Raw genomic sequence first — 57,079 nt, 5'->3', positions numbered from 1 at the left:
TGAAGTTTTGCGCCAGACCGCACATCGCGGTCATCGCGCTCCAGATCGTCAGGCTCACCGCGATGATGTTGCGGCGGCTCGTCCGGTCCGCAAGTCGCGCGACCGGGATGCCGAGCGTGGCGTAAAAGATCGCGAACACCAGTCCCGAGAGCAGCCCGAGCTGCGTATCGGTCAGCACCAGGTCCGCCTTAATGCGTTCGAGCAGGATCGCGAGGATCTGCCGATCCATATAGCTGAAGAAATAGGTGAGCGTGAGCAGGGTGAGCGTCAGGCCGCGGCGCTTCATGGCCAGGGAATCGGCGATGTCGGAATGCGTCTTCAACGCTGTCGCCATGGTCATCCTCTCGTATCGTTGCTGGCCTTGCGACCCTGTTGGGACCGTACCCAATCGTTGAAAGCAAGGCCAGCGCCGAGAGCAATCAGAATTTTTGCGACAAACCGAGTTTTGCGGTGAACCCGAGCGGCGAGGCGGTGAACGGATCGTAATTCTGGTCCAGCCGTGCGAAGGGCGGTGCGCGGTCGAAGATGTTGAGCGCGGACAGCGACACCGTCGATCCGGTCGGCAGCGCGATCCTCAGCGTGGCATCCATCGTCTTGAACGCGCCGATCTCCTTGCCGCCCGTCACCGATCCGCCGGCCAGCGCACCGAAGTTGGGCCCGAAGATCGCCGCGCCGCGCTGATCGGTATAGCCATCGATATAGTTGAACTGCACGCGCAGGCTGGCGACGTCGTAATCACCCTGCACATACCAGTTGCCCTTGATTTCGGGCACCGGATAGGCCGTCGTCTGGTAGTTGAGCAGGCCGACACCGTCGAATGCGGGCTGCACGACGATCCCCTCGACCGTCACGTCCTTGGTCTTGTAGTCGATGACATAGGTGCCGGTCGCACCCACCGTGACGGTCGCCAGCCCGAGCTCGCCGCGGAAGCTTGCCTGGACGTCGAGACCCGAGGTCGTGACATTGGCGCTGTTGACATAAACGGTGCGCAACCGCTGGACATTGCCGACACCGCAGCCCGCACCCGTGAAGGTGAAGCGCTGCTGGAGCGCGGCAAAGGCGGCATTGCCGCAATTCGCCGCGCCGCTCGCACCGAACAATGCGTTGACGATGCCCTGTGTCGGCTCCTGCTCGATCGGCCCCTTCAGGTCGTACCGGAAATAGTCGACGCTCGCATTGAACCCGCCCGCGTCGAGGATCACGCCGCCGCTATAGGTCGTCGCCTTTTCAGGCTCAAGGTCCGGATTTCCGTTGATGTCGACCGCGCGGAACGAGGTGCCGATGATCTGCAGCGCGGTCAGATTGCCTTCGAGCTGCTGCGCGGGCGGTCCGCGGAACGTCGTCCCGGCCCCGCCGCGAAGCGCCAGCCACGGCGCCACCTGGATGCGCAACCGCCCCTGCGGATTGAAGGTCGACCCGACATTGCCGCCATAATCCTCGTACCGCGCGGACAGCTGCGCATTGATCGCCTCGAGGATCGGCAGCTGCAGCTCGGCGAACAGCGCCTTCACGTCGCCCACCGAGGACGCGTTCCGGTTGGTGCCGAGAAAGCCCAGTGCGCCCGTCTGCGGCGTGCAGGTCGCGCGCGGATTGAGCGGCGTCCCCGGGCAGGGATTCACCGCCAGATTGCTGTCGGCATTATAGTTCACGGCATAATAATTGCGCCGATACTGGCCGCCGATCGCGAAACCGACATCGCCACCGGGCAGTCGCAGCCCGGTCCGCCCACCGAGCACGAGGTCGCCGACGAACAATTGCGTGTTGTAGACGGTGCGCGTCGTCCGGAAGAAATTGTCGACCGTCGCAATGTCGTTGACCAGCCCCGCACCGGGCGCGGTGCTGAGCCCGTTGGTGCCGCGCGACCCGGCGTAATTGGGGTTCACCTGGCCCGTGACCGGGTTGGCCGCCACTGCGGTCGAGAACGGGTTGAAGAAGGTGCAGCCGTTCGTTCCGGCAAGCGAAGCGATCTGCGCAGCGGTCAGCCCGGCGCGCGACGCGGTGGTCGCATAGGCGCAATTGGGGCCGCCAAAGCCCGCAATCGCGTTCTGCAGCAGGTCACCGAACGTGTCGGTCCCCTCATTCTCGCGGACATATTGCGAATAGGTCCCGCTCGCGGTCAGGTTGATCCGGTCGGTGACCTCCCACGACAGGTCCGCGGTAAAGCGCATTTCCTCGGACTGGCGCTTGGAGAATGCCGATCCGCGGTCATTGTCCCCGCCCCGCATGACCGGATTGCCACCGAGCAGTGCCGGACGGAAGAGTACGGGGAAGGCGAGCGCGGGTGCGAGCGGCGTGCCGTTCGCGGTCAGGCAGCCCGCCGCCGCACCATAGACCTGGCAATAATCGCGTAGTGCCGGCGCATAGGTCGGCACCTGGAAGAAGCCCGCACCGCCGCCCGCCGCATTCGCCGATGGCGGCAGCGTCGGCAGATAGGTTGGCGACGTCGTGATCCGCGTCGAGGTCGCTCCATAAAGCGCGGTCGCGGTGAAGTGGAGCGAACTCGTGAGGTCGATCGCGACCTCGGCATAGGCCTGATACCGGTCCTCCGGCTCGACGAGATTGCCGAACTGGCCGTAATTGTTGAAGCATCGATCGGTCGGCACCGCGATCGTCCCGACTGCGGTCGGCGTCGGTGTGGTCGAGCCCGCGACACTGCGGAATCCGCCGAGCGATTCACACCCCAGATCGCGAACGAAATTCACCCCGTTCGACACGCCGTTCGCGCCATAGCCGGTGAACAGACGCCCGCTGACCGGGTCGAGAAAGGGGACGGTCGCGTTGAAATCAAGGTTGCCGGGATTGCCGCCGCCGGTCCAGCCGCCTTGCGGGTTATTGGCATAGGGCTGGATCGTGAAATCTCGATCGGTGGTACGGAGCTCGGACCGGTGCTGATAGCCGAACGACGCCAGCATCCGCACGCCGTTGCCGCTGTGACCATAGCTCATGGCCGTGCCGTAATCGCCCTTCGACCCGTCGATATAGCGGTAGTCGCCCGACACCAGGAAACCCTGCTGGTCGGTACGCGTGATGAAATTGACCACGCCCGCGATCGCGTCCGAGCCATAGGTGGCGGCGGCGCCGTCCTTTAGCACCTCGACACGGCCGATCGCGGCCGAGGGGATCAGGTTGATGTCGACGATGGGAATACCGCCGCCGACCGGCACCAGCCGCTTGCCGTTGAGCAGCACCAGCGTACGTTGTGGCCCCAGTCCGCGCAGATTGACCGACGCGACACCCTCATTGCCCTGACTGCGGCTGTCGAACTGGTTCGCGTCGCCGGTTACGCCGTTCGAGGTCGGCAGGTTTTTGAGCAGTTCGACCGCGGTCGGCGCGCCCTGTTTCGCGAGTTCATCGCCCGAAATCACGTCGACGGGTGCGGCGGCATCCTCGGACGACCCGCGGATCAGCGAGCCCGTGACGATGATGTCGGCATTCTCTGGCTGGGCGGCGGCAGACTGCGCGGGGTTCGCTGTGACCTGTCCCGCTCCCGTCGTTCCCAATGGTTGTGGATCACCCCCGATCTGCGCTGCCGCCGGAACGGCAAGGGCCCATGCAAGTACGAAAAACGCGGACGCGACGAAATAGCGCTGCTTGGCCACATCACTCTCCCCTGTTCGGCCGAAGCACTTTGGCCCGTACCGCATCATCGAATAGATTCTTCTACGCCTTACGCGTCAAGCGGGAAAATCGTAGCATATTGCTACTAATTCCTGCCAATACTGTCATGTAGACGGCTTTCGCCAGTTCCGGATCGGCCAGAACCATTTTTCGATCTTGCGATAATGTGGCCCCGGGGAGAGGGCCTTTGCCGCAGCGGTCCGACCCTAAGGATACCAGCCGCCGCCGGCCTTCAAGCGCCGAAGTCAGGTGACGCCAGAAATGACGCAAAACGGAACAGCGCATGCGGCGTCAGGCCGGGTCGCACAATGCTCGCTGATGCTGGGGTTTCAGGAAGGACGGCGGAAGGTACGGCCTTGCCGTCCTTCCGCCTTATCCCCTCTCCAAACTCGTCAAGGCGGCGACCTGTTGGACTGCCTGCCTGTCGATACCGAGCACTGCGAGAGTGCTGCGAGGCTCAACCACCCTAAGTCCGTCTCTTTCCGAAACTGAACATCAGGTATGGGCAGCTATTGGCATGATTCGCCGGGGGATGCAAAGGGAAGTTCGGGCGCCGTCGCGGATGCCGGACTAAAGTCGGGGATGCCGGCCTGAGAGCCCTCCCACCACGTCCGGCCGGTCCGGAGCACGAGGCCGGGGTCAAGACCCGGGACGCCAGCGGCGCTAGGCCTGTGCGCTCGGGCGGCCTGACGCACGGTCGTGCCAAGCCCTGAGATGTGTCAGCTCGTCCGGGATGGGAATGCCGACGAACCCGGCGAAGTCGATCGTCGTCAGCAGGACGATGTCGGCAATGGTATAGCGCACCCCGTCGAGCCAATCGATGCCCGCCAGCGCAGCGTCGAACTCGGCCATGGCCGACCGGACACGCGGCCTCTGGGTTTCGCCGAATTCGGTATATTGCGGCTTCACGATCCGCGCCGTCCAGGGATGCGTATGCTGCCACACCAGCGACAGCGGCGTCATCAGCCGCAGCTCGACCCGTCGCGTCCACATGTCCACCTCGGCGATATTGTGCGCGCCGTGCCCGAACAGCGGCGGCTCCGGATGCAGCGCCTCGAAATATCGACAGATCGCGACGCTCTCGGTCAGCACGCGACCATCGTCGAACGCCAGCGCAGGCGTCTGGCCATAGGGGTTCACCGCAAGGAAAGGCGCCGCCTTGTGCTCCGCCTTGGGTATCGACACCTGCACCATCGGGATGCGCACCTGCTTTTCGGCGAGGAAGATCCGGACGCGGCGCGGGTTGGGCGCCGGCGAGGCACTGTCGTAGAACAACATCGGCTGATCCTTTCGCGAGTCGTCTTTTCGAATATCGCGTATGGCATTCGCCGCACACTTCGCCTAGCCACGCGGATATGACGATCGCCTCCGATTTGCTCGCTACCGGCTTCGCGACTCTGCCGGATCTCATCCGCGCCCATGCCCAAGAACGCGGATCATCGACCGCCATCGCAGATTCGCAGGGCAGTATCGACTATGCGACGCTCGACCGGACGATGGACCGCGTGGCGGCGGTGCTGCAACGCGACGGCATCGCCGCGGGACAGGCGATCGCGATCGTCGCCGCGCCGTCGACCAGCTATCTTTCTGTTTTCCTTGGCGCGGTACGGGCCGGCTGTGTCGCGACGCCAATCGCGCCGTCGGCAACCCCCGCGGCGATCGCGGCGATGATCGCGGACAGCGGCGCACCGATCGTCGTCCTGGACGAGGCCATGGCGCAGGCTCTGGCGAACGAACGCGTCACCGCGCGGATCCTGCTCCTGTCGGACGCTAACCTGCCGCCCGAGGGGCCGTCCGGCGACGCCGAGCTGTTGGAGCGCTGGCTCGCGCCCGATGGTGCACGCCCCACGCCCGTGGCGATCGCACCTGGCGATGCGTTCAACATCATCTACTCGTCGGGCACGACCGGTACGCCCAAGGGGATCGTCCAGAGCCATGCGATGCGCTGGGCGCATATCGCGCGCAACAGCGCCGCGGGGTTCGACACTGCGGTCACGATGATCGCGACGCCGCTCTATTCGAACACCACGCTGGTCAGCGTCCTGCCGACGCTCGGCTGGGGCGGCAGCGTCGTGCTGATGGGCAAGTTCGACGCGCGCGGCTATCTGACGCTCGCCGAGCGCTACCGCGCGACGCACACGATGCTCGTCCCCGTCCAGTATCAGCGGATCATGGCGCTCCCCGATTTCGACGCGTTCGACCTGTCGGCCTTCCGCTTCAAGACGAGCACAAGCGCGCCCTTCTCCGCCGCGCTCAAGGCCGACGTCGTCGCGCGCTGGCCAGGGTTGCTCGTCGAGTTCTACGGCATGACCGAAGGCGGGGCGAGCTGCGCGCTCAACGCGACCGCGCATCCGACCAAGCTGCACAGCGTGGGTCAGCCGATGCCGGGGCACGAGATCCGCCTGATCGACGATGACGGTGTCGAGGTGCCGCCGGGCGAATTGGGCGAGGTCGTCGGCCGCTCGCCCGCGATGATGAACGGCTATCACGGCCGGAGCGATGCGACACGCCACGCCGAATGGCATGATGCCGAGGGCAACCGTTATATCCGCCACGGCGATGTCGGGCGGTTCGACGAAGACGGCTTCCTCATCCTGATGGACCGCAAGAAGGACCTGATCATCTCGGGCGGGTTCAACATCTACCCCTCCGACCTCGAGGCGGTGCTTGGGCAGCATCCCGACGTCGCCGACTGCGCGGTAATCGGCATGCCGTCCGACGCATGGGGCGAGACGCCGGTCGCGGTCATCGTCCCTCGCTCGCCCGAGGCTAACCCGGCGGAAATCCTGGCGTGGACCAACGCGCAGCTAGGCAAGACCCAGCGCCTGTCGGGCATCCATCCGACCAGCGAACTCCCCCGCAGCGCGATCGGCAAGGTGCTTAAGCGCGAACTGCGCGACCGGCTGACGGGCACGCCGGCATGACCAGTCTCCGACAGGCGATCGATGCGCTGCACCCGACCAAGGGCGGCTGGCGCGGGACCGTGCCGGACAATTGGTTGCAGGGGCGCACCGCCTATGGCGGGTTCTCGGCCGCGCTCGCGCTGCATGCGGCGCAAATGTCGGACACCGACCTGCCACCGCTCCGGTCGGCGCAAGTCGCGTTCATCGGGCCGCTGTCGGGCGACATCGTCATCCGCGCGACGCGGCTAAGACGGGGCCGCAATGCCGCATTCGTCCAGGCGGACGTCGAAAGCGCGGCGGGGCTCGGGCTGCGCGCGACCTTTGTCTTCATGGGGCCGATCGCCTCGCGCGTCGACCACCACACCGGCACCGCGCCCGCCTTCGCGGTACCCGACGCCGACACCGCGACCTATCGCGGCCACAGCGCGGTCGCCTTCTCGCGCAATTTCGATCTGCTCGACCGGCGCGACGACAGCGTCGGCCCCGCCGAATGGCTGCGCTGGGTCCGGCTGGCGGATCGCGAGGGGCTCGATCCGATGGTCGAACTGATTGCGGTCGCGGACTGCCTGCCACCCTCCGCGCTCAAGCTGCTCGGCGGGCCGGCACCGCTCAGCTCGATGACCTGGCTGCTCAACATTCTCGGCCCGCAACCGGTGACGCAGGATGGCTGGTGGCTGCTGCGCGCGACGACCGACTATGTCCGCGACGGCAGTTCGAGCCAGTCGATGGCGATCTGGAACGCGCAGGGCCTGCCGATCGCCGAACAGATGCAGAGCGTCGCGATCTTCGCCTGACGGCCACGTCAGGTCGGCCGCCCGCGAATGTGACGTGCACGATACAGATTGCGACAGTTTATCCGTCACCTGACAAAGCGTCGCGACAGCCGATCGCCATAACCGGGATATTCGATGGGGATCAGCCCCGTCCGACCGGAGATACGCGATGCGCAAGACCCTGCTCACGCTGGCGCTGACCGCCAGCAGCTTTGCCGCCACGGCATGCGGCGCACAGTCCGCCCCCGCCGACCGCGCCGACGCCGACGCCACCAGCGCCGCCAATCGCGCCGCGCTGCAGACGACCATCGCCGGCCAGGCGCAGGCGGCGCCCGCACCGGCCCCCCGCGGTCCCGGTCCGCGGCACGCAGGCCGGATGCGCGGCGGGCCGATGATGCAGGCTGACACCGATCGCGACGGCATCCTCACCCGCGCCGAAGTCGTTGCGCAGGCCGAGGCCCAGTTCGCCCGATTGGACGCCGACGGCGATGGCATCGTGACCGCGGCCGAACGCCAGGCGGCACGCGAAGCGATGCGCGACCGTCGCGAGGCCCGGATGGCGGCACGCGGCAAGACGCTCCCGCCCGAGCGTGCCGGTATGGCGGACGGCAGGAAGGGCCAGATGATGCGCGGCAGGCGCGGCGGCGATGACGGCGTGCTCACACGCGCCGAATTCATCGACCGTGCCGGGCAGCGTTTCGACCGGATGGACGCCAATCATGACGGACGGCTCGACGCGGGCGAGCGACCCGATCGCCGCGCAATGCGCCATGGTCGCGGGCATCGGATGGACCGGCCGGGTGGCGACATCGATCAGTAATCCGCCCCCCTGCCCCTGCGCGCCGGACGGTCTGCGATCGTCCGGCGCTTCCTTTGGACACGCACCATGCTAGACGTCGCCCCCATGGGAGACATGCCGCATCTGTTGCTCGTCGATGACGAGCGTTCGATCCGCGAGCCATTGGCCGCCTATCTGACCAAGCAGGGATTTCGCGTCACGCAGGCGGGCGACGCGGAGGCCGCGCGGACGCGGCTGACCGCCTATGCGATCGACCTCGTCATTCTCGACATCATGATGCCGGGCGAGGACGGGCTGAGCCTGTGCCGCCACATCGCCGCGACCAGCGACGTGCCGGTCATCCTGCTGACCGCCCGCGCCGAGGAAACCGACCGGATCGTCGGGCTGGAGATGGGCGCCGACGACTATGTCGTGAAGCCTTTCTCGCCGCGCGAACTCGCGACGCGGGTGAAGGTCGTCCTGCGCCGCGCCACCGCGGGCGGCGCACGTCAGCATGCGCCCGAAGCCAATTCCTACGCCTTTGCCGGCTGGGTGCTCAAATCGGGCGAACGCGCGCTGGTCGACCGTGAGGGCGTGTCGGTGCCGTTGTCGACCGGCGAGTACAACCTGTTGCTCGCACTCGTCACGCGACCCCGCCAGGTCCTGACCCGCGACCAGCTGCTCGATCTGACCCAGGGGCGCGAGGCCGCTGCGTTCGATCGCGCGATCGACAATCAGGTCAGCCGGCTGCGCCGCAAGATCGAGGCGGATGCCAAGACGCCCGAACTGATCAAGACGGTCTGGGGCGGCGGCTATACGCTGGCGGCCGAGGTCATCCGCCTGTGATCGCGCACCCGTGACGGCGTCCCGGCCCTGGCCGCGCAGTCTGGCAGGGCAGATGGCGCTGCTGATCGCGCTCGCCCTGTTCGTCGCGCAGGCGATCAATTTCGGGCTCATCCTTCGCGACCGGACCGAATTTCGTCTCGCTCAGGCCACACGACCGGTGGCGACACGGATTGCCGATGCGCTCGAACGCGAGGCGCATGCCGGGCGGCCGCTGACCGCCGACCGCGGCCGGGTCCGTCGCCTCACCGCCAATCCGATCGCCCCCTTCGCCTATCAGCGGCATCCGGAGGTCGCGGCGGAACTCCGTCGCCAGCTTGCCGACCAAGGGCTGACGGTGGGCCGGATCGATACCGGCCTGCGTCCGGTTTCCGACGACGATGAAGGCCCCCGGCGGCGGGAGGGTCTTCGCAAGACTGACCGGCAGAGCGAGCGACAGGGCGACCGGCAGGGCGGAACGCTGGTGATCGCGGTCGAACAGCCGGGCCGCGGGTGGCTGGCGATCACCGCGCCGTGGCCGCAGCCGGGCTGGCGGCTGCTGTTCGCGCTGTTGAGCCAGACCGCGATCCTGTACGTCATCGTGCTGCTGCCGGTGCTGTGGATCGTCCGGCGGATGTCGCGCCCGTTGCGCGATCTGCGCGCCGCGGCGGAGGCGTTCCGGCCGGGCGAGCCGGGCATCGCGCTGTCGGTTCGCGGCCCCGACGACGTCGCCGCGCTGGTCGCCGCGTTCAACGCGCTGCGGCTGCGCGTCACCGCGATGCTCGACGAGAAGGATCGGATGCTCGGTGCGATCGGCCATGACCTGCGCACGCCGCTGGCAGCACTGCGTGTCCGTATCGAATCGGTCGAGGACGACACCGATCGCACCCGGATGGCGGACACGATTGCCGAGATGAACCGCACGCTCGACGACATCCTTTCGCTCGCCCGGCTCGGCCGCCCGAGCGAGCCACCGACCGATGTCGATCTGGCGGCGCTGGTCGACGCGGTGGTCGAGGATTTCCGCGATATCGGTGACAATGTGACGTTCGTCGAGGCGGGCCGGCTGCGGATGCACCTGCGCCCGTCGCTGATCCGGCGAGCGGTGCGCAACCTGATCGAGAACGCGGTCAAATATGGTGTTTCGGCAGAGGTCCGCGTCGAGGCGGATGCGCGTCGCGTCGCGATCATCGTCGCCGATCAGGGACCCGGGATCCCCGAGGATCGCATGGGCGACGTGTTCGATGCGTTCACCCGGCTGGAAACGTCGCGCAACCGTGAAACCGGGGGCATCGGGCTGGGCCTTGCGCTCGCCCGCGCCATCATCCGCGAGGCCGGCGGCGAGATCCGCCTCGTCAACCGCACGGGCGGCGGCCTCGACGCGATCATCGAACTCCCGCGCTGAGGCGTAGCCGGGCGCACACGTCCCCCAAAATCCGTCATCCTGGGCTCGACCCAGGATCCAGAGCCACGCATGCTGCGACATTGGGCTCTGGATCCTGACTTTCGTCAGGATGACGGAGGTTGTGGGGCGAGCGGGCCGAAGCCCCTAGTCCTCGACGATCTGGCTGTTCGTCCGCGTATCCTTCATCCGCAGATACACGATCAGCGACACCGCAATCATCCCGGTCACATACCAGTAGAAGCCGCGCTCGAACCCAGAATCCTTGAACTTGAGCGCGACATATTCGGCGGTCCCGCCGAACAGCGTGTTGGCGAGTGCGTAGGGCAACGCGACGCCCAGCGCACGAATATGCGCGGGAAACAGCTCCGCCTTCACGACTGCGTTGATCGAGGTGTAGCCCGTCACGATCAGCAGCGCCGCCATTACGAGCAACCCGGCATAGACCGGGTTGGTCGCCGTCTCGAGCGCGGTGAAGATCGGATAGGTGAACAGCACGCCTGCAATGCCGAACGCGATCATCAGCGGCTTGCGGCCGACCCGATCCGACAACCCGCCCGCGATCGGCTGGAGCAGCATGAACACGAACAGCGTCGCGGCATTGATCTGGCTCGCCACTTCGCGGCTGAAACCGCTCGTGTTCACCAGGAACTTCTGCATGTAGATCGAGTAGGCGTAGAAGGCGAGCGTACCGCCTGCGGTCAGCAGCATCACCGTCATCGTCTCGCGCGGATGCTTGGTGATCAGCTGGAGGAAGCCCGACTTGGGCTTGCCGTCGCCCGCCTCGGACTTGGCATTCTCGAAGCTCTGCGTTTCGGCCAGCCCGCGACGAATATAGAACACGACCACGGCCAGAACCGCACCGATCGCGAACGGAATGCGCCAGCCCCAGGAATCGAGTGCCGCCTCGCTCATCGTCGACTGCAGCACCAGCAGCACGCAGATCGCGAGCAGCTGTCCCGAGATCAGCGTGACATACTGGAATGACGAGAAGAACCCGCGGCGATCCTTGCCTGCCATCTCGGTCAGATACGTCGCCGACGCGCCATATTCACCGCCGACCGACAACCCCTGCATCAGGCGTGCGATTACCAGCATGATCGGCGCGAACACGCCGATCGTCTCGTATCCCGGCGTGCAGGCGATGATCAGCGACCCCGCGCACATCAGCGTCACCGCGACGGTCAGCCCCGCCTTGCGGCCGTGGCGATCGGAATAGACCCCCATGATCCACGCGCCGATCGGCCGCATCAGGAAGCCGACGGCGAAAATCGCCGCCGCGCTCAGCAGCTGCGCGGTGCGATCCGTCGACGGGAAGAAATGCGGCGCGAAGTAGAGCGTGAAGGCCGAATAGACGTACCAGTCGAACCACTCGACGAGATTGCCGGTCGATCCGCCGATGATCGCTTTCAGGCGAGTTTTCTGATCGGGGGCCATTATTTCGCGTCCTGTGCGGCTTGAGTTGGGGCAAAGCCGCGCTTCTTGAGCAACGCGTTCACATCCGGGTCGCGATCGCGAAAGGCGCGATACGCCTCGGCACGATCGGTCTCGTTACCCGTCGACAGCAGGAGCCTTGCGAACTTGTCCGCGGTCGGCTTGTCCCAGGGGCTGCCCGCCTCCTCGAACGCGGCGAACGTGTCCGCGTCCATCGTCTCGGACCAGAGATAGCTGTAATAGCCCGCCGAATAGCTGTCGGACGAGAACAGATGCTGGAACTGCGGCACGCGGTGCCGCATCACCAGCTGCTTCGGCATGCCGATCTCGGCGAGCGTCGCAGCCTCGAATGTGTCCGGGTCGATCACGCCATTGGCCACGGTGTGGATCTTCATGTCGACGATTGCCGACGACAGATATTCCGCGGTGGCAAAGCCCTGGTTGAACGTCCGGGACTTCTCGATCTTGTCGAGCAGATCCTGCGGCATCGCCGCCTTGGTCTGGTAATGCCGCGCATATTTGTCGAGCACGTCGCGGGTGAGCAGCCAATGCTCGTTCACCTGGCTCGGATATTCGACGAAGTCGCGCGGCGTCCCTGCAAGGCCCGGATACTGGACGTTCTGCAGCATCGCGTGGATCGCATGGCCGAATTCGTGGAACAGCGTCTGCGCATCGTCGAGGCTGATCAGGATCGGCTCGCCGGGTGCGCCCTTGGCGAAGTTATTGTTGTTCGACGACAGCACCAGCTGCGCCGGGGCCAGCCCGCGCTGCCCGCGATAGGTGTTCGCCCAGGCGCCCGACCGCTTGCCCGTCCGCGCGAAATCGTCGCGGTAGAACAGCCCGACATCCTTGCCGGCCTTGTCCGTCACGCTCCACACACGCATGTTCGGCTCGAACACCGGCACCGTGCCGGTGATCTCCTTGAAGGTCAGCCCGTACAGCCGGTTGGCGGCGTAGAGCGACCCCTGGATGATGTTCCCGAGCTCGAAATACGGCTTGAGCTGCGCCTGATCGAGATCGTACCGGCTTTTGCGGACCTTCTCCTGGTAGAAGCGGTAATCCCAGGGCTCGATCGTCACCGACGCGCCGGCGATCTTCTGCATGTCCGCGACTTCCTCGGCAACGCGCCCCTTGGCGGCGTGCCAGACACGCATCATCAGGTCCATCGCCGCGGCGGGCGTCTTGGCCATCGTGTCCTGCATCCGCCAGTCGGCATGCGTCTTGAACCCGAGCAGATGCGCGCGGTCGGCACGCAGCTTGACGATCTGTGCGATCGTCGCGTTCGTGTCGTTGGCATCGCCGTTATCGCCGCGATTGACGAACGCGCGCCACACCTTCTCACGCAGGGCGCGGTCGGTGGCGTAGGTCAACACCGGATCGACCGCGCTGCGCGTGTTGACGATCGCGAAGCCCGGCAGCTTGCGCTCGGCCGCCGCGGCCTTGGCGACCGCCTTCACGCTGTCGGGAAGCCCGGCCAGCTGCGCCTCGTCGGTGACCGAGATCGCCTTGCTCTCGTCGGCGAGCAACTTCTCGCCAAAGGTCGAGAACTGCGTCGCGAGCTGCTGGTTATACTGAGAAAGCTGCGCCTTCTGGGCATCGTTCAGTGTCGCGCCCTGGCGCACATAGCTGTCATAGATCCGCGTCACGAGCCGGATCTGCTGCGCGTCCAGCCCGCTCGAATTGCGCGCGTCGTAGACCGCCTGGATCCGCGCAAACAACGGCTTGTCGAACGTGATCGCATCCGACGCGGCGGAGAATTTTGGCGACCATTCGCGGTCGAGCTTCTGATAGGCGGGCGTGTTCATGTTGCCCGTCATCACGCCGAACAGCGTCATCACCTGCCCGTAGCGCTTGCCCGCAAGCTGCATCGGCACGATCGTGTTCGCGAAGGTCGGCTTGGCCGGGTTGTCGGCGATCTTGCGATATTCGGCGGTGCGCTCCGCCAGCGTCGTCTCGAACGTTTGCGGGAACAGTTCGGGGCGGACCTTGTCCCAGGGCGGTACCCCGCCGGCGGGGCCGGTCCAGTCGGCAAGCAGCGGGTTGGCGGTGGGCGCGACCGCGGTCTGCGCCATGGTAGATGCTGACGCCATCAATGCAGCTGCACTGACTGCGAAGGGTAGAAATTGCACATGGTTCTCCCGGACGATGTTGACGCCATCATAGAGACAATGTGCAGATGCGGAACCCCGCGTGCCGCGGCGGCACCCCCCGGCCCGCGCTGGCAGGCCGTGTCCAGGGCGCCAAAGGACCGCTCAGGCTGCCCGGGACTAGACGTCGTCGGACGCCTCTGAATGCCCATCCATAGCACTTGAAGGCGGGGTCTGCTGTTCAGCCAGACGTGCCGCCTCGATCAGTCGGCGGCCCGTTTCGGCCGCCGCCGCGGGCGTCATCGCGATCGCCAAGCCATTGGGACCATCGAGCGTCACCTGCCCCTGCTCGGCCGCCGCTACGCCCGGCTCGTCCTCCGGCTTCAACCTGTCGTTCATGCAAAGGCTCCGGCGGGGGTGGCGCTCGTCCCGTAAAGATAGTCGGGATGAAATTCCCCAACACTCGCCAGCCCGGCTGGATCCATGATCTCGACGGTATTTGCCCGGAATGTCACCAGCTTGCGCTCTCGCAGCAAGCGCAGCACGCGATTGACGTGGACGCCGGTGATGCCGCAGGCCTCCGCCAGATCGGGCTGGGTCATCGGCAGCGCGTAGCAGCCGTCCTTCGCCAAGCCGACCATCGCCAGTCGTGCGTAGATCTCGCAGAACAGATGCGCCACGCGGCCCTCGGCGCCGAGCCGCCCCATCCGGAAAATCCATTCGCGGTGCATCGCCGCATCGAGCAGCGTGCTGAACCAGAGCCGCTGCGTCAGATGCGGATGCCGTTCGGTGATCGTCTTCAGCGTCTCATGTTCGAACGTCGCGACCTTTACCGGCCCCAATGTGGCGACGTCATGATCCAGCCGCTTCATCGGGAAGGCGTGAAGATCGACAAAATCCCCCGGGATATGGACGGCGACGAGCTGCCGCAGACCATCCCGATCATCCATATAACGGCAGATGAACCCTTCGAGCAGCAGCGTGCTCGTCTGGACGGGCTGGCCGGCACGCACGAGGCGATGGCGCGGCGGCAGCGACCTTACCTCGGCGACGCTGTCCTCTAGGATCTGCTTTTCCTGTGCGCTCAGGTCCTCGCGGCCTCGGCCCAGCAAGAATTTTTCCGTCAGCATGCCTGTTTCCCCACCGCAATACCGCGCGCGTGACGCGCTCATCAGCGGATTCATATTGATTGAGATGAGTCAATCGCATCGAAGGCGAAACAAAGCCGCCGTCCATCTGTTCCTCGTCGACCATGTATCAGCCGCAATCCCAAAACGACCATCCGCTCGCACGCGCGTTCATCGCGACGATCAAGGACACTGCCTTCCCGTGTGTCGGCGCCAAGTCGGCGCTCGCGAAGGGGCAGATGGACATCATCGTCGCGCGCGACCTTCGATCGGCGTGGGACGACCTGCGCATCCTGCCGATGCTGGGTGACACGGTCCGCAAATATCATGAAGACCGCGCGATCTTCCGGACGCTCGTGGTGCTGTTCGAAGGCCCTGCCGACAGCGCGACGCACCTGAGCGAAGAGGAATTCGAATCGCACCTCTGGGCGCGGGCCCAGTCGCTGAGCGACAAGGACGCGTGGCTAGGCCATCGTCCCGATCCCTCGGTCAGCGCCGATCCCGACGATCCGCATTTTTCGCTGAGCTTTTCTGGCGAGGCGTTTTTCGTTGTCGGCCTGCACCCGCAGGCTAGCCGTCCCGCGCGGCGTTTCGAGGCACCAGCGATGGTGTTCAACCTCCACGACCAGTTCGAGGTGCTGCGGACGCAACAGCGCTACGACAAGCTGCGGACGTCGATCCTGGCGCGCGATCTCGAGCTGGCGGGGTCGATGAACCCGATGCTTGCGCGCCACGGCGAATCGAGCGAGGCACGCCAATATAGCGGGCGGGTCGTCGACGATTCCTGGAAATGCCCGTTCAAGCGGAGCAGTGCACATGGTTGAGACGATCAGCCCCCGGTCGGGGACCGCCTTCACGCTCGATCACGGCCAGACGCTGACCGTGATCGATCCCGAGGGCCGGCAGGTCGCCGATCTTCTGGCTTATAGCCGCGCCGACACGCGCGAGGTGATTTCGTCGGGGCGGACGCTGGACTATGCCAGCCGGCTCTATCTCACCACGGGCGACCGGCTCTATTCGAACCGCAGCACCGTGATGCTCGACATCATCGCCGACGATGTCGGCCGGCATGATTTCCTGCTGACGCCGTGTTCGAAGGAAACCTTCGCGATCATCTACGGCGACACCGATCCACACCGGGGATGCTTCGGCAATCTCGCGGCGGCGCTCGCGCCTTTTGGTATCGAGCCGGACGCGATCCCGGTCGCGTTCAACTGCTTCATGAACGTGCCGATCGATGGCACGACGGGGGCGTTCACGGTCGAACCACCGCTCAGCCGCGCTGGCGACACCGTCACGTTCCGCGCAGAGATGGACCTGATCATCGGCCTGACCGCTTGTTCCGCGCTCCAGTCCAATGGCGGCGCGTTCAAACCGATCCAGTACCGGATCGACTGACGCCGTCTGTCCTTTGGCGCCGAAACGCCGGAGGTGCGCTCACAACAAGGCGTCGAGCAGTCCGATCAACGGCCGGTCGGCAGGTGGCATCGGCAGGTCGTGCATGTCCGCCGGGCGGACCCAGCGTAACGCGGTCGCCTCGAGCGCGCGCGGCACGCCGGTCCATTTGCGGGTGATATACAGCAGCAGGAGCAGATGCCGGTCGTCGAGCGGCGCACTGGCAAAGGCGGCGGGGGCAAGGCAGGCCTGCGGCACGGTGATGGCCAGTTCCTCCTCGAGCTCGCGGATCAAGGCGGCTTCGGGCGTCTCGCCTGACTCGACCTTGCCGCCCGGAAACTCCCACAGCCCGGCGAGCGAGCGGCCCTCGGGGCGCTGCTGCAGCAGGACGCGGCCATCCGCATCGACCAGCGCGGCGGCGACGACCGGCAATAAGTAAGCGGCTTTGGTCATTCGTTAATCTCCGCGCTGTATAGGGCACGCCATGAGGCCGAAGCTGATCGTCGTAAAGACCATGCGTCGCAAGATCCGCGCCGCTGCGGCCGCGCTCATCACCGACCGCCGCGGCGCTACCGCAGTTGAATACGGGCTTATTCTTGCGCTCGTCGTTCTCGGCATGATTGCCGGACTCGTCTATCTTGCTGATGGCACTACGGCGCTTTGGGGCATGCTGCACAACCGAGTGGCTAACGCGCGCTAACCATAGCAAAAATCCGCCCGTTTAAGCTTTTCTCAATGGGTCACGTCTAGTCACGGAATTGCTGATCCGGTGTAGCCCCGGGCGGCCGGGTGACTGATGCTTTTAACGATGGAGACCGGAATGCAGACGCTTCGGAAGATTTTCAAGAACACCAAGGGCGCAACCGCAATCGAGTACGGCCTGATCGCCGCGCTGATCGCCGTCGCAGCCATCGCCGCGATGCAGGGCCTGGGTGGCAGCCTGAACAAGACGTTCAACAACGTCTCGACCAAGCTGAACACGGCCGGCTGATCCCGTCGATCCTCGGATCGAACGGTCGGCATAGGGCGGCGAACCTTCGGGTTCGCCGCCCTTTTTGCTGTTGGGGTCAGAGACGGCCCATTTTGAGGAACTTGGCCTGGCGCGCCTTGCGCAGCTCGGCCGGCGACAACGGGACGAGCGAGTCGAGTGCATCCGTCAGCGCGCTGCCCAGTGCGTCGATCGCCACCGCGCGGTCGCGGTGCGCGCCACCCAGCGGTTCGGGCACGATCGTGTCGATCACGCCGAACGCCTTAAGATCCTGCGCGGTGATCCGCATCGCCTCGGCGGCCTCGGCCGCCTTGTCCGCGGTACGCCACAAGATCGACGCACAGCCTTCGGGGCTGATCACCGAATAGATGGCATGTTCGAACATCAGCACGCGGTTGCCCGCGGCGAGCGCGACTGCGCCGCCCGATCCGCCCTCGCCGACGATCGCCGAGACGATCGGCACGCCTGCGTTCAGGCAGGCTTCGGTCGACCGGGCAATCGCCTCCGCCTGCCCGCGCTCTTCAGCCTGGATGCCGGGAAACGCCCCCGACGTGTCGACCAGGGTTACGATCGGCAGGCCGAAACGGTCCGCGAGTTCGACGAGGCGGATCGCCTTGCGATAGCCCTCGGGCTTGCCCATGCCGAAATTGTGCCGCAGCCGGCTCGCGGTATCGTCGCCCTTCTCATGGCCGAGCACCATGATCTTGCGGCCGCGAAACGTCGCAAAGCCTCCCAGGATCGCCTGGTCGTCGCCGAACGCTCGGTCACCGGCCAGCGGCACGAATTCCTCGAACAGTGCGGCGGCATAATCCTTGAAGTGCGGCCGCTCGGGATGGCGCGCGACCTGCGTCTTCTGCCACGGCGTCAACCGGGCGAAGGTGTCCTTCAGCAGCTTGTCGGATTTCGCCTGCAACCGCATGATATCGGCGGACAGATCGAGATTGCCATCGCTGGCGGTCTCACGAAGTTCGTCGATCCGCCCCTGCAGTTCGGCGATGGGTTTCTCAAAGTCGAGGAAGCTTGGCATCCGAGTCGGTTACGGGGCGCGCGCCGGAACGTCAACGTGAGGTCGCGTGCTCCGGATCGGTCAGGGGGTGGCGGGTGTTGACGAGCTCGATCAGTTTGCTCGCCTCGACATGCGTATAGATCTCCGTCGTCGCGATATCGGCATGCCCGAGCATCGCCTGCAACGCCCTCAGATCGGCGCCCCCCGCGAGGAGATGCGTCGCGAAGGCGTGGCGCAGGACATGCGGGCTGACGCGGTCGGGGGGCACCCCCGCCTCTGCGGCCAGCGCCTTGACGATCTGGTACAGGCGAATTCGTGACAGATGCCCCTTGCCGGAGGGGAACAGCCAGGGCTGATCCGCCGCGACATGCGTGCGCCACAGCGCGACGGCGGCACGCGCCCGGTCGGAAATCGGCACGAGCCGCTCGCGCCCGCCCTTGCCGCGCAGGATCAGGAACGGCCGGTCGGGGTGCACCGCGGCGCGCGGCAGGCTGACGAGCTCGGTCGCACGCAGCCCCGATCCGTAAAGAAGTTCGATCAGCGCGGAGAGACGCAGGTCGACCGGATCCATCGGATCGCGCGCCACGCGCTCGACGATCGCGGCGAACAACCGGTCGACATCGGCGTGGCTGAGGATTTTCGGCAGGGGTCGCGCCGTGCCCGGCCGCGGCAGTGCCTTGCCCGGATCGTCACTGCGATGCCCTTCGTCGGCGAGAAATCCGAAGAACCGGCGCAAGGCCGCGGACTTGCGGCCGACCGTCGCGCGCGACAGGCTGCTCCAGCTGTCCGCCAGCCGCCCCAGCGCATCGCCGTCCGCGCCGGCCAGCCCGCCCTCCGCAACGCGTGATGCGAGCATGAGATCGCTGCGATACGCCGCAATCGTGTTCGGCGCAGCGCCCGATTCCGCCGCCATCATCTCGAGGAACCGCTCGATCAGCGCCCGGTCGCTCGCCGCCGGCGGCGCGCGCTCGACCGCATCCGCCCCGGCGACCGTATCGGTCATGATCGCGACCGCGTCACGCGCGCGCGATCGCCTCGGCCGCGATCATCCGCGCTTCGCCCTCAAGTCCCACGGCGCGCAGGGCCGCGACGATCCGGTACAAGGCCTCGGGCGGCATGCCGTGCCAGCTGGCGGTCTGCATGCCCGTCGCCGCGAGCAGCGCGACCGTCCCCGGCTGGCCCGCTCGCGCTGCCTTGTCGAGCGCACGCGTCCAGCCATTTTCGGTGCCGATCGGAACCGCCAGCGCCTGCGCGGCGCGTTCGATATCGCCCGCGCTCAGGCGGCCGAGACCGGCCAGTCCGGCGAACAGCAGGCGCTGCTTCAGGGCCGAATCGCCACGGCCACCGCTATAGGCCGCCAGATCGCCATAGCTCAGGCGGCCGGTCGCATCTGGATCCGCCAGCGCAATCATCGCCCAGCCATCGCCCCCCTTGGCGACCGTGCCCCGCCAGCGCGCCGCCGTCCGGTCGAGCCCCGCAGACAGCATCGCGGCGACCATCCGGTCGGCATCGCGCTCGCCATTTGCAGGCGGGATCCGTGCCGCCGCCCGCGCGGTCAGCACCATCCGGGCATAGGACGGCCAAGCATCGTCCGCCTTGCCCCAGATCGATCGCAGCGCGGTCATCCGGCCTTCGGCATTGCGGTCGGCATAGGCGGTACGCAGATCCTGCACGGTCGCGGACGCCGCGCTCTGCACGCTGTCGTCCGCCTCCGCCGCCGCATAGAGATCGACCAGTGCTGCGCTCGACAGCACGCCTTGCGCCGCGGCGGCGTCCGCGGCGGGCAGGCGGTCGGCGATCGTCATCGCAGGCGACAGCGCCCGCCAATAGGTCGCCTGCACGCCGACGGTCCGGTACAGCGCATCGGGAACGGCGACGCCGGTCGCCATCGCCAGGCCGAACCGCCACGAGGTCAGCTGGTCGACCGAATCCCATTCGATCGTGACCGCCTGACGCCCCTGCCCGCCCGCGCCGACGACCTTCTGCGCGAGCAGCATGTCGACGCCCGACGCGACGTTGCGGCGCCGTGCCGCGGTGATCAGCGTGCCGGCCTGGGTCGGCGATCCCGACAGCCCCGCGCACATCGCCTGCGCCATCGTCCAACCACGCGCCGGTGCGCGTTGCATCGCGCCCTCGACGAGCGGGCACAGCGCGCCTGGATCGCCCGCGGCGAGACCGGCGTTCATCGCTACCTGATAGAGTTTGGGTGTGTAATTGCCGGTATCGACGCCCTGCACCACCGCACGCGCGGCGACGGACTCGCCCATGCGCAGCAACAGCCAGGCGCGCTCGGCGGCGAAATCCGCGCCGTTGACGCCGACCGGGGTCTCGACCCGCGACACAAGCGCCCGTCGCAACAGGATCGACATCCAACGTGACGGGAGCGGCGCGCTCAACCGCCGCATCAGCGTCTCGAGATAGGGGCCCTCGGCATCGCCGAACGCGTCGGCGGCAAGACCGCCCTCGCCGGAACCGATCGGCCCGACACGATCGAGTGAACGCCGCGCCGAGGCCGGCATTTCATATTGCGCGAGCACCGCCGGATCGATCGGTGGCGGCGTGTCAGCGGCAGGCGTCGCCGTTAGTGGCGGAATGCTGCCATCGGGTGCGGGCAGCGGCTGGATCGTCGCCATCCCGGCCGGCGGCGCCGGAACGGGAGCGCCGGGGGACGCGGTCGGGCCCGAAGACGGGGTCGACGGTGCGGACCGGGCTGGTGCCTGTCCGGGCGGCTGGGACTGCGTCGGGTTGGCGGACGGGGGAGTCCGCCGCGGTGCAGGCGCCGGTGTTGGCGTCGTGTCACCGAAACCGGGCGGCAGGAGTGATTCCGGTCGGTCCTGCCCGATTGCCGGCGCAAGCGCGGCCAAGCTGCAGGCGGCGGCGAGCGCCGCCAGCGTGACCTTAGGACAGGTTCGCAAGCGTCACGGCCTTCTCGACTTGCGTCTGCGGGCGCTCGGTTGCGCGACCGGCGAGCAGGAACAACCCACCGACGACGACGACCAGGATAACGACGACCGAGACTATCAGGCGGGACATACGCAAAACCTTGTAATGACTGATAGGACATTGCTGACGGATGCGAATAGGCATGCGGATGCCGTTTCCCCCCGCGCAGTGCCGCTGTATAGCGCGGACCGCGATGTTGCAAAGCCACAACCCGATTGCCCCCTGGAGCGGCCCCCCGATCGTGCTCGTCGGCCTGATGGGCGTGGGCAAGACCACCGTCGGCCGCCGCCTCGCGCACCGCTTGCGGCTGCCCTTTGTCGACGCCGATCACGAGATCGAGGCGGCGTCCGGCATGAGCGTGAGCGAGATCTTCGCCAAATATGGCGAGGCCTATTTCCGCGATGGCGAGCGCCGCGTGATCGCGCGGCTGATTGACGGCACGCCGAAGGTCATCGCGACCGGCGGCGGCGCGTTCATCAACGACGAGACGCGCAGCCTGATCCTCGCCGAAGCCACCGCGATCTGGCTCAGCGCACCGCCCGAGATCCTCGTCGAACGCGTCGGGCGTCGCAACACCCGCCCCCTGCTGCGCAACCGCGACGCGGGCCAGGTACTTGCCGAGCTCGCGCGGGTCCGCAACCCGATCTACGCCAAGGCGCATATCCATATCGCCAGCAACAAGGCGCCGCACGAGGCGACCGTCGCCTCCATCCTGAAAGCCATCGGCCTATGACCGTCATCACCGTGAATCTGGGCGCACGGACCTATCCGATCCACATCCAGGCAGGGCTGCTCGAGAAGGCCGGCGACCATCTGGCGCCGCTCGCGCGCGGTCGGACGATGGCGATCGTCACCGACGAGAATCTGAGCGGCCATCTGGCGACACTACAGGCGTCACTCACGGCGCACGGCGTCGCCAGCGAGGCGATCGTGCTTTCGCCCGGCGAGGGATCGAAGAGCTGGGCGACGCTGGAACGGCTGTGCGACCGGCTGCTCGACATCGGCATCGAGCGCGGCGATCACGTCGTCGCGCTTGGCGGCGGCGTGATCGGCGATCTTGTCGGCTTTGCCTGCGCCATCCTCAAGCGCGGCTGCCGCTTCGTCCAGATCCCGACCACGCTGCTGGCGCAGGTCGACAGTTCGGTCGGCGGCAAGACCGCGATCAACACGCGTGCGGGCAAGAACCTGATCGGCGCCTTCCATCAACCGGCGATGGTCCTGATCGACCCGCAGGTGCTCGACACGCTGCCGATCCGCGAGTTACGCGCCGGCTATGCCGAGGTGGTGAAATACGGGCTGATCGACGACCCCGCCTTCTTCGCCTGGTGCGAGACGAACGGTGCGGCGTTGCTCGCCGGCGACATCGCGCTGCGCGAATACGCCATCATCCACAGCGTCTCGGCCAAGGCCCGAATCGTCGCGGCGGACGAGCATGAGACGACCGGCACGCGCGCGCTGCTCAATCTTGGGCACACCTTCGGCCATGCACTCGAGGCCGAGACCGGGTTCTCGCAGACGCTGATCCACGGCGAGGGCGTCGCCGCGGGCTGTGCGCTGGCGTTCCGCTATTCGGCGGCCCACGGGCTCTGTTCGCGCGACGAGGCCGATCGGGTGGCGGCCCATTGGCGTGCGGTTCAGCTCCCCGACGGACTGGCCGGCGCGCATGTCGCCGCGGATGGCGCGACGCTCGTCGATCACATGCGCCACGACAAGAAGATGGCGGCGGGCACCCTGCCCTTCCTGCTCGCCCGCGGGATCGGCCGGACCTATCTCGACACGACCGTCGACCTCGCCGACGTCGCCGCCTTCCTCGACGCGGAGCCCCGCTAATGCCCAATGGCGTCGCCAAGCAGAACCTGCCGACGAAGATTTGCCCCGCCTGCGAACGGCCCTTCACCTGGCGCAAGAAATGGGCGCGAGACTGGGATTCGGTGATCTACTGCTCGGACGCGTGCCGCAAGAAACGCTAGCGCAGCAGCACCGTCAGCTGCGCGCTGCGCTCCACGCCAGCCACAGCCAGCCGCCAATCAGCAACGCGCCGCCGATCGGCGTGATCGCACCGAACCAGCGCGGCGCCCCGAGCGACATGGCGTAGAGCGTCAGCGCGAAGATCGCCGCGCCGATGACGAACAGCCAGGCAGGCCCCCGCGCCTCCATCCGCACCGCGACCAGCGCCGCGACGACATGGATAAGCTGGTACTGCGCGCCCGTCTTCAGCCACTCCACCGCGGGACCGCTTGCGCCATGCGCACCGAACGCGCCCGCCGCGACCGCGATAGCGCCCGACAGTGCCGCCAGAACTGCGAGCATCATTGTGGATCATTCCCCCATGGAAAGCGCTGCGCGGTTTCGGTGCGCGCCGCGCGAATGTCGCCGGCGGCGATCTGGATGCGCAACCGCTCCTTGTCGCGCGCCCGGTACGCTTCCTCCGCACGATCGATCTCGGCCGGCGCAACGCCGAGCCCGCGCAGTGCCAGCCGCGCCATCTTGACCGCCGATTCGAGAACCTCGCGAACGACATAGGTCGCCGGGCCGTTCTTCAGCTTGACGAGCGTACGGCGGTCGAACGCGCGGACATAGATCTCGGCCTTGGGAAACGCCTCGTGGATCGCTGCGATCGTCTCGGGTTCGATCTGATCGCCGTCGATGCACATGCAGATGAGTTCGGCGTCCGCCGCCCCCGCCTGACGCAACAGGTCGAGCCGGGTGCCGTCGCCGTAATAGACCTTGGCGCCGAACTCGCCCGCAATGTCGATCATCTCGATATCGGTATCGATCAGCGTGACCGGGATGCCCTGTGCCAGCAGCATCTGACCGACCGTCTGCCCGAACCGGCCATAGCCGACGATGATCGCGTTGGCGCCGTCGGCGACGGGCCCCTCGCGGTCTGCGCCCGGTGCCGCCGGCTCGGTCCGGAACCGGCGGGTGATCCCCATCAGGAACGGCGTCGTCGCCATCGACAGTGTGATGATCGCGCCGAACAGGCTCGCTGCTTCCGGATCGATCAGCAGCCCCGCCTGCGCCTGTGCGAACAGCACAAAGCCGAATTCGCCGCCCTGGCTCAGCAACAGGCCGAGCGCGAAGGCCTGCCGCCAGGTCATCTTGAACGCCATGCCGATCGCCATGATCACGCCGGTCTTCGTCGCGATCAGCGCCGCTGCCATCGCCAGCACGAACAGCGGCCGCTCGGCGATCGCGCCGAGATCGAGCAGCATGCCGACCGCGAGGAAGAACAGCCCGAGCAGAATCGACCGGAATGGCTCGACATCGGCCTCCAGCTCATGCCGGTACGGACTGTCCGCGAGCATCACGCCGGCTATGAACGCGCCGAGCGCCGTCGACAGGCCGAGCCATTCCATCACTGCGGCGCTGGCAATGACGGTGAACAGGCCGGCGAACACGAACATCTCGCGCTCACCCATATTGCCGATCAACCGGAAGAATGGCCGCAAGAGAAACCGCCCGGCGATGATCAGCCCGACGACCGCGGCGACCGTGTAGAGCGCGAGCAGCCATCCGGGGGGCGCATTCGCATCGGCGGGATTGCGGCTCATCGCCGCGACGATCGTGATCAGCGGGACGATCGACAGATCCTGGAACAGCAGGATCGAGAAGGCGCGCTCGCCAAAGGGCGTCCGCATCCGCCCCGAGCTTTGCAGCATTGGCAACACCTGCGCGGTCGACGACAGCGCGAGCGGCAGCCCCAAGGCGAGCGCGGCGGGCAGCGAGAAGCGCGCGCCAAGCCACACGATCGCGGTGATCGCGAGACCGCAGGCGACCACCTGCATCAGGCCCAGCCCGAAGATTTCATGCTTCATCCGCCACAGCCGGCTCGGGTTGAGCTCGAGCCCGACGATGAACAGCAGCAGCGTGATACCGAGTTCGGCAAACCCGAGCTTGGCCTCCGCGTCACCAACCAGCCCCAGGACGTGCGGCCCGACGACCGCCCCCGCGACCAGATAGCCCAGCGTCGCGCCGAGCCCGATCCTTCGGAACAGCAGTACGAACACCAGCCCGAAGCCGAGCAGGACCACCCCGTCCCGCAACAGCGACGTCGGCGTGCCGTCATGCATCAGACATCGGTCCCGGCAGATGCGCTCGCGGGGGCCGTGACCGACGCCTCCGCATGACCCGACGCATTGTTCGCCGCGGCCTCGGCCGCCTCCGCCGCCGCTTCGAAGGCGAGGCGGATCGACGGATGCCGCGCGGTATAGTCGAGTGCGGGTGCGAAGACATCCATCCCGGGCCAGTCGGGTGCGTCACCCGTGCGGGCGAGCCAGGCGGTGATCGCATCGCGGGCCGCCGCCAGCTCCGCAGGCGTCCGCCCTACAATGCTCGAGGCGAGCAACGACGAGGATGCCTGACCCAGCGCACAGGCGCGCACCAGCAGCCCAACTGCGGCGACGCGCCCATCCGCGCCCATATCGACGTCCACCGTCACGCGGCTGCCGCAGATCGGCGAGCGGCGTTCCGCAGTCGCCATCGGCGCGGTCAGGCGCTCATGATACGGAATCGACGCAGCAAGACGCAGGATCTCGGCATTGTAGAGGGGGGCGTTCATGGGGTCGGCTCACTTGCGGTATTGGATCGGGACGCATTCGGCTTCGTGCCGAACACCGGTTTGCCGCGACGGCGGCGATCGACGAAATCGGCGATACTCGCGCTCGTCGCATTGAGCAGCGGATAGGTGCGCGAGCGGGTCATCCATTCGGGCCGCCGCGCCGCACCGCCACTCATCGTGTCGATCACCAGCGTCGCGAGCAGGAAGACGAGGCTTGCAAGGATCAGTCCCTTCAAGGCACCGAACCCGAACCCGAGCGCGCGGTCGACCGGTCCCAGGATCGACGTCCGCGTCCGCGCGCCGATCGCGTTGGCGACGAGCCGCCCACCGATATAGGTCAGCCCGGTGATAAGCGCGAAGGCAAGGACCGCCGCACCGCTGACCGTACCGATGACCGGCGTCAGCGCGGCCGCGACGGGGATGTGGAACAGCTTCAGCATCGCCACCATCGCGACCCAGGCGAACATCGAAAGCACCTCGGTCACGAACCCGCGAATCAGGCCGAGTACGGCGGCGCCGGCAACCGCGAGCAGGACGATGACATCGGGAGCGGTGAGGTTCATGATGTCTGGAATAGGGACGAGCGCCGCGAACCGCTAGTGCAGCCGCGCGAACCGCCCATTCATCGCCACCCCGCGGTCGCCGGCCCCGACGCCGGACGCCTCGGCCCGACTCATCCCCGCCCGAGCATGTGGTCGACGAAAGCGGCGAGCGTCTTGAACCCCGACAGCCGCATGCCGCTCTTCTCGTCGCTCATCGACGCGGGGACGAGCGCGCGCTCGAACCCCAGCTTGCTCGCTTCCTTCAGACGCAGCGGACCGTGCGCGACCGGCCGGATCTCGCCCGACAAGGCGACCTCGCCGAACGCGACCGCATCGACCGGTACGGGACGTTCCGCCATTGCCGATATCAGCGCCGCAGCTACCGCGAGATCGGCGGCGGGATCCTGCACCCGGTACCCGCCGGCAATGTTGAGATAGACCTCGGCCGACGAAAAGCTCAGCCCGCACCGCGCCTCGAGCACCGCGAGGATCATCGCCAGCCGCCCCGAATCCCATCCGACGACCGCGCGCCTCGGCGTCGCGCCGCTCGCCAGCCGCACCGTCAGCGCCTGGATCTCGACCAGCACCGGTCGCGTCCCCTCCAGCGCCGGGAAAACCGTCGCGCCGGTCATCGCGTCGTCGCGCGTCGTCAGGAACAGCGACGACGGGTTGCCGACCTCCGCCAGCCCCTCGGTCTGCATCGAGAAGACGCCGATCTCGTCGGTGCCGCCGAAGCGGTTCTTGATCGCGCGCAAGATCCGGTACTGATGACTGCGCTCGCCTTCGAAGCTCAGCACCGTGTCGACCATGTGTTCGAGCACGCGCGGCCCCGCGATGCTGCCGTCCTTCGTCACATGGCCGACCAGCACGACCGCGGTCCCACGCTCCTTGGCGAACCGGATCAGCTCCTGCGCCGATGCCCGTACCTGGCTGACCGTGCCGGGTGCGCCTTCGATCAGGTCGGAATGCATCGTCTGGATCGAATCGATCACCAGCATCGCCGGCGGTCTTGTCTGCAGCGTCGTCAGGATGTCGCGCGTCGAGGTCGCCGCCGCGAGCTGCACCGGCGCGTTGCCGAGCCCGAGACGCCGCGCGCGCAGCCGGACCTGGTCCGCCGCCTCCTCGCCCGAGACATAGGCCACCGACTGGCCGGCAAGCGCCATCTTCGCTGCCGCCTGCAACAGCAAGGTCGACTTGCCGATCCCGGGATCGCCGCCGATCAGCGTCGCCGATCCTTCGACAAAGCCCCCGCCCAGTGCGCGGTCGAGCTCGGCGATACCGGTCGCCATCCGGTCGGGCAGCTTGATCTCCGCATCCAGCCCGACGAGCTGGATCGCGCGGCCGCCGGTCTGCAGATTGTGCTTCGAATGAAACGGCGTCGCGGCGGTATTCGCCTCCTCGACCAGCGTGTTCCATTCGTGGCAGTCGGCGCATTGCCCGGCCCAGCGCGATGCGACCGATCCGCACGCCTGACACACATACCGTTTCTGAATTTTCGCCATCGCCGCGGTGTAGCCAGATAGGAACGATAAGGGAACAGCGATCACCCGCGCGGCGAAACGCCACCGCCTCGGCGACCGAGGATTGTCTGGCGCTAACCGACGGGCAACGCTATCCGCCCGAGCGATGCAGCCGACCGACCTCCGCGTGGCCCTGTTTAGCGGCAACTATAATTACGTCCGCGATGGTGCGAACCAGTCGCTGAACCTGCTCGTCGGCCATTTGCTGTCGCGCGGCGTGAAAGTGCGGGTCTATTCGCCGACGGTTGCGGAGCCCGCCTTCCCCGCGATCGGCGATCTGGTCGACGTGCCCGCGATCCCGCTGGTCGGCGGACGCGGCGAATATCGCGCCGCACTCGGGATCACGCCGCGCGTCCGCCGCGACATCGACGCGTTCGCTCCCAATATCGTCCATGTCTCGGCGCCCGAGTTTCTCGGCCATGCCGCGGTCGCCTATGCTCGCAAACGCGACATCGCGACCGTCGCCTCCTTCCACACCCGGTTCGAGACCTATTTCCGCTATTACCGGCTCGGCTTCCTCGAGCCGATCGCGAAGAAGCGGCTGACGCGCTTCTACAACCGTGTGGAAGAGGTCCTGGTGCCCGGACCCAGCATGGCCGAGCTTCTCCGCGGCTGGGGCGTGAAGTCGTCGATCGGCATCTGGTCGCGCGGTATCGATCACGCGCGGTTCGACCCGGTACGGCGCGACACGGCCTGGCGCCGATCGCTCGGCATCGCGGACGACGAGATGGTGGTCGGGTTTCTCGGGCGGCTGGTGAAGGAAAAGGGGCTCGACGTCTTTGCGGACGTGGTCACCGAATTGCGCCGCCGCGGCGTGCCGCACCGTGTCGTCGTCGTCGGCCAGGGTCCTGCGCGCGACTGGTTCGCGGGCCATGTCCCTGAAGCCGTGTTCGCCGGCTTCCAGTCGGGCGACGCGCTCGGACGCGCAGTCGCGTCGATGGACGTGTTCTTCAACCCGAGCATCACCGAGACCTTCGGCAACGTGACGCTCGAGGCGATGGCGGCGGGCGTGCCCGTGGTCGCCGCGCGCGCGACCGGCGCGGTCGACCTGATCGAGGACGGCACGACCGGCTTCCTCGTACCGCCCACCGATATCGCCGCCTATGCGGATGCGATCGGTCGGATCGTGTCGGATCCCGCGCTGCGGCAATCGATGGGCGAAGCCGGGCACGCCAAGGCCGCGGGCTATCGCTGGGACACGATCAACCAGACGGTGCTCGACACCTATCTGGCGGTGACGGCGCGCCGGCAGCGGTGATTGAATGCGACGCGCGACCGTCCGGTTACGCGTCCACCCAGTCGAACGTCAGCGGCGCCTCGCGAAACGCGAACCGGTCGAGATGACTCGACACCACATCGCGCATCCGTTCGACATCCCCGCCCTCGGGCACCGACAGCGCGACGTCGAGCGTCTGGCTGTCCGCGCGCATCTCGAGCACCGCGCCACCCGGAAACGCGATACGCCCCTCCTGTTCGGTGAAGCGCACCTCCATTTTGTGGCGCCAGTGCTTGGCGAGCTGCTGAAGATACCGGCTCGCCGACTCCGTCGGCACGCGTGCGATCGACATGCTCACTTCACGCGCTCGATCTTTTGCACGACCTCGTCGATCAACGCCGCCACCTGGTGCGCCGCCTCTTCTGAAAAGCCGTCGCCGAGCAGCCGGTCCTGTACTGCATGGCGCAGATTGCCCATCGCGCGCCGGATCGGAGCCCGATCCGCGCGTTCGCGGTGCTCGCCGACCGCCGCCAGCCGCGCCATCAACGCCGCGACCTGCTCCGCATTCTCGTCGAGATGCGTGGTGCCGGCCGGCGTGATCGCAAAACGCTTCTTGGCGCCCTCGGACTGCTGCTCCTCGATCAGCCCCATCTCGTCGAGCAGCGTAATTGTCGGATAGACCACCCCCGGACTCGGCGCATAGGCGCCCCCGGTAAGCTCCTCGATCGCGCGTATCAGGTCATAGCCGTGGCGCGGCAAATCCGCGATCAGCCTGAGCAGGACGAGGCGCAGTTCGCCCCCGTCGAACATCCGCCGCTGCCGTCCGCCCCCCGGCCGCTCACCCTCACCCGGCCCCCAGGCGAAGGCGAAGCGCCCGCCGCCCCGACCGCCGCCATAGCCGCCGCCCATCGCGGCATGGTGTCCGTCACGATGACCGCATCCGCGGCCGTGCATGTGCATGAACATTCGAATCTCCTGTCGAGCGCATCCCGATACGTGCAAGATATATCTTCATCTGCGCTTCGCAAGATCCCTCAAGATATATCTTGCGCATGTCTTAGACAGAGGACGCGTAGTCAGACAGCGGAACGCGAGGCTAGGCCCAGGGTGGCACAGTCGTGCGTATCGACTACATTGCGAGCATGGCCGACCTTTTCGCGGGTTTCGAACCCGCCCCCCCGCCCGACGCGCATCCTGAAAACGCACCGCTTGCCGATCGCCTCCGTCCGCGGACGCTCGACGAGGTCGTCGGGCAGGATCACATCACCGGCGCAGGCGGCGCGATCGGGCGGATGGTGGCGGCGGGACGGCTGTCGTCGATCATCCTCTGGGGACCGCCCGGCACCGGCAAGACGACGATCGCGCGCCTCCTCGCCGACGCAGTCGATCTGCGGTTCGTCGCGATCTCCGCGGTGTTTTCGGGCGTGGCCGATCTGAAGAAAGCGTTTGCCGAAGCCCGCGACCATGCGCGGCTGGGCAAGCGTACGCTGCTGTTCGTCGACGAGATCCATCGCTTCAATCGCGCACAGCAGGACGGGTTCCTTCCCTATGTGGAAGACGGCACGGTGACGCTGGTCGGCGCGACGACGGAAAACCCGTCCTTCGAGCTCAATGCGGCACTGCTCAGCCGTGCGCAGGTCCTGATCCTCGAGCGACTGGGCCGCGGCGCGCTCGAGCTGCTGCTGACCCGCGCGGCGGCGCTGATGGACCGTCCGCTCCCGCTCACGCCCGAGGCGACCGATGCGCTGATCGCCAGTGCCGATGGCGACGGACGGTTCCTGCTCAATCAGGCCGAGACGCTGTTCTCGGTCGACCTGCCCGAACCGCTCGATCCGGCGGGGCTGTCGAACTTTCTTCAGCGCCGCGTCGCGGTGTACGACAAGGATCGCGAAGGGCATTACAACCTCATCAGCGCGCTGCACAAATCGATCCGCGGCAGCGATCCGCAGGCGGCGCTCTATTATCTTGGACGGATGCTTACCGCGGGCGAGGAACCGCTGTTCCTGCTGCGCCGCCTGACGCGCGCCGCGGTCGAGGATATCGGTCTCGCCGACCCCCAGGCGCTCGTCCAGTGTATCGCCGCCAAGGACACCTATGATTTCCTCGGCAGCCCGGAAGGCGAACTCGCGATCGCTCAGGCCTGCGTCTATCTCGCCACCGCGCCCAAATCGAACGCGGTCTACAAGGCGCAGAAGGCGGCCTGGAAATCGGCGCGCGAGACGGGGTCGCTGATGCCGCCCGCCGCGATCCGCAACGCCCCCACCAAGCTCATGCGCGATATCGGCTATGGCAAGGGCTATGCCTATGATCATGACGCCGAGAACGCCTTTTCGGGGTCGGACTATTGGCCCGACGAGATGACGCCGCAGACCTTCTACGCGCCGACCGACCGCGGGTTCGAGAAGCGCATTGCCGAGCGCCTCGCCTGGTGGGACGAACGCCGGCAGGCCAAGGACGCCTAGTCCGCATGAACGTCTGTGAGACGACTGCACGGCCCGCGCCCCGCCGGGTCGTTGTGTGCTGCGTGCGTCTTCGATGACCCCCGATCACTTCGCGCAGTTCGTCGCGATCGACTGGTCCGGCGCGAAAGGGCAGCGGCATAAGGGGATCGCCGTTGCGATCTGTGGCCGTGACCACGCCGCCCCGACGCTTGTCGCCGCGCCGGACGGGATCTGGTCACGCCAGGCGGTGCTCGACTGGCTGGTCGCCCGCCGCGACCTGCCGTTGCTTGCCGGGTTCGACTTCAGCTTTTCCGCCCCCTTCGTGACCCGTGGTGCGCATCTGCCCGGTGAGCCGCCGACCGCCGATGCCCGCGCGCTTTGGGCAATGGTCGACGCGCAGAGCGACGATCCCGATCTCGGCGCCGCATCGTTCATCGAGCGCCGCCGCGGCACGCAGTTCTATCTCGGCGCGGCGGACGGGGCCAAGGCCGATTTCCTGCACTGGCGTCGGTGCGAGATGCCGGACGACGGCAGCCGCAAACCCTCGACCGTGTATGACGCGATCGGCGCGGCGCAGGTTGCCAAGGCGAGCTTTGCCGGGATGCGCCTGCTGCACCGTCTCGACGGGCGGATCCCGGTCTGGCCGTTCGATGCGCCGCCGCGATCCGGCGCCGCGATCGTCGAAATCTATACGAGCATCGCCGCACGCGCCGCGGGGCGGCCCGCCGGCCGCAGCAAGATGCGCGACGGCGCGACGCTCGACGCCGCGCTCGCCGCGCTCGGCTCCGCACCGCACCGCCCCCTCGCGCGCTATGACGACCATGCGACCGACGCGATCCTGACTGCGGCCTGGCTCCGCGCCAATGCGCGGAACGCCGATTTCTGGTGTCCTCGGGCGATGACTTCGCTTATTGCTGCAACCGAAGGCTGGACGTTCGGCGTCACCTGACGCATGAGGCGCCCGCTGCCGGTTTAGCTCAGTTGGTAGAGCGCCAGTTTTGTAAACTGGATGTCGCGGGTTCGATTCCTGCAACCGGCACCACTCCTCCACCCGACCGCACCACCGCGCACGCCCTCAGATCGCTGTGGCGTACAGCGCATGGTGGGTGAGGATGAAGAGCGTGTGGTTGTCGGAGCCGCCGATCACCAGCTGCAGCGGACGGTCGGGCACGTCGATCCGCCGGACCAGCGCACCCCCGGTATCATAGACGAACACCTGCCCATTGGCGACGTAGAGCCGGCCCGCGGCATCGCGCGCGACGCTTTCACCGCCGCGATCGGCGACCGGCTTCAGGTCGGTGACCCTGCCCTGCGCACCGACCAGACCGCTATAGGTGCGGTTCTCCGACGCGTTGGTCAGGACGACGCGCTCGCCAGGCCGCGCGGCGACGAAGCCGTTGGCGTTCAGCGTATCCGACCAGCGCCATCCCTGATGATCATCCGGCCCCTGATTCCACACGCGAAAGGCGGGCAGCGCGAGCGAACCGTCTGGCGACACATACTGCGCTACCTTGGCCTCGCCCATCTTTGCCGCGAACAGGTCCGCCATCGTCGGATACTGATAGGTGACGGGATCGATCCGGTCCGCGAATTCGCCGTTTTCCCAGACGTTGACCGGCAGCACGGTGGCGGCCCCCCTGTTTGCCGGGCCGGACTCGGCAATCGCGGTCGGCGCGATGACCCGGACGTCGGCGGGCTTTGCCGGATCGATGCTGTAGACCGTGGCATCGCGTCCTGCCGACGACAGGACCAACAGCCGCCCCGATCGATCGACCATCAGATTGACCGGATCGAGCGGTGCCTCCGCAACGATCGACAGACCTTCGCGCTTCGACCAGCCATGGATGCGCTGGAAATGGCGGTCGATGAAGTAAAGCTTGCCGTTCGCGTCGACTGCACCGCCGGCGATCGAATAAAAGCCGTCGGCCAGCTTCTCGATGCCCGCCGGAGCCGGAGCGTTGGGCGCGGGAACCGCGGGCACGTCAAGCCGGGCGAATTCGCGCTCGCGGACCTCCTGCCCGCCGGTGATGTCCTTGATCGCGTTCTCGAAGGGATATTTGCTCGCCCGCAGGAAGGTGCCGCAGCCCTTGGCATCGCAGCTCGCAAAGCCGCTCTCCGCGTTCACATGGACGTTGCGGAAGCGGATATCGCCCGACTCGTAGAGCTTGATCGCCGCGTCCATCGGCTTGATCGAGCGCGTGACGCGGTAGCCATGATAATTGGCGAACAGGATGTTGCGCGAATGACGGATCTCGGTCGAGATCGCGTCGACGCCGTCGCGAACCTCCTGCTCGGTCTGTGGCGCAAGGAACTCCCAGTTCGCGACATGATCGAGGACGATTTCGGCGCGATAATGATGCTCGGCCGACAATTGGTAGACATGTCCCGGCGTGCTGGTGTTCGACACGTGAAATCCCGCCGATGCCAGCGTGTTGGGGGACCACAAGGCGGCGAAGGTGCCGCCGCCGCCGTCCGTTACCCAGATGCTGGGATATTGCCCGTCGAAGCGCGCGCGCGGATCGCCGAAGCCGATCGGGCTTCCCTTGGTCAGCGCGGTGCCGCCGCCGCCCTGGATCTTGACGTCGTTGACCATCGACGCCTCGCCCGCCTTCCACAGCAATGCGGTCGCGCGCGGGTTGACGCCGCCGGTCCACAGCCCCAGCCCGGACACGATCGCATCGCCCCCCTTGGCGCTTTCGATCAGCGCCTTGGGGCCCCCGACCCCCATGAAGGCCGGGGTCGAATCGGCGAGATAGAGATGCGTGAGCCCGGGATGCAGCGCGATCAGCACAGTGTCGGGCCGGAGGCGGATCGTGTCGGTGACTCGGTAGCGCCCGGTCGGGAAATACAGCACGCGGTGCGTGTCGACCGCGCGCTGCAGCGCGGCGGTATCGTCGGTCTCGTCGTCGCCTTTGACGCCGAGATCATGGACATTGGCCCAGTCCTGAACCGGCGGCATCGCCCGGATTGCGCGCGCAGGCCGCGCGGGCGTGCGGGTAAGCGGCGTCATCGCGACGTCGGTCGCATAGTCGCCGATCGCACCCAGCGCCGGCAGCTTCAGGCCATAGGAGAAATCGCTGACCCGGTAGCGCGCGCCCGATCCCGCCACCGTCTTGCCGCTGTCGCGAAACCGTACGAAGGTCGGGGTGTCGACCGCCACCGCATTGTCGAACCCGATCTGCGTGAAGACGCTGCCCTCGTTCGAGACGACGATGCCTGCGCGCGTCACTTTCTCGAACCGGACGTCCTTCCCCCACAGAGAATCCGAATAGCCGCGATCGATCTCGATACCGACCGGCGTGTCGCGGATAACGACGTTGACCAGAGTCAGATCGACCTCATGCTCGCGGATCGCGGCATCGCGCTGCCCGGAAAACTCGGAGTCGAGCAGCGTGAACTGCCATGCGGGCGACGTCTTTTCCGACATGATGCCATAGCGCCCACCGAAGAAGCGCAGATTCTCGAAGGCATTGCCCGCCTGATAGACGCCCGCCAGCCCCGATCCGATGTGAAAGTCGGCATGCCGCAGATAGCCATGCTGCGCGACCCGAAAGCGCACCGCGACCGCGCCCGCATTGCCCACGCCGATCCGGAAGTCGATGTTCGACAGCGCCGAATAGAACGTGCTCGACGTTGCGTCGAAGATGCTCGGATCGAACGGCACGCTGGTCCGCGGCGGCACCGGTGCCTTGCCGACCCGGTATTGATCCTCGCCGGTGAAGCTGACCATCGCGGCCACCCCGGATGCGAAGCCTGCACTGTTATCGGCGAGCAGGATCTCGGGCCGGGTCGCTCCCACCCCGAACAGTCGGACAGCGGAGCGGACGAAGATCGTCCGGCTGATCCGGTAGCGCCCAGATGGCAGGAAGACGACGCCGCCCTTGCCGCCCGCCGCCGCCGCGTCGATCGCCTGCTGGATCGCGGCGCTGTCATCGGCACGACCATCGCCGACACCGCGGACCGTGATCGCCCGCGGATCGGCCGGCGCGGTGTGATAGACCGACGTCGTCCCGGCGAACGCCGGGGTCGCGAGCAGCAGCAGCGCTGTGCCCGCCAGCCATTTCACGTCCATCATTCATCTCTCCGTGAGTGCCGCCCGGGTGCCGGCCTAACGAAGGCCGCTGATCGCTTCAGGCGCGACAAAGGTCGTAGTCCGGTCAGGCCGCCTGCAGCATGAGCGTATGCGCGAGCACCGCGACCTGCGTGCGGTTGCGCACGTTGAGCTTGCGCATCAACGCGGTCATGTGCGCCTTCACGGTCGCTTCCGCGATGCCGAGATCGAAGGCGATCTGCTTGTTGAGCAATCCCGAATGCACCCCGCGCAGGACCTTGATCTGCGTCGGCGTCAGCCGCGGCAGCGGCGCGCGCATCGCCAGCGCCTGGCCCGCGTTCGAGATCGCGTTCGAGGTCGTGGGGGCGTGCTGGATTTGCCGTGCGGTCTGGGCAGTCCCGTCCATGGTCATCCTCCTCTGCTGTCGGCTTTTCACGCCCCGGTCGATCGCCGCGGTCAAAGGCTTCTCAGTGCCCGCCCACCCATCTCTCTTGCGGAGTCGGTTGGACAGGTCCTCACTATGCCTCCGCATTTTCGCGGTGATCAAGCCTTTTCGGTATCGTCAGACAGAAACCTGTCCTACAGCTGTCACCAAACCGACAGGCGAACGCGTCGTCGGATCATTGGGAGTGATGTCGATGATGCAGTCACAGCGCGGTCGCATGCGAACGAACGGCACCCATCCGTGATCGGCGGCGACCTGAGGCTCGTGATCGCGGCGCTGGCGGGGATCGCGCTGGCCGTCGTGATGATCGTCCGCGGCCGGCTGCATCCCTTTATCGGCCTGTTGTGCGGCGCCTTCACCGTCGGGCTGCTGGCCGGCTTGCCGTTGCCCGACGTCGCCAGGGCGGTGCAGAAGGGGGTCGGCGACATCATCGGCGGGACCGGGCTGGTCGTCGCGCTCGGCCTGTCGCTTGGCGCGATGCTGCATCTGTCGGGGGCCGCGGCGTCGCTCGCCCGGGGTGCGCTGCAGATGACCGGCGCACGCGCCGCCCCCTGGGCGACGCTGGGCATCGCGATCGTCGTCGGCCTGCCGCTGTTCTTCGAAACCGGGCTCGTCCTGCTGCTGCCGATCGTCGTCGCCGCCGCGGAGGAAATGACGGGCGAGGACGGCCCGGCACGCGATGCCGCCAAGCTGCGGCTGATCATGCCGGCGCTGGCTGGGCTCGGCGTCGTCCATGCGCTCGTCCCGCCGCATCCGGGTCCGTTGCTCGCCGTCGAGGCGTTGGGCGCGGATCTGGGGCGGACGATGCTGTACGGCATCCTGATCGCGATCCCCACCGCGGTGATCGCGGGTCCGCTGCTGGCGAAGATCACGACGCGCGGCGTCCGGCTGGCGTCACCGGTCGCGACCGACGCCGGGCTCGCCATCGCACCGCCGCCGCGGCTCTGGTCGCTGCTGATCGTGCTGCTGCCGGTGCTGATGATCGCGACGGGCGAGCTGGGGCAGATGATGCCCGCGCTGAAGGGGGCGGGCTGGCTCGTCGCGGCGAGCAACCCGGTCGTCGCGCTGCTGCTGACCAACCTCGTCGCGCTGCCGCTGCTGTTCGGGCGACGGCTGCGCGAGGCGGCGATCCAGGACGCGGTGTGGCATGAAACGATGGGCGCGGCGGGGGCGATCCTGCTGGCGATCGGCGCGGGCGGCGCACTGAAACAGGTGTTGGTGACCGCCGGGCTGTCCGACCTGCTCGCCCGGACGGTGCTGATGTATGCGATCTCCCCGCTGCTGCTGGGCTGGCTCGTCGCGGTCGCGATCCGGCTCGCGGCGGGGTCGGCGACGGTCGCGACGATCACTGCGGTCGGGATCATGCCCGGCGTCGTCGCGAACTCGGGCGTTTCCCCCGAACTCGTCGTGCTCGCGATCGGCGCAGGCTCGGTCTTCTTCAGCCATGTCAACGATCCCGGCTTCTGGCTCGTCAAGAGCTATGTCGGCACGAGCACTGCCGACACCTTCCGCACCTGGTCGCTGCTCGAGACCGCGATCTCGGTGGTCGGCCTCGTCCTCGTCCTGGCACTGAGCTATGTCGTCTGAGATGGGACAGGATGCGGTGACGATAGAGGGCGGGTGCTCGTGAGCGAGGGGCGGCTGGCGGATCGCGCCTATACCGCGATCGTGCGGATCATCACCGATGACGAACTCGCGATCGGCGACCGGCTGCCATCGGAGGCGAAGCTCGCGGCGATGTTCGGCATGTCGCGGACGATCGTTCGCGAGGCGCTGGCCCGGCTCGCCTCGGACGGCATCACCCAGGCGCGGCTCGGCGCGGGCTCCTATGTCAAGCGGCGGCCGTCCGCGCGGCTCGGCACGCACATGCCGATGGATGCGCTCGCCGCGACGCTCGGCACCTATGAGGTCCGCTTCGTGCTCGAGGCGGAGGCGGCACGGCTGGCGGCGCAGCGACGCTCGGACGAACAGCTCGCGGCGATCGAGCAGGCGCTCGAGGCATTGCGCGCGGCACTGCTGTCCAACGCGCCCGCGCACGACGAGGACTGGCTGCTCCACCGCGCGATCGTCGAGGCGACCGCCAACGCGGCGTTCCTGCCGGTGTTCGAGCATCTCCAAGATGCGGTGATGCGGATCCTGCGCGCCGGCGTGGACATATCGCGATCGCGCGCGCCGGAGGTGATCGGCGCGATGATGGACGAGCATGACGCGATCGTCGAGGCGATCCGGGCGCAGGACGCGGACGGTGCCGCGCTGGCGATGCGCTGGCATTTGTCACAGGGCCGCAAACGTCTCATGCCCTGAGTTGCACCCCGAACGTTGCGACGATGGTCGTAGATGTTCCCCCCGCCGGTCCACGATAGGATCGCCGCATAACGGATTGCGGACCCGGACCGGACAGACGGCTTGGGCCATGACCGAAAGGGGATGGGATCATGGCGATGGCCAGGCACGACCGAGATTTTGCCGCACGCATCGGCGGCACCGCGACCGGGATGATGGTGTCGGCGATCGCGCTGATCGGGACACCCGTTCTCGCCCAGACCGCCCCCCCGGCCCCGCCCCCGACCGTGACGCCGGCGACGCCGCTCGCCGAGGACAGCCCGCCACCGCCGTCCGCGGTCGATATCGTCGTCACCGGCACGCGCATCACCACCAGCGGGTTCAACGCGCCGACGCCGACGACCGTGATCGGCGAGGAACAGATTCTCAAAAATGCCCAGCCGAACATCTTCAACGCGATCGCGCAGTTGCCGTCGCTGCAAGGCTCGACCGGCGCGGCGACCGGCACGTTCAGCACGTCGAGCGGCACGCAGGGGCTCAGCTCGTTTTCGCTGCGGGGCCTCGGGCCGATCCGGACGCTGACCCTGCTCGACGGGCAACGCGTCGTCGGCGCGAACGTGACGGGCGTTCCGGACATCAGCATGTTTCCGCAACTGCTCGTGAAGCGCGTCGACGTGGTCACGGGCGGTGCGTCCGCTTCCTATGGCTCGGATGCGGTCGGCGGCGTGGTCAACTTCATCACCGACACGCGGTTCACCGGGTTCAAGGGCAATATCCAGGGCGGCATCACCAATTACGGCGACGATCAGCAGGCGCTGGTCCAGGCGGCGTTCGGCAAATCGCTGCTGGGCGACCGGCTGCACCTGATCGTCAGCGCCGAATATGATCATGAGGACGGCGTCGGGCCCGGCGATTTCGGCACCGATCTCGCCAAGGGGCGCGACTGGTACCGCGCGACGACTTTGGTCAATACCGGCCAGGCGAACAACGGCCTGCCGCAGTTCAACTATCGCGACTATGCCCAGCCCTATCAATATGCGCGGTTCGGGCTGATCAACAACGGCCCGCTACAGGGGATCGCGTTCGACCAGAATGGCGCGCCGTTCAACTTCAATTACGGGTCGAACGGGCGCCCGACCGGGACGGGTGGCGTGACCGGCTGCTTCCCAGGTAACAGCTTCTGCGTCGGCGGCGACCTGTCGGGTGCGCCGGGGTCGGGCGCATCGCTCAAATCCTCACTCGAACGCCTCAATGGCTTTACCCGCGTCGGTTTCGACTTTGCCGAGAACAACGAAGCTTATGTCACCGTCAACCTCGCTCAGGTGAAGACGAGCAACCAGCCGAGCCCGGGCTATAACCGCCCCAGTCTGATCGTGCAGTGCGCCAATCCGTATCTGCCGCAGCTGATCCGCGATCGGTGCGCGACCGCCGGGATCACGCAGTTCGGCTTCGGCACGAGCAACGGCAATTTCCCCGATCCTCTGGTGCAGACCGACCGCCGCCAATACCGGTTCGTGGGCGGGCTTAAGGGGCGGTTCGATCTGGCCGGCACCGACTGGAATTACGACGGCTATTACGAACATGGCATCACGATCGCGCATATCGATGTCGAGAACACCGTGTTGCAGAACCGCTATGTCGCGGCCGCCAACGCGATCACGCTGAACGGCGCGATCGTCTGCGCCGACGCCGCCGCGCGCGCTGCAGGATGTCAGCCGATCAACATCTTCGGCGGGTCGCCCCCCTCCGCCGCGGCGCTTGCCTATGTCACGCCGGTCAACGGACCGTTGCAGCGGACCAAGCTGACGCAGGACGTCGCCAGCCTCAACTTCTCGGGCGAACCGCTCGGCCTGTGGGCGGGGCCGCTCGCGGTCGCGTTCGGCGGCGAATATCGGCGGGAATATTACCGCGTGCACGGCGATCCCTATGGCGCCGGCGTCACGGCGCTCAGCCCCAACAGCGCCGACTATCCCGCGGACCCGCTGCTCAACTCGACGCTGGGCAGCAACTGGGCGGCGGGCAATTACAAGAACGGTGGCGGCAAATACGAGGTCTATGAAGGCTTTCTCGAGCTGAACCTGCCGCTTTTCAAGGGCGATGCGATCGGCCGCGCGAACCTGAACGGCGCGGGCCGCGTCACGCATTACAGCACGTCGGGGACGATCTGGGCGTGGAAGATCGGCGGCACCTGGGAGACGCCGCTCGACGGCATCCGCCTGCGCGCGGTGACGTCGCGCGACGTCCGCGCGCCCAATTTGTCCGAATTGTTCGCCGCGCCGACCGTCACGACGCTGCCCAACTTCACCAACCCCTTCCCCCCCGGCGGCGGCGTCCAGGCGTTCCAGAACACCATCGGCAATCCGGACCTGAAGCCCGAGATCGCGCGCAATACCGAAGCCGGCATCGTCCTGTCGCACCCGTCCTGGCTGCCCGGGCTCGGCCTGTCGTTCGACTATTACAGCATCAAGCTCGACGGCGTGATCTCGACGCTGTCGGCAGACCAGATCGTGCGCTTCTGCTTCGAGGGCAATCAGGCCTTCTGCGGCGGCTTCGTCCTGAACAGCCCGACCCAGGGCGGCAATTTCATCAACGTCCAGCCATTCAACCTCGCCTCATGGAAGACCAGCGGGTTCGACATCGAGGCGAGCTACCAGTGGAAGCGGCCGCTCGGCCTGCCGGGCAATTTCACCCTCCGCGCGCTCGGCACCAATGTCCGCGAGTTCCTCGTGAAGGCGGGCATCGCCGGTGTCGCGACGGTCGACCAGGCGGGCGCCAACAATGGTGCGACGCCCGACTGGAAATGGCTCGCCACGCAGAGCTACGACAATGATCTCTTCAGCCTGACTTTACAGGAGCGCTGGTTCTCCGACGGCAATTTCGGCAACCAGTATGTCGTGTGCACGACCGCCTGCCCCGCTTCGACCGCCAATAACCCGACGATCGATCACAACACGATGAAGGGCGCCTTCTACGTCGATCTCGGCGGGTCGGTGAACCTGTCCAAGCAGGTCAGCCTGTTTTTCAAGGTCGACAACATGTTCGATCACGATCCCGAACCCGCGCCGCAGACCAATACCGGCCTCGACGTGAACCCGGCGCTCTACGACACGCTCGGCCGCATCTACCGGCTTGGCATGCGCGCCCGCTTCTAGACCGGGACCCGCCCCCGACCCGGCTGGTCGGTCCTACCAGCTCGGCCGGGTCAGCGCGGTGATCGCGGAGGCGGGCAGCCGCCGGGTATCGCTCGCCAGCGTATAATGGTCGTGTCCACCCGTTGCCACCTGCGCCGCCGAGGCCGGTGCCGCCTGCCGGACCCCGCCGCCATCGACGACGAAGCGTTGCGCGTGCTGTGCGAGCAGCTGGACCTCCTGCGCGAGTTGCCGCGCTGCGGCGGACGTCTGCTCGACCATCGCCGCGTTCTTCTGCGTCGCCTGGTCCATGCTGCCGACCGCGGCGCTCACCTCGGTGATCGCGAGCGCCTGCGCCTGGTTGTCGGTCGCGATCTGCCGCGAGATATCCGCCGCCTCACGCCCCGAGGCAACGATCCCCGACAGCGCCTGATCGACCAGCTGCACCGCGTCGACCGCCGCGCCGATATCGACCTGCGTCACGGTCAGCTGGTTACGCGCACGCTTGGCCTCCTCCTCGGCCCGCATCGCCAGCGCGGACACCAGATCCGCGACCACCGCAAAGCCGCGTCCGGCATCGCCCGCGCGTCCCGCCTCGACCGCGGCGTTCATCGCCAGGACGCGGGTCTGGAACGCGATCTTGTCGAGTCCCTCGATGACGCTGTCGATCCCCTTGGCGCTATCGCTGACGCGCTCCATCGCCTGGACCGCCGTGTCGGTCTTGTGGCGTCCATGATCGAGCGCACTCAGCGCCTGCTCGGACGTCGCCACCGACCGCGTCGCGCCCTGCGCGGTATCCTTCAGGCGATTGTCCATCTGATGGATCGCCGCCGACGTCTCCTCCAGGCTCGCCGCGGTGCTCTCGGTTCGCCGCGCCAGATCCTCGGACGCCTGCGCAATCTCGCCCGAGCCGATCTGGATCCTGGAGGCGCCCTGCGCGACCGAGCGGATCAGGTCGCGCAAGCTGGCAAGCGCGACGTTGAAGTTCGCTTTCAGGTCCTCGTAGATCGCCGGATAGTCCTCGGTGATGTCGACAGTCAGATTGCCCTCGGCCACCTGCTTGAAATTCTGCGCCATGCGGTTGACCACATCGGCGTTACGTGACGCCTCGACGTTCAGCGCAATCTGCACCCGCGCATTCTCCTGGAACGTTCCCATCGCCTTGGTCATGCGGCCGACGCAGTCGCGAAAGTTCGTGAACTCGATCGGGCTTTCGAGATCACCCGCGGCCAGCGCCTCCATACGAACGACGGTGGTGACATAGGGCACTGCGATCATCTCGCGATAGGTATAGCCGAGCCCAACCGCGATCAGCGTTGCCGCGACGCCCGCGCCGATCAGCGCGGTGCCCTTAAGGACCAATCCCGCAATTGCGGTGCAGGCGACCAGAACGACGAAACTGGAAAAGGCGATCAACAGTTTCAGGCGGATAGGCGCGTCGGCTTTGAACCATAGCATTCGGGTTATCCTTTGGGAGAGATCGAGCGGGAAAATGGCGCGCGGAACGGCGGCGTCACGGAGCCCTTGGGATGGATGGCGCGGTCGTCGCACACGGTGTTGCGGCCGGCTTCCTTGGCCCGGTAGAGCGCACGGTCCGCGCGCTCGACGAGATCGTCGGCGAGGACGTCGGCGCTGCGGTGATCCCGGCTGAGCGATGCGTGACCCACGCTGACGGTCAGCATCGGGCGAGTCCCGTCCTGATGGTCGACGCGCAACGTCTCGACCGCCGCACGGATCGTTTCCGCCGCGGTCGCCGCAACATCGGCACCGGCACTGGGCAGCAGCACCGCGAATTCCTCGCCGCCGAAACGCGCGACCAGATCGTTGGCGCGCCGCACCGCTGACCGGATGGCGGTCGCGACGATCCGCAGGCACGCATCGCCCTGCTGATGACCATGATTATCGTTGAAACGCTTGAAATGATCGATGTCGATGAGGATCAGCGACAGGTCGTCACCCGACCGGATCGCGCGGCGGACCTCCTCCGCCAGCGTCCGGTTGAACCGTCGCCGATTGGCGAGCTGGGTCAGCGCGTCGCTGAACGCGTGATGCGCGTTTTCGAGGCGCAGCTCGACCGATTCGGTGATGTCGGTCGCGATCTTGACGATCCGTGTCGGCTTGCTGCACGCGTCGAGGATGGGGTTGTAGCTGGCCTGCAACCAGATCGGCCGCCCGTCCCGCCCGATCCGGCGGAATTCGGAGCGTATGAACTCCCCCTCGCGCAGCCGTTCCCAGAACCGCTCATAGCTGGGATCGCAGGCGTCCTCGGGGGTCACGAACATGCGGTGATGCCGACCGCGAATGTCGGTCTCGGTATAGCCGGTAATTGCGAGATAGAGCGGATTGGCGGACAGGATCGTCCCGTCGAGTGCGAATTCGATCATCGCGGTCGATCGCGAGATCGCCTCGAGCATCTTGATTTTGTCCGCGGCGTGCTGATGCTCATGCGTGATATCGTTGGCGAGCTTGAACACGCGCTGCGGGACGCCGTTGCTGTCCAGCACCGGCATATAGGTCGCCTGCAACCAGACTTCGCGACCATCCTTGGCGACGCTGCCGAACTCGGTCTGGATCAGACGCCCCTTGCGCAGCGTGTTCCAGACGGTCGCATAGTCCGCCGCCCCCGCCGCGGTCAGCCGGACGAAGCTGCTGTGATGGCCGCCGATCAGGTCCTGCGCCTCGCGACCGAAAATGCGCAGATAGCGATCATTGACCGCCAGCACCTCGCCTTCCATCGAGAATTGCACCGTCGGGATCGACCTTGCCAGCGCGTCGACGACGAACGGGGCGTTCGCCATATCCCATCTGCCGCCGCCGTCCGCGACGTTGATCATCGTATCCATGCCGAAACTCTCGGAGTGACGGGCGTGCAACGACACGTCCGGCCTCCATTATAGGCCGGCACCATGGGGCCCCGGGCGTGTCGGCGCTTTTTTGGCGCGGTCCGGGCGACGAACCGTGCGGCCTAGCGCGAGACGGCGCGCCCGGCGATCATGCAGAGGATACAGCCAGACCCGATGAGCATGCCGGGGAGGAACAGCATCGCTGCGGCGATATGGGGCATGTCCCGGTAGAGAAGATAATGCGGCCGGTCGGACACATAGATGCTGAAGCCGCAGACGATCAGCGCGGTCGCCAGGCAAATCATGGCAAGCGAAACCTTGGGAACGGCGTCCCCGACATGCTCCTCGTCATGCTTCGACGGCCGCATCAGGATCACCGAGAGGGCATAGGTTGCGGATATTCCAACGATAATTCCGACGATAAGTATCGTCACCGGCCGATCAAGTATAAGCGAGCATGCCAATATGAATCCAAGCGGGATCATCAGACCAAGCGCAAGCCCGAGCGCCATTGTAAGGAATCTCAATGTTCCGCTGTCATGATCAAAGGCCGCTCTCATGGCTGTCCTAATCTCTCCTCGTGCAGGACTTGCCACATTTGCTGTGTTTTCGCTCATGATTTAGATCATCTTGTACGAATAACTTGAAATTCGCTGATCTGGATCATTGCGGTGAAGGTGAAGACTTTCGGACTGCAATCGGTTGCATACTCGGCGGCAGCCGTTGCTGTGACCGGTCGGGTGATCCCGACGCCAGGACATGGCCGGCGCCTGCGCCGCGATCGCCAATGGTCAGTGCACAGGCTTGCACCAGCGGCACGCCTCGGCTATGCGCGCCAGCTTCCAACATCTGATGATGGAACCTGCGGGAGACGCGCGTCGAGCGTGCGTCGTTCGTACCGCTAGACTCGAAACCGGGCCGTACGCGCTTATGCGGGCGACCCCTATCAAGAGAGTGACATGGCTAAAAAGATTACCGGATACATCAAGCTGCAGGTCCCTGCAGGCGAGGCAAAGCCCGCGCCGCCGATCGGGCCTGCGCTGGGTCAGCGCGGCGTGAACATCATGGAGTTCTGCAAGGCGTTCAACGCCGGCACGAGCGAACTGAAGAAGGGCATGCCGATCCCGACCGTCATCACGGTCTATGCGGATCGCTCGTTCTCGTTCGAGACGAAGACCCCGCCGGCATCGTACCTGATCAAGGAGGCCGCCGGTCTCAAGTCGGGTTCGAAGGAGCCGGGCAAGGTCGTCGCTGGCAAGATCAAGCGCTCGCAGCTGAGCGAGATCGCCACGACGAAGATGAAGGACCTCAACGCCAACGATATCGACGCTGCGACGAAGATCATCGAAGGCAGCGCCCGCGCAATGGGCCTCGAAGTGGTGGAGGGCTGATATCATGGCAAAGCTGACCAAGAAGCAGAAGGCCGTCACGGTCGACACCGTCAAGCTTCACGCAATTGACGAAGCGATCGCGCTCGCACGCTCGGGCGCCACGTCGAAGTTCGACGAGACGATCGAAGTCGCGCTGAACCTGGGCGTCGATCCGCGTCACGCAGACCAGATGGTCCGCGGCGTGGTGACGCTGCCCAAGGGCACCGGCAAGACCGTTCGCGTCGGCGTGTTCGCCCGCGGCGCGAAGGCTGAAGAGGCTCTCGCAGCAGGCGCAGACGTCGTCGGCGCGGAAGACCTGATGGAAACCATCCAGGGTGGCACGATCGATTTCGATCGCTGCATCGCGACCCCGGACATGATGGGCATCGTCGGTCGTCTCGGTAAGGTTCTGGGCCCCAAGGGCCTGATGCCGAACCCGAAGCTCGGCACGGTGACGATGAACGTCGCGCAGGCGGTCAAGGACGCCAAGGGCGGCCAGATCGAATATCGCGTCGAGAAGGCCGGCATCATCCACTCGGGCATCGGCAAGGCGTCGTTCCCGGCAGAAGACCTGCGCGCGAACTTCGACGCGCTGGTTGACGCCGTGGTCAAGGCCAAGCCGTCGGGCGCGAAGGGCAAGTATGTCCGCAAGATCGCGGTTTCGAGCACCATGGGTGCCGGGATCAAGGTCGACACGACGGAAGTCGCCGGCGCCTGATCGGCGTTCGCGCTTTCGAGTGTTAGGAAAGGGGCCGGGAGAGCGATCTCCCGGCCCTTTTTGCGTCAGGGCCGCCTGATGCGCTCAGGTCGCATCGGCTGGAAAGTCCGCACCCAGGCTGATGTCGCGCGCCGCCTCAATCGCGGCCAGCCGTTCGCGCAGCTTTGCGGTCACGGCTTCATAGCCGAATGCGCCGAGCACCAGATGGCGCGGCGTCACGTCCTGGCCGACCGCGGCGATGATCGCCTCGCCTGCCCGGACCGGATCACCGGCCTGCGTCCCGCTGACGTCCTTCGTTCCCGCCATCCGCGCGCCCGCGGTATCGGCATAATCGGCAATCTGGCTTGGCGTCTGGCGCAGTGATCGCCCCGCCCAGTCGGTGCGGAACGGGCCCGGCTCGACACAGGTCACGCCGATGCCGAGTGGCCCGACCTCGGCAAGCAGTGCGTCGGACCAGCCCTCGACCGCGTGCTTCGATGCCGCATAATAGCCCGATCCCGGAAACCCGATGAGCCCGGCGACCGAGGTGAAGTTGACGATGTTGCCGCTGCCCTGCGCGCGCATGATCGGCAGGACCGCGCGGGTGATCGCGAACAGCCCGAACACATTGGTGTCGAACTGGGCACGAATCTCGGCCTCGTTTCCCTCTTCGGCGGTCGCCTGATAGCCATAGCCCGCATTGTTCACGAGCACGTCGATCTGGCCGAACTTCGCCTTGGCCGCCGCGACCGCAGCCTCGACCTGCGCCTGGTCGTTGACGTCGAGCGCGAGGGCGAGCGCGGTGTCGTCATGCCCCTCGACCAGGTCGGCGACCCGGTCGGCGTCCCGCGCGGTGACGACGGCGCGCCACCCGCGATCCAGGACCAGCCTGGCGAGATCGCGGCCGAAGCCGGTGGAGCAACCCGTGATGAACCAGACGGGCGATGCGGGGAGAGTCATGGACGAACCTTTCCGGATACGCTGGATATGCGTTCGCATGAGGTAACGCCGAAAGCCGGGGACGGGTCCGTTATGTGACCCGCCCCCTGCCCTGCTTACAGCCCGATGATACCGCCATCGTTCTTGGTGATGACGATCGTCGACGAACGCGGACGCGACGGGGTCGCGACCGCGCCGGCCTGGTTCGCGGGCCAGCTGCTGGTGATGTTGGTGGGACCACCATTCTCACCGGGATGCTGGATGTTGACGAACAGCGAGCGGCCATCCGGGGTCGAATGAATGCCCGTGATCTCACATTCCTTCGGCCCGACCAGGAAGCGCCGCAGCGTCGTGGCCGGTGCCTTGCCGATCCGCGTCGTGACCGTGTTGCTGGTCCCGCCGAGCGTGCTCGTCACGGCGCGCGTGCCGCCGTCGCCGACACGGCCCGGAATTGCCGCGAGCAGCATGCAGTTGGTGACGTCGGTATAGGCGCCATCATCGGTCTCGATCCACATCACCGGGGTGACGTTGCCGGTCGGATTGCTCGGCAGGCCGAACCACAGGCCATCGGGCGACGAGAAGTCGTTCGTCGCGTCGAGCCCCGACAGGTTGATGTTGGTCGCATCGAGATCGCTGCCCGCACCGAATGCGTAGATGTCCCACGTAAAGGCGGTCGCCTCCGACGTGTCGCCGGTCTCGCGCAGGCGGATGACATGACCGTTGGCGTTGCCCGTGGTCTGGCCGCCGGTGGTCTTGGGGTCGGTATAAGCACGCGGGTTCGACGCATCGACATTCGCCGCGGTGCGCGACGAGTTGTTGGTCAGCGTGCAGTACATCTCGCCCGTCGCCGGGTTCACCGCGGTCCATTCGGGACGATCCATCTTGGTCGCGCCCAGGACATCGCCCGCCAGACGCGCATTGATCAGCACATCGGCCTGATCCGCAAAGGGATAGGTCGTGTTGGCGCTGGTCAGCGGCCCCTGACCGAACACCAGCGGCAGCCACTGGCCCGAACCGTCGGCGTTCAGCTTGGCGACATAGAGCGTGCCCGAGTCGAGATATTTGTCGCCGATCGCGAGCCGGTTGGTCGCGGTCGCGTCTGCAGCCGACCAAGGCGTGGCGGACACGAACTTGTAGATATATTCGTTCTGCGCATCGTCGCCCATGTAGAAAGCCGGCTTGACGCCCGCGATCGTGCGGCCGATCTCGCAACCCTCATGGTTCATGCGGCCGAGCGCGGTGCGCTTGCGCGGAGTCGAGGCGGGATCGAACGGATCGATCTCGACCACCCAGCCATATTGGAACGCCTCGTTGCGGAAATCGCCGGTGCCATCGGTCGCGGCGGTCGTGGTGACGTTCCAGCGCGCATAGAGCGTGTTGGCGGAATCGGCCGGCACGACCGACGCCCAGCCGTAATTGCCGTTGAACGTCGTGGCATTGGCAGTCTCGCGGATACCGTAGCGGGCGAGCGAGACGTTCTGCTTGGCGGTCGACCCGCCGCGTGCGGCGACGTCACCGAACTGACGACGGAAATAGCCCGCCCAATTCTCCTCGTTGGTCAGATAGGTGTGCCAGGGCATCGTGCCGTTCGCGCAATTGTTGATCGTCCCGCGGCCCGCCGTGCCATCGGTCGAATAGCGCGTCCTGAGCAGCGCATTGCCGCGGACCGGACCGCTGAAGCTCATCGGCGTCAGCGGCGTGATACGGCGGTTGAGCGCCGAGGCCGGGACATAGCTCCAGGCGGTCGCCGACCGGCTGATCTCGATCACCGAGACGCCGTGGCATTCCATCTCCTTCAGCGCCTCGGACTCGGGGCGGACACCGCCCGCACCGATCGCGCCGCCGGTGCTGGTCGCGCCGTTGGGGTGCAGATAGGCCTGAGTGATATTCTCGTGGTTGAGCACGAGCAGGCCGCGCGTATTCCCATTGGCGTCGGGGGTGCTGCCGGTCGCGGCCAGGCCGAAATAGCTCATGCCGTCATGATGGTCGCCCGCACGGCGTGCGAAGTTCGTGTCGCTGCCGTCATTGGCATAGGCGCCGACGCCGCTCGCGATCGGATCGCCCAGGCGGTAAAGCACCGTGACGCTGTAGCCGGCCGGCACCGCGACGACGTCGGCAAGACTCTTGGGGACCGCGGTGAAGTCGAGCCGCGCCGGGCTGACCGTGACGCTGGTCGAGGTCTCGCTGCGGATGCCGTCGGTGCTGGTGCCGGTGAAGGTGAAGGTGAGCGTGGTGTCGGCAGCGACGCTCGGCGCGGTGAAGGTCGCGGTCGCGGTGTTCGTGTTGGCGAGCGTCACGGCCGGGCCGCCGGTCTGGGCCCAGGCGACACCCGTCGCGCTGCCCGACGCCACCGTGCCCGTCAGCGTGACCGTCTTGCCCGCCGAGGTCGCACCCGACGCGCCGGCCTGCACCGTCACCGCACGCCGCGGATCATCCTCGTCGCAACCCGCGAGCAGCATGCCGCCGAACACCGCGGCGGTCGCGGCGGACAGGCCGCCCATCAGCGTCTGGCGACGGGAATAGCGCACCGCGATCAGATCATTCAGATGCGGATTGGCGCTGGTGTTCGTGTCGATATCGCCATCGTGATAGGCCATCGTCATGTTCGTCGGAATTTTCATACGTCCCCCCGGGATCGGCCGATCTGACCGCTGGACTGAGCTTTGGCCGGGTAAAGCGGCAGTGCGGTGAAGGAACGGAGACACCTCCGCGTCAGTCGCATGACGGTTCCGCGACACGCACCGGACCGCATCCGGGCGGTTGACTTCGCGACCGATTCGGCTATGCGGCGGCTTCGTTCGGCGGGTCCGCCTGCCGAATTCCGTCCGAGACAGTGGGTGCACCGGGTTTGCCGGCGCTTAATCTCCCACCTAGACGGGGAATGAGATTTTGCGGAGCGCTCCGGCGCCTGCCCTCTCCCATGCCCCATCGACGAGACACCCGGAAGCGCGGGCTTGTCTGCGCCTCCGGTTAGTAACCGGGTCCACCGTGCAAACGGTGAACCTGAAAACGTGGAGAATGGCATGGATCGTGATCAAAAGACCGCGGCCGTAGCCGAGCTGAACCGCACCTTCTCCGAGGTCGGCGTCGTCGTTGTGACGCGCAACCTCGGCCTGACCGTCGCACAGTCCACTGTGCTGCGGAACAAGATGCGCGACGCCGGCGCGACCTACAAGGTCTCGAAGAACAAGCTTGCCAAGATCGCAATGGACGGCACCGACTACAGCTCGCTGGGCGACATGCTCACGGGTCCGGTCGGTCTGGCCAGCTCCATCGATCCCGTCGCGGCCGCCAAGGTGGCCGTGGAATTCGCGAAGACGAACGACAAGTTCGAAATCGTGGGTGGGGCGATGGGCGCGACGACCCTCGACGTCGACGGTGTGAAGGCGCTCGCAACGCTGCCCTCGCTGGATGAACTGCGTGCCAAGATCCTCGGCCTCATCGTGGCACCTGCCACGAAGCTGGCGACGATCACGCAGGCTCCGGCAGCGCAGCTCGCGCGCGTGCTTTCCGCCTACGCGGAGAAGGAAGCCGCCTGATCTTGCAGGCTCTTTCGTTACTTTTTGAACTGATGGGGCACATGCCCCGAGATGGAGATTTATCATGGCAGACCTGAACGCGCTCGTTGAGAGCCTGAGCGAACTGACCGTTCTCGAAGCAGCTGAGCTTTCGAAGCTGCTCGAAGAAAAGTGGGGCGTTTCGGCCGCAGCAGCGGTCGCAGCACCGGCAGCTGGCGGCGGCGCAGCCGCACCGGCCGCTGAAGAGCAGACCGAATTCGACGTCATCCTGACCGGCGACGGTGGCAAGAAGATCAACGTCATCAAGGAAGTCCGCGCGATCACGTCGCTCGGCCTGACCGAAGCCAAGACGCTGGTCGAGTCGGCTCCCAAGGCCGTCAAGGAAGGCGTGTCGAAGGACGAAGCCGCCAAGATCAAGGCACAGCTCGAAGCAGCTGGCGCGACCGTCGAGGTCAAGTAAGCCGCAGCGGGAGAGACGCTTCAGCCACGCTGAAGCGCACTCCCCGCAAGGCCGGCCGGCGGCATTCATGCCGACCGACGAAGCAGGGGCTCTGCCCCTGCTGGCCGCAGCTAAAAAAAGGGCGGCCCCAGCGATGGGGTCGCCCTTTTTTTGTGCCTGATAGAAAACGACGGGGCCGAGTCGATGCGACCCGGCCCCTCGCCTTCGCCCGCCTAGACTATGATAGCGGGCGCATGGGGCCGCGCGGCGATCCCGTCATACATGCGCGCGGGGATATCGAGCCAGAACGGCGCAAGCTTGGCCGAATCGACCCGCTCGACACCGATCGCCCAGGCACGCGCGGTCTGACCGGCAATCGCCCCGCTGGCATAGCGGATATTGACCGCGACGATCGGCACGAACATCGGCCGGTCGGCCGCGGTCATGCTGTGGATCGCCTCGCGCGACATGGCCGAGACCGTCCGGATCGTGCGTGACTCGCCCGGCGCGAGCGTGAACGGCGCAGTCGCCGGACGCGCGACCTGACCGGCATTCACCGCCGTCAGATCGGCGTCCTGTCCAGCATGCGCGCTCAGCAGGACCGCCTGGACGCGGATCGCCTCCGCGACGCCTGCACCGACGTTCGTCACCACGAGCTCACATTCAGCCGTCGCGCTGAGGAGGTTCAACCCCGCGCGAAGCGGGCGCAGCTCGACCGACAGACGTGCCCGCTCCGGCTCGCGCGCATGCCGGTCGAGAAATTGCGGGGTTGCCGCCGTCGCGGGCTCAGGCGGGGACGGCGGTGCGATCGCCGGGGTCGGCGTCACCACCCGCGCGGGGCTCGGCGGGACCGGCGCCGGCGTGGGTAGCGGGGGAAGCGGTCTTGCCGGCGGTGCCTCGGCTTCAATCAGCGGTTCGGGCTCGTGATAGTCCAGCCGATCATGCCGTTTACGCGGCCCCCTGCGCAGCAACCACAGCGCGATGACGACGATCGGAATGACCGCCAGCCACAGCCAGAACGGCATCGCCCTGCCCTGCTCCGGCGCGGCGATCGTGCGTTCGTTGGGAGCGGAGGACGGCGCGGCGGCGGGTGCGACTTCGGGGCTCGCGGTAGTTGCCGGAACGGCTGGTGCCGGAGTCGTCGGCGCCGTGGTGGCGGTCGATGCGGGCGCCGCGTCTACCCGACTATCCGCCGCGTCGCGCGATGTACCTGACGGCACGGCCTCGGTCGCACGCCTGGACGTGGTCACGGCGTCGACCCGCGCGGCTCGCGGCGTATCCGGCTCTGCACTGCGTGTCGCCGGCGCCCGCGCGGGGGTGCGGCTGCGCGGCGGCGCGTCTGCGGTCGTCGGAGCCGGCAGAACCAGTCGTGGCGTATCGGGTACGGGAACCGCTGCCGTCCCCGTGTCGCGGGCCTGTAGCGGCTCGAGCCCGCGAACCGTCCCGGCGGGCGCCGGTGGGGTCGACTGCTGCGACGCGGCGTCCGACGTCTGGCCCGCCTCCTGCGCGACCGCGGGCGGCGCCAGCGCCAGGCCGGCCGGCACGATCAGAAGCGCGCGGCGCCATTGTATGCTCATCGTCGAAAATTCCCTCCTGCAACGCTAGCGCGGGGAGGCCGAACGGGTCGCGGCGGCAAGCCGCCATGCGATGAGCCGCGCCGCGAGGGCGACCAGATGATCGTCCGCATCGCGAACAGCTGGCCTTCAGATCACGCGGACGTGCGCGAAGCTCCCCGCCGCCATCGGCCGGCCCCAGTAGAAGCCCTGCGCACAGCGAGCGCCCAGGTCACGGGCGATCGCGAGATGCTCTTCGGTCTCGACCCCCTCGACGACCGTGCTCAGCCCCCGCGCGTGGCAGGACCGGACGACCTCGCGCAGTATGCCGAGTTCGTGCACGTGGCGTGCGCAATGGCCGAAAAAGTCCTTGTCGATCTTCAGCTCGGCGATCGGCAGCGTGAAGACGCGATCGAAATTCGTCGCCCCCTTGCCGAAATCGTCGAGCGAGAACACCACGCCCAGATCGCGCAACCCGTTCATGTCGCGGACCAGCCGCTGGGTATCGACCGGCCGGGCATCCTCGGTGATCTCGATGATCAGGACGCCCCGTCCCGGCCCGTTCGACGCGACGCCCCGCCGGCGCAGTTCATCGCCCAGCGCCGCCTGGAACAGCGGATCGGCCAGCACCGCCTGGCTGCAGTTGATCGCGACCGGCGCGGACCGTTGCTCGACGCTCAGCGCAAGCCAGAGGTCGAGCGCGGCGGTGACCGCCTTCATCGTCGCTGCCGCCTCGATCCCCGCGTCGGTCATCGCGGCGAATAGCCATTCGGGGTTCACACCCGGGATGTTGCGCAGCCGGGCGAGCGCTTCATAGCCGGCAACCTGATCGGTGGTCAGGTCGATCTTGGGCAGGAACTCGTAATGCAGGTTCGGCAGCAGCCGCGATCCTGCAAGCAGCGCCGCGATCATGCGCCGGTCGCCTGCAGCGTCTTCCGACCGGCCCGTTCCGGTCGCGAGCGACGCGAGGATCGCGGTGAGTGCGCCGATCTTGTAGGTCCGCTCGAGCGACCCGACGAGCGGATGCTCGCCGATCATCGCCTCGCCGAGGACGGCGGACGGATATTCGCCCGGCGGCCGCAACTCGATCACCGGGCAGATCCGGCCGTCGTGCCCGATCTGATCGAGCACGGTGATCAGATCGTCGCCCCGCGATTGCGCGTCGGCAATCACGACGTCAGGCGCGAAAGCCGTTCCCGCCGCAATCTCCGCCGCATGGCCGATCCAGGCGACGGAGTAGCCCCGCGACCGAAGCTCGGCATGCGCCTGGCACGATGCCGCGTCGGCGGCATGGACGAACAACAGTCGCGGCAGAACCGCGCGCCCCTCCCCCGCCACAGGCAGACAAGCGCCCGCCACAGGCAGACAAGCGGAGGCCGGGCTTGCCAGCCCCAGGCCGAAACCGGCCGTCGCACCCGTTGGGGGCGCCAGACTGGGATCGGCGCTCACGCGGACGGGTCCGACCGGGCGGCTATCGACATGGGCGTGAACTCGGCAATAGGGTGGACGCTGACGAATGACGGCTGAACGACACCGGCAAGGCCCCGCCGTGCGGCGGATTCAATTCCGGTAGCCAATTGGTATCTACTAATCCTGATCAGGACTGTCATCCCCGCGAACAGCGCCGCATCCGCACCAGGCCGCTCGTCGCCCAATAAGCCGTTGCGTGGCATTGTGATTTTATTACAAATATTTTTCCACGGGCCGCTGCGCCGCGCTCGCCTGGCCGCGATAGCATCCCGTCTTCGACATTTTCCGCGCGAGACCGGACCGCTTTGACAAGCGCCGGCCACCGTCCTATATGAGCCACTCACCACAGCATCCGGGAAATGACAGGCCGTCGCGCAGCATGTCGATCGTATTGGATGCCGGGGTTTCATTCGCCGAAAGCCGCCGCATGTGATTGCGCGCGGCCTTTTTGCGTTACTGCACGCCCCGTCCGGGGGTTCCCGGGCACGAAATTACGGCTGACCCGTCAGTTTATTGAGGGCAAATAACCTATGGCTTCCAAGGCGATCAACGAGGGCGCTGCCAAGCAGCGTCGCGACGGCGGCACCGCAAAGCGCCGCATCCGCAAGGTCTTCGGCAACATCCACGAAGTCGTGCAGATGCCGAACCTGATCGAGGTTCAGCGCGAGAGCTACGAGCAGTTCCTGCGCTCCGACAAGTCGATCGGCCATGTCTCGGGTCTCGAGAAGACGCTGCGCAGCGTATTCCCGATCCAGGATTTCGCGGGCACCGCGTATCTCGATTTCGACGATTACGTTCTTGAGCCGCCGAAGTTCGACGTCGAGGAATGCCGCCAGCGCGGGATCACCTATGCCGCGCCGATGCGCGTCACGCTGCGCCTGACCGCGTTCGAGGTCGATCCCGATACCGAGGCCAAGTCGGTCATCGATATCAAGGAGCAGGACGTGTACATGGGCGACATGCCGCTCATGACCGAGAACGGCACGTTCTTCATCAACGGCACCGAGCGCGTCATCGTTTCGCAGATGCACCGTTCGCCGGGCGTCCTGTTCGATCACGATCGCGGCAAGACGCACGCATCGGGCAAGTATCTGTTCGCTGCCCGCGTGATCCCGTATCGCGGCTCGTGGCTCGATTTTGAGTTCGACGCCAAGGACATCGTCAACGTCCGCATCGATCGCAAGCGCAAGCTGCCCGTCACGGCGCTGCTCTACGCGCTCGGCATGACGTCGGAAGAGATCCTCAACTATTTCTACAACCGCGTGACGTTCGTCCGCGGCCAGGGTGGCTGGATCGTTCCGTTCCAGGTCGAGAACTGGCGTGGCCAGAAGCCGATGTTCGACATCGTCGATGCGAAGACCGGCGAAGTCGTGTTCCCGAACGGCCAGAAGATCTCCCCGCGCGCCGCGAACAAGGCGTTCAAGGACGGTCTCACCGACCTGCTGATCCCGACCGAGGAAATTTTCGGCCGCTATTCGGCGTACGACCTGATCGACGAGTCGACCGGCCGCATCTACATCGAAGCCGGTGACGAAGTGACCGCCGAGAACCTCGAACTGCTCGACCAGGCAGGCATCGAGCGTCTCGACCTGCTCGACATCGATCACGTCGCGACCGGCCCGTGGATCCGCAACACGCTCAAGGTCGACAAGGCCGAAGAGCGCGAGCAGGCGCTGTCCGACATCTACCGCGTGATGCGCCCCGGCGAGCCGCCGACGCTGGAGACCGCCGAGGCCCTGTTCTCGGGTCTGTTCTTCGATCCGGATCGCTACGACCTGTCGGCCGTCGGCCGCGTGAAGCTCAATATGCGTCTCGACCTCGACGTCGAGGACACCGTGACGACGCTGCGCACCGAGGACATTCTTGAGGTCATCAAGACGCTCGTGAACCTCAAGGACGGCAAGGGCGAGATCGACGATATCGACAACCTCGGTAACCGTCGTGTCCGTTCGGTCGGCGAGCTGCTCGAGAACCAGTATCGCGTCGGCCTGCTCCGCATGGAGCGCGCCGTGAAGGAGCGCATGTCGTCGGTCGACGTCTCGACCGTCATGCCGAACGACCTGATCAACGCGAAGCCGGCGGTGGCCGCGGTCCGCGAATTCTTCGGCTCGTCGCAGCTGTCGCAGTTCATGGATCAGACCAACCCGCTGTCGGAAGTTACTCACAAGCGTCGCGTGTCGGCACTTGGACCAGGTGGTCTGACGCGTGAGCGCGCCGGCTTTGAAGTCCGCGACGTTCACCCGACGCATTACGGCCGCATCTGCCCGATCGAGACGCCGGAAGGCCCGAACATCGGTCTGATCAACAGCCTCGCGTCGTTCAGCCGCGTCAACAAGTACGGCTTCATCGAGACGCCGTACCGCAAGGTCGTCGACCACAAGGTGACCGACGACGTCGTGTACCTGTCGGCGATGGAAGAGGCCAAGCACACGATCGCGCAGGCCAACGCCGATCTGACCGGTGACGGCGGCTTCACCGAGGAACTCGTCTCGTCGCGTCAGGCGGGCGAATTCCTGATGGCGCTGCCCGACAACATCACGCTGATGGACGTCAGCCCCAAGCAGCTCGTCTCGGTCGCCGCATCGCTCATTCCGTTCCTGGAAAACGATGACGCCAACCGCGCGCTGATGGGCTCGAACATGCAGCGTCAGGCCGTGCCGCTCGTCCAGGCCGAGGCGCCGTTCGTCGGCACCGGCATGGAAGAGACGGTCGCGCGTGACTCTGGCGCCGCCATCTCGGCCAAGCGTGCGGGCATCGTCGACCAGGTCGACGCGGCACGTATCGTGA

Annotated in this window: 51 protein-coding genes and 1 tRNA gene (2 of these 52 cut by a window edge); 24 read left to right on the top strand and 28 right to left on the bottom strand. The window is 66.6% G+C overall.

Annotation, left to right across the window (positions count from 1 at the left end; genetic code table 11):
- From ASE89_RS05575 to ASE89_RS05565, 3 genes are all read right to left on the bottom strand, one after another.
- A protein-coding gene (locus ASE89_RS05575; protein ID WP_031394442.1) for a spinster family MFS transporter crosses the window boundary here: on the bottom strand, window positions 1-334 show its 5' portion. 983 nt of this gene lie to the left of the window's left edge; the window shows 334 of its 1,317 coding nt (coding positions 1-334); its start codon is at window positions 332-334; its stop codon lies beyond the left edge, outside the window.
- 85 nt (window positions 335-419) lie between these two features.
- Entirely contained in the window at window positions 420-3,599 is a 3,180-nt protein-coding gene (locus ASE89_RS05570) for a TonB-dependent receptor domain-containing protein (protein ID WP_056674753.1), read from the bottom strand.
- 682 nt (window positions 3,600-4,281) lie between these two features.
- A complete protein-coding gene (locus ASE89_RS05565; RefSeq protein WP_056674751.1) occupies window positions 4,282-4,896 on the bottom strand; it encodes a glutathione S-transferase family protein in 615 nt (204 codons plus the stop codon).
- 77 nt (window positions 4,897-4,973) lie between these two features.
- On the opposite strand from ASE89_RS05565, the gene ASE89_RS05560 reads away from it, so the two are divergent.
- The 5 genes from ASE89_RS05560 to ASE89_RS05540 all read left to right on the top strand — a co-directional run bounded on the left by ASE89_RS05560 (window position 4,974) and on the right by ASE89_RS05540 (window position 10,299).
- Window positions 4,974-6,542, top strand: coding sequence for a class I adenylate-forming enzyme family protein (locus ASE89_RS05560; protein ID WP_056674749.1), 1,569 nt, complete (start codon window positions 4,974-4,976; stop codon window positions 6,540-6,542).
- Window positions 6,539-7,315 carry a thioesterase family protein gene (locus ASE89_RS05555; RefSeq protein ID WP_056674747.1) on the top strand — a complete coding sequence of 259 codons (777 nt, stop codon included), beginning with the start codon at window positions 6,539-6,541 and terminating at the stop codon, window positions 7,313-7,315. The genes ASE89_RS05560 and ASE89_RS05555 overlap by 4 nt, the downstream gene beginning before the upstream one ends.
- Window positions 7,316-7,463: 148 nt before the next feature.
- Window positions 7,464-8,114 (top strand): hypothetical protein, encoded by a 651-nt coding sequence (locus ASE89_RS05550; RefSeq protein WP_056674745.1) that lies wholly within the window; start codon window positions 7,464-7,466, stop codon window positions 8,112-8,114.
- 84 nt (window positions 8,115-8,198) lie between these two features.
- Window positions 8,199-8,918, top strand: a complete 720-nt coding sequence (locus tag ASE89_RS05545; RefSeq protein ID WP_031395033.1) for a response regulator — start codon at window positions 8,199-8,201, stop codon at window positions 8,916-8,918.
- A 52-nt stretch (window positions 8,919-8,970) separates the two neighbouring features.
- The gene (locus ASE89_RS05540; RefSeq protein ID WP_082451241.1) at window positions 8,971-10,299 is read left to right on the top strand and encodes a sensor histidine kinase; all 1,329 of its coding nucleotides are present in this window, start codon (window positions 8,971-8,973) and stop codon (window positions 10,297-10,299) included.
- A 144-nt stretch (window positions 10,300-10,443) separates the two neighbouring features.
- Here the strand turns inward: ASE89_RS05540 and ASE89_RS05535 are convergent, their stop codons facing one another.
- From ASE89_RS05535 to ASE89_RS05520, 4 genes are all read right to left on the bottom strand, one after another.
- Window positions 10,444-11,733, bottom strand: a complete 1,290-nt coding sequence (locus ASE89_RS05535) for an MFS transporter (protein WP_031395035.1) — start codon at window positions 11,731-11,733, stop codon at window positions 10,444-10,446.
- Window positions 11,733-13,820: a M3 family metallopeptidase gene (locus tag ASE89_RS05530; RefSeq protein ID WP_156363284.1), complete on the bottom strand. Its 2,088-nt coding sequence runs from the start codon at window positions 13,818-13,820 to the stop codon at window positions 11,733-11,735. The genes ASE89_RS05535 and ASE89_RS05530 overlap by 1 nt, the downstream gene beginning before the upstream one ends.
- Window positions 13,821-13,997: 177 nt before the next feature.
- Complete coding sequence (locus ASE89_RS05525) at window positions 13,998-14,216, bottom strand: hypothetical protein (protein ID WP_056674739.1); 219 nt, start codon at window positions 14,214-14,216, stop codon at window positions 13,998-14,000.
- Window positions 14,213-14,947 (bottom strand): Crp/Fnr family transcriptional regulator, encoded by a 735-nt coding sequence (locus ASE89_RS05520; RefSeq protein ID WP_056675406.1) that lies wholly within the window; start codon window positions 14,945-14,947, stop codon window positions 14,213-14,215. The genes ASE89_RS05525 and ASE89_RS05520 overlap by 4 nt, the downstream gene beginning before the upstream one ends.
- Window positions 14,948-15,069: 122 nt before the next feature.
- Here ASE89_RS05520 and gntA point away from each other — a divergent pair, with 122 nt between their 5' ends.
- Entirely contained in the window at window positions 15,070-15,768 is a 699-nt protein-coding gene (gene gntA, locus ASE89_RS05515) for a guanitoxin biosynthesis heme-dependent pre-guanitoxin N-hydroxylase GntA (protein ID WP_056674737.1), read from the top strand.
- On the top strand, window positions 15,761-16,342 hold the full coding sequence (locus tag ASE89_RS05510; RefSeq protein ID WP_056674736.1) for a DUF1989 domain-containing protein: 582 nt from the start codon (window positions 15,761-15,763) through the stop codon (window positions 16,340-16,342). The genes gntA and ASE89_RS05510 overlap by 8 nt, the downstream gene beginning before the upstream one ends.
- A 39-nt stretch (window positions 16,343-16,381) precedes the next feature.
- On the opposite strand, the gene ASE89_RS05505 is transcribed toward ASE89_RS05510, so the two are convergent.
- Window positions 16,382-16,792 (bottom strand): (deoxy)nucleoside triphosphate pyrophosphohydrolase, encoded by a 411-nt coding sequence (locus ASE89_RS05505; RefSeq protein ID WP_056674733.1) that lies wholly within the window; start codon window positions 16,790-16,792, stop codon window positions 16,382-16,384.
- A 31-nt stretch (window positions 16,793-16,823) separates the two neighbouring features.
- On the opposite strand from ASE89_RS05505, the gene ASE89_RS05500 reads away from it, so the two are divergent.
- Window positions 16,824-17,039: a Flp family type IVb pilin gene (locus tag ASE89_RS05500; protein ID WP_414711882.1), complete on the top strand. Its 216-nt coding sequence runs from the start codon at window positions 16,824-16,826 to the stop codon at window positions 17,037-17,039.
- Between the two features lie 120 nt (window positions 17,040-17,159).
- A complete protein-coding gene (locus ASE89_RS05495; RefSeq protein WP_056675403.1) occupies window positions 17,160-17,330 on the top strand; it encodes a Flp family type IVb pilin in 171 nt (56 codons plus the stop codon).
- A gap of 76 nt (window positions 17,331-17,406) precedes the next feature.
- Here the strand turns inward: ASE89_RS05495 and ASE89_RS05490 are convergent, their stop codons facing one another.
- The 4 genes from ASE89_RS05490 to ASE89_RS21435 all read right to left on the bottom strand — a co-directional run bounded on the left by ASE89_RS05490 (window position 17,407) and on the right by ASE89_RS21435 (window position 21,366).
- A complete protein-coding gene (locus ASE89_RS05490) occupies window positions 17,407-18,354 on the bottom strand; it encodes an acetyl-CoA carboxylase carboxyltransferase subunit alpha (protein ID WP_056674732.1) in 948 nt (315 codons plus the stop codon).
- Between the two features lie 31 nt (window positions 18,355-18,385).
- A complete protein-coding gene (locus ASE89_RS05485) occupies window positions 18,386-19,336 on the bottom strand; it encodes a tyrosine-type recombinase/integrase (protein ID WP_056674730.1) in 951 nt (316 codons plus the stop codon).
- Between the two features lie 13 nt (window positions 19,337-19,349).
- The gene (locus ASE89_RS05480) at window positions 19,350-20,966 is read right to left on the bottom strand and encodes a hypothetical protein (protein ID WP_236701620.1); all 1,617 of its coding nucleotides are present in this window, start codon (window positions 20,964-20,966) and stop codon (window positions 19,350-19,352) included.
- A 265-nt stretch (window positions 20,967-21,231) separates the two neighbouring features.
- The gene (locus ASE89_RS21435) at window positions 21,232-21,366 is read right to left on the bottom strand and encodes a hypothetical protein (RefSeq protein WP_260171443.1); all 135 of its coding nucleotides are present in this window, start codon (window positions 21,364-21,366) and stop codon (window positions 21,232-21,234) included.
- 103 nt (window positions 21,367-21,469) lie between these two features.
- On the opposite strand from ASE89_RS21435, the gene ASE89_RS05475 reads away from it, so the two are divergent.
- Genes ASE89_RS05475 through ASE89_RS19605 form a run of 3 tightly spaced genes read left to right on the top strand, consistent with a single transcriptional unit; the run spans window position 21,470 to window position 23,246 of the window.
- Window positions 21,470-22,009, top strand: a complete 540-nt coding sequence (locus ASE89_RS05475) for a shikimate kinase (RefSeq protein WP_031395245.1) — start codon at window positions 21,470-21,472, stop codon at window positions 22,007-22,009.
- Window positions 22,006-23,106: a 3-dehydroquinate synthase gene (gene aroB / locus ASE89_RS05470; RefSeq protein WP_056674726.1), complete on the top strand. Its 1,101-nt coding sequence runs from the start codon at window positions 22,006-22,008 to the stop codon at window positions 23,104-23,106. Before ASE89_RS05475 ends, aroB begins: the two co-directional genes overlap by 4 nt.
- Window positions 23,106-23,246, top strand: a complete 141-nt coding sequence (locus tag ASE89_RS19605; protein ID WP_081874135.1) for a DUF2256 domain-containing protein — start codon at window positions 23,106-23,108, stop codon at window positions 23,244-23,246. The genes aroB and ASE89_RS19605 overlap by 1 nt, the downstream gene beginning before the upstream one ends.
- Before the next feature lie 13 nt (window positions 23,247-23,259).
- On the opposite strand, the gene ASE89_RS05465 is transcribed toward ASE89_RS19605, so the two are convergent.
- The 5 genes from ASE89_RS05465 to radA all read right to left on the bottom strand — a co-directional run bounded on the left by ASE89_RS05465 (window position 23,260) and on the right by radA (window position 27,881).
- Entirely contained in the window at window positions 23,260-23,589 is a 330-nt protein-coding gene (locus ASE89_RS05465; RefSeq protein WP_056674724.1) for a DUF423 domain-containing protein, read from the bottom strand.
- Window positions 23,586-25,349, bottom strand: coding sequence for a cation:proton antiporter domain-containing protein (locus tag ASE89_RS05460; protein WP_056674722.1), 1,764 nt, complete (start codon window positions 25,347-25,349; stop codon window positions 23,586-23,588). The genes ASE89_RS05465 and ASE89_RS05460 overlap by 4 nt, the downstream gene beginning before the upstream one ends.
- Complete coding sequence (locus ASE89_RS05455; RefSeq protein WP_056674719.1) at window positions 25,349-25,837, bottom strand: iron-sulfur cluster assembly scaffold protein; 489 nt, start codon at window positions 25,835-25,837, stop codon at window positions 25,349-25,351. The genes ASE89_RS05460 and ASE89_RS05455 overlap by 1 nt, the downstream gene beginning before the upstream one ends.
- A complete protein-coding gene (locus tag ASE89_RS05450) occupies window positions 25,834-26,400 on the bottom strand; it encodes a CvpA family protein (RefSeq protein WP_056674717.1) in 567 nt (188 codons plus the stop codon). The genes ASE89_RS05455 and ASE89_RS05450 overlap by 4 nt, the downstream gene beginning before the upstream one ends.
- A gap of 110 nt (window positions 26,401-26,510) precedes the next feature.
- Window positions 26,511-27,881, bottom strand: coding sequence for a DNA repair protein RadA (gene radA / locus ASE89_RS05445; protein WP_031439611.1), 1,371 nt, complete (start codon window positions 27,879-27,881; stop codon window positions 26,511-26,513).
- 124 nt (window positions 27,882-28,005) lie between these two features.
- Here radA and ASE89_RS05440 point away from each other — a divergent pair, with 124 nt between their 5' ends.
- Window positions 28,006-29,157: a glycosyltransferase family 4 protein gene (locus ASE89_RS05440; RefSeq protein ID WP_056674716.1), complete on the top strand. Its 1,152-nt coding sequence runs from the start codon at window positions 28,006-28,008 to the stop codon at window positions 29,155-29,157.
- Between the two features lie 25 nt (window positions 29,158-29,182).
- Here the strand turns inward: ASE89_RS05440 and ASE89_RS05435 are convergent, their stop codons facing one another.
- Both ASE89_RS05435 and ASE89_RS05430 read right to left on the bottom strand, forming a co-directional pair.
- Window positions 29,183-29,467, bottom strand: coding sequence for a DUF2218 domain-containing protein (locus ASE89_RS05435; RefSeq protein ID WP_056674714.1), 285 nt, complete (start codon window positions 29,465-29,467; stop codon window positions 29,183-29,185).
- A 2-nt stretch (window positions 29,468-29,469) separates the two neighbouring features.
- A complete protein-coding gene (locus ASE89_RS05430) occupies window positions 29,470-30,081 on the bottom strand; it encodes a PadR family transcriptional regulator (RefSeq protein WP_056674712.1) in 612 nt (203 codons plus the stop codon).
- A gap of 176 nt (window positions 30,082-30,257) precedes the next feature.
- On the opposite strand from ASE89_RS05430, the gene ASE89_RS05425 reads away from it, so the two are divergent.
- The 3 genes from ASE89_RS05425 (at window position 30,258) to ASE89_RS05415 (ending at window position 32,598) form a co-directional block, all read left to right on the top strand.
- Window positions 30,258-31,577: a replication-associated recombination protein A gene (locus tag ASE89_RS05425; protein WP_056674709.1), complete on the top strand. Its 1,320-nt coding sequence runs from the start codon at window positions 30,258-30,260 to the stop codon at window positions 31,575-31,577.
- A gap of 73 nt (window positions 31,578-31,650) precedes the next feature.
- Window positions 31,651-32,505 (top strand): hypothetical protein, encoded by an 855-nt coding sequence (locus ASE89_RS05420; RefSeq protein ID WP_056674707.1) that lies wholly within the window; start codon window positions 31,651-31,653, stop codon window positions 32,503-32,505.
- A 17-nt stretch (window positions 32,506-32,522) separates the two neighbouring features.
- A tRNA-Thr gene (locus ASE89_RS05415) sits at window positions 32,523-32,598 on the top strand.
- 33 nt (window positions 32,599-32,631) lie between these two features.
- Here the strand turns inward: ASE89_RS05415 and ASE89_RS05410 are convergent.
- Window positions 32,632-35,628, bottom strand: a complete 2,997-nt coding sequence (locus ASE89_RS05410) for a glycosyl hydrolase family 28-related protein (protein ID WP_156363321.1) — start codon at window positions 35,626-35,628, stop codon at window positions 32,632-32,634.
- 85 nt (window positions 35,629-35,713) lie between these two features.
- Window positions 35,714-35,926: a helix-turn-helix domain-containing protein gene (locus ASE89_RS05405; RefSeq protein ID WP_037529849.1), complete on the bottom strand. Its 213-nt coding sequence runs from the start codon at window positions 35,924-35,926 to the stop codon at window positions 35,714-35,716.
- A gap of 366 nt (window positions 35,927-36,292) precedes the next feature.
- On the opposite strand from ASE89_RS05405, the gene ASE89_RS05400 reads away from it, so the two are divergent.
- The 3 genes from ASE89_RS05400 (at window position 36,293) to ASE89_RS05390 (ending at window position 41,487) form a co-directional block, all read left to right on the top strand.
- Window positions 36,293-37,639 (top strand): GntP family permease, encoded by a 1,347-nt coding sequence (locus ASE89_RS05400; protein WP_056674705.1) that lies wholly within the window; start codon window positions 36,293-36,295, stop codon window positions 37,637-37,639.
- Window positions 37,640-37,678: 39 nt separating this feature from the next.
- Complete coding sequence (locus tag ASE89_RS05395) at window positions 37,679-38,356, top strand: FadR/GntR family transcriptional regulator (RefSeq protein WP_056406405.1); 678 nt, start codon at window positions 37,679-37,681, stop codon at window positions 38,354-38,356.
- 137 nt (window positions 38,357-38,493) lie between these two features.
- On the top strand, window positions 38,494-41,487 hold the full coding sequence (locus tag ASE89_RS05390; protein WP_056675400.1) for a TonB-dependent receptor plug domain-containing protein: 2,994 nt from the start codon (window positions 38,494-38,496) through the stop codon (window positions 41,485-41,487).
- 33 nt (window positions 41,488-41,520) lie between these two features.
- On the opposite strand, the gene ASE89_RS05385 is transcribed toward ASE89_RS05390, so the two are convergent.
- From ASE89_RS05385 to ASE89_RS05375, 3 genes are all read right to left on the bottom strand, one after another.
- Window positions 41,521-42,921, bottom strand: a complete 1,401-nt coding sequence (locus ASE89_RS05385; protein ID WP_082451239.1) for a methyl-accepting chemotaxis protein — start codon at window positions 42,919-42,921, stop codon at window positions 41,521-41,523.
- A gap of 5 nt (window positions 42,922-42,926) precedes the next feature.
- Window positions 42,927-44,306, bottom strand: a complete 1,380-nt coding sequence (locus ASE89_RS05380) for a sensor domain-containing diguanylate cyclase (RefSeq protein ID WP_056674701.1) — start codon at window positions 44,304-44,306, stop codon at window positions 42,927-42,929.
- Window positions 44,307-44,428: 122 nt separating this feature from the next.
- Window positions 44,429-44,923: a hypothetical protein gene (locus ASE89_RS05375; RefSeq protein WP_156363282.1), complete on the bottom strand. Its 495-nt coding sequence runs from the start codon at window positions 44,921-44,923 to the stop codon at window positions 44,429-44,431.
- Between the two features lie 342 nt (window positions 44,924-45,265).
- Between ASE89_RS05375 and rplK the strand changes: the two genes are divergently transcribed.
- Window positions 45,266-45,697, top strand: coding sequence for a 50S ribosomal protein L11 (rplK, locus tag ASE89_RS05370; protein WP_031392847.1), 432 nt, complete (start codon window positions 45,266-45,268; stop codon window positions 45,695-45,697).
- A 4-nt stretch (window positions 45,698-45,701) separates the two neighbouring features.
- A complete protein-coding gene (gene rplA, locus ASE89_RS05365; RefSeq protein WP_031439626.1) occupies window positions 45,702-46,394 on the top strand; it encodes a 50S ribosomal protein L1 in 693 nt (230 codons plus the stop codon).
- Window positions 46,395-46,478: 84 nt separating this feature from the next.
- On the opposite strand, the gene ASE89_RS05360 is transcribed toward rplA, so the two are convergent.
- Window positions 46,479-47,333, bottom strand: a complete 855-nt coding sequence (locus tag ASE89_RS05360) for an oxidoreductase (protein ID WP_056674697.1) — start codon at window positions 47,331-47,333, stop codon at window positions 46,479-46,481.
- Between the two features lie 95 nt (window positions 47,334-47,428).
- Window positions 47,429-49,933, bottom strand: coding sequence for a PhoX family protein (locus ASE89_RS05355; protein ID WP_192002987.1), 2,505 nt, complete (start codon window positions 49,931-49,933; stop codon window positions 47,429-47,431).
- Window positions 49,934-50,335: 402 nt separating this feature from the next.
- On the opposite strand from ASE89_RS05355, the gene rplJ reads away from it, so the two are divergent.
- Window positions 50,336-50,851 (top strand): 50S ribosomal protein L10, encoded by a 516-nt coding sequence (rplJ, locus tag ASE89_RS05350; protein WP_031392843.1) that lies wholly within the window; start codon window positions 50,336-50,338, stop codon window positions 50,849-50,851.
- A gap of 64 nt (window positions 50,852-50,915) precedes the next feature.
- Complete coding sequence (rplL, locus tag ASE89_RS05345) at window positions 50,916-51,290, top strand: 50S ribosomal protein L7/L12 (RefSeq protein ID WP_031392842.1); 375 nt, start codon at window positions 50,916-50,918, stop codon at window positions 51,288-51,290.
- 212 nt (window positions 51,291-51,502) lie between these two features.
- Here the strand turns inward: rplL and ASE89_RS05340 are convergent, their stop codons facing one another.
- Complete coding sequence (locus tag ASE89_RS05340) at window positions 51,503-52,846, bottom strand: hypothetical protein (RefSeq protein WP_056674695.1); 1,344 nt, start codon at window positions 52,844-52,846, stop codon at window positions 51,503-51,505.
- A 126-nt stretch (window positions 52,847-52,972) separates the two neighbouring features.
- The gene (locus ASE89_RS05335; protein WP_156363280.1) at window positions 52,973-54,271 is read right to left on the bottom strand and encodes an EAL domain-containing protein; all 1,299 of its coding nucleotides are present in this window, start codon (window positions 54,269-54,271) and stop codon (window positions 52,973-52,975) included.
- Between the two features lie 551 nt (window positions 54,272-54,822).
- On the opposite strand from ASE89_RS05335, the gene rpoB reads away from it, so the two are divergent.
- A protein-coding gene (rpoB, locus tag ASE89_RS05325; protein ID WP_031393738.1) for a DNA-directed RNA polymerase subunit beta crosses the window boundary here: on the top strand, window positions 54,823-57,079 show its 5' portion. 1,925 nt of this gene lie beyond the right edge of the window; 2,257 of the gene's 4,182 nt are visible here — the first part of the coding sequence; its start codon is at window positions 54,823-54,825; its stop codon lies off the right edge, out of view.

This window comes from Sphingomonas sp. Leaf30 (assembly GCF_001422525.1).
Taxonomy (GTDB): Bacteria; Pseudomonadota; Alphaproteobacteria; order Sphingomonadales; family Sphingomonadaceae; genus Sphingomonas; species Sphingomonas aerolata.
Note: the sequence above shows the minus strand (reverse complement) of the source record. Positions and strands in the feature narration are given on the sequence as shown.

Bases quoted from the DNA above. Each gene is read 5' to 3' on its own strand.
- rplJ (WP_031392843.1), top strand. From the start codon at position 50,336: ATGGATCGTGATCAAAAGACCGCGGCCGTAGCCGAGCTGAACCGCACC.
- ASE89_RS05455 (WP_056674719.1), bottom strand. From the start codon at position 25,837: ATGAACGCCCCCCTCTACAATGCCGAGATCCTGCGTCTTGCTGCGTCG.
- ASE89_RS05410 (WP_156363321.1), bottom strand. From the start codon at position 35,628: ATGGACGTGAAATGGCTGGCGGGCACAGCGCTGCTGCTGCTCGCGACC.
- rplA (WP_031439626.1), top strand. From the start codon at position 45,702: ATGGCAAAGCTGACCAAGAAGCAGAAGGCCGTCACGGTCGACACCGTC.
- ASE89_RS05405 (WP_037529849.1), bottom strand. From the start codon at position 35,926: ATGCGCGCGCCGCTGCCGCGGCTGACGCCGACGCAGATCAAGGTCCTG.
- ASE89_RS05420 (WP_056674707.1), top strand. From the start codon at position 31,651: ATGACCCCCGATCACTTCGCGCAGTTCGTCGCGATCGACTGGTCCGGC.
- ASE89_RS05375 (WP_156363282.1), bottom strand. From the start codon at position 44,923: ATGAGCGAAAACACAGCAAATGTGGCAAGTCCTGCACGAGGAGAGATT.
- ASE89_RS05545 (WP_031395033.1), top strand. From the start codon at position 8,199: ATGGGAGACATGCCGCATCTGTTGCTCGTCGATGACGAGCGTTCGATC.
- ASE89_RS05505 (WP_056674733.1), bottom strand. From the start codon at position 16,792: ATGACCAAAGCCGCTTACTTATTGCCGGTCGTCGCCGCCGCGCTGGTC.
- ASE89_RS05565 (WP_056674751.1), bottom strand. From the start codon at position 4,896: ATGTTGTTCTACGACAGTGCCTCGCCGGCGCCCAACCCGCGCCGCGTC.
- aroB (WP_056674726.1), top strand. From the start codon at position 22,006: ATGACCGTCATCACCGTGAATCTGGGCGCACGGACCTATCCGATCCAC.
- ASE89_RS05385 (WP_082451239.1), bottom strand. From the start codon at position 42,921: ATGCTATGGTTCAAAGCCGACGCGCCTATCCGCCTGAAACTGTTGATC.
- ASE89_RS05440 (WP_056674716.1), top strand. From the start codon at position 28,006: ATGCAGCCGACCGACCTCCGCGTGGCCCTGTTTAGCGGCAACTATAAT.
- ASE89_RS05390 (WP_056675400.1), top strand. From the start codon at position 38,494: ATGGCCAGGCACGACCGAGATTTTGCCGCACGCATCGGCGGCACCGCG.
- ASE89_RS05435 (WP_056674714.1), bottom strand. From the start codon at position 29,467: ATGTCGATCGCACGCGTGCCGACGGAGTCGGCGAGCCGGTATCTTCAG.
- ASE89_RS21435 (WP_260171443.1), bottom strand. From the start codon at position 21,366: ATGTCCCGCCTGATAGTCTCGGTCGTCGTTATCCTGGTCGTCGTCGTC.
- ASE89_RS05480 (WP_236701620.1), bottom strand. From the start codon at position 20,966: ATGGCGACGATCCAGCCGCTGCCCGCACCCGATGGCAGCATTCCGCCA.
- ASE89_RS05490 (WP_056674732.1), bottom strand. From the start codon at position 18,354: ATGCCAAGCTTCCTCGACTTTGAGAAACCCATCGCCGAACTGCAGGGG.
- ASE89_RS05555 (WP_056674747.1), top strand. From the start codon at position 6,539: ATGACCAGTCTCCGACAGGCGATCGATGCGCTGCACCCGACCAAGGGC.
- ASE89_RS05530 (WP_156363284.1), bottom strand. From the start codon at position 13,820: ATGGCGTCAGCATCTACCATGGCGCAGACCGCGGTCGCGCCCACCGCC.
- ASE89_RS05430 (WP_056674712.1), bottom strand. From the start codon at position 30,081: ATGTTCATGCACATGCACGGCCGCGGATGCGGTCATCGTGACGGACAC.
- ASE89_RS05340 (WP_056674695.1), bottom strand. From the start codon at position 52,846: ATGAGCATACAATGGCGCCGCGCGCTTCTGATCGTGCCGGCCGGCCTG.
- ASE89_RS05425 (WP_056674709.1), top strand. From the start codon at position 30,258: ATGGCCGACCTTTTCGCGGGTTTCGAACCCGCCCCCCCGCCCGACGCG.
- ASE89_RS05520 (WP_056675406.1), bottom strand. From the start codon at position 14,947: ATGCTGACGGAAAAATTCTTGCTGGGCCGAGGCCGCGAGGACCTGAGC.
- ASE89_RS19605 (WP_081874135.1), top strand. From the start codon at position 23,106: ATGCCCAATGGCGTCGCCAAGCAGAACCTGCCGACGAAGATTTGCCCC.
- ASE89_RS05535 (WP_031395035.1), bottom strand. From the start codon at position 11,733: ATGGCCCCCGATCAGAAAACTCGCCTGAAAGCGATCATCGGCGGATCG.
- ASE89_RS05465 (WP_056674724.1), bottom strand. From the start codon at position 23,589: ATGATGCTCGCAGTTCTGGCGGCACTGTCGGGCGCTATCGCGGTCGCG.
- ASE89_RS05355 (WP_192002987.1), bottom strand. From the start codon at position 49,933: ATGAAAATTCCGACGAACATGACGATGGCCTATCACGATGGCGATATC.
- ASE89_RS05550 (WP_056674745.1), top strand. From the start codon at position 7,464: ATGCGCAAGACCCTGCTCACGCTGGCGCTGACCGCCAGCAGCTTTGCC.
- ASE89_RS05500 (WP_414711882.1), top strand. From the start codon at position 16,824: ATGAGGCCGAAGCTGATCGTCGTAAAGACCATGCGTCGCAAGATCCGC.
- ASE89_RS05360 (WP_056674697.1), bottom strand. From the start codon at position 47,333: ATGACTCTCCCCGCATCGCCCGTCTGGTTCATCACGGGTTGCTCCACC.
- ASE89_RS05380 (WP_056674701.1), bottom strand. From the start codon at position 44,306: ATGGATACGATGATCAACGTCGCGGACGGCGGCGGCAGATGGGATATG.
- ASE89_RS05495 (WP_056675403.1), top strand. From the start codon at position 17,160: ATGCAGACGCTTCGGAAGATTTTCAAGAACACCAAGGGCGCAACCGCA.
- ASE89_RS05540 (WP_082451241.1), top strand. From the start codon at position 8,971: ATGGCGCTGCTGATCGCGCTCGCCCTGTTCGTCGCGCAGGCGATCAAT.
- rplK (WP_031392847.1), top strand. From the start codon at position 45,266: ATGGCTAAAAAGATTACCGGATACATCAAGCTGCAGGTCCCTGCAGGC.
- ASE89_RS05450 (WP_056674717.1), bottom strand. From the start codon at position 26,400: ATGAACCTCACCGCTCCCGATGTCATCGTCCTGCTCGCGGTTGCCGGC.
- gntA (WP_056674737.1), top strand. From the start codon at position 15,070: ATGTATCAGCCGCAATCCCAAAACGACCATCCGCTCGCACGCGCGTTC.
- ASE89_RS05485 (WP_056674730.1), bottom strand. From the start codon at position 19,336: ATGACCGATACGGTCGCCGGGGCGGATGCGGTCGAGCGCGCGCCGCCG.
- radA (WP_031439611.1), bottom strand. From the start codon at position 27,881: ATGGCGAAAATTCAGAAACGGTATGTGTGTCAGGCGTGCGGATCGGTC.
- ASE89_RS05510 (WP_056674736.1), top strand. From the start codon at position 15,761: ATGGTTGAGACGATCAGCCCCCGGTCGGGGACCGCCTTCACGCTCGAT.
- rplL (WP_031392842.1), top strand. From the start codon at position 50,916: ATGGCAGACCTGAACGCGCTCGTTGAGAGCCTGAGCGAACTGACCGTT.
- ASE89_RS05460 (WP_056674722.1), bottom strand. From the start codon at position 25,349: ATGCATGACGGCACGCCGACGTCGCTGTTGCGGGACGGGGTGGTCCTG.
- ASE89_RS05560 (WP_056674749.1), top strand. From the start codon at position 4,974: ATGACGATCGCCTCCGATTTGCTCGCTACCGGCTTCGCGACTCTGCCG.
- ASE89_RS05525 (WP_056674739.1), bottom strand. From the start codon at position 14,216: ATGAACGACAGGTTGAAGCCGGAGGACGAGCCGGGCGTAGCGGCGGCC.
- ASE89_RS05475 (WP_031395245.1), top strand. From the start codon at position 21,470: ATGTTGCAAAGCCACAACCCGATTGCCCCCTGGAGCGGCCCCCCGATC.